The 55,878-nt window shown below is 71.8% G+C and carries 54 protein-coding genes (2 of these 54 only partly in view); 14 read left to right on the top strand and 40 right to left on the bottom strand.

All coding sequences use genetic code 11. The features are described from left to right. Both ligD and J3P44_RS07890 read right to left on the bottom strand, forming a co-directional pair. Positions 1 to 674, bottom strand: partial view of a non-homologous end-joining DNA ligase gene (ligD, locus tag J3P44_RS07895; protein WP_255889749.1) — the 5' portion only. The gene continues 304 nt to the left of window position 1, outside the view; the window shows 674 of its 978 coding nt (coding positions 1–674); its start codon is at positions 672 to 674; the stop codon falls past the left edge of the window. Between the two features lie 23 nt (positions 675 to 697). After that, positions 698 to 1,702: a hypothetical protein gene (locus J3P44_RS07890; protein ID WP_255889748.1), complete on the bottom strand. Its 1,005-nt coding sequence runs from the start codon at positions 1,700 to 1,702 to the stop codon at positions 698 to 700. A 176-nt stretch (positions 1,703 to 1,878) separates the two neighbouring features. Between J3P44_RS07890 and J3P44_RS07885 the strand changes: the two genes are divergently transcribed. Further along, positions 1,879 to 2,643, top strand: coding sequence for an AAA family ATPase (locus J3P44_RS07885; RefSeq protein WP_255889747.1), 765 nt, complete (start codon positions 1,879 to 1,881; stop codon positions 2,641 to 2,643). Positions 2,644 to 2,665: 22 nt separating this feature from the next. Here J3P44_RS07885 and J3P44_RS07880 read toward each other — a convergent pair whose 3' ends face one another. From J3P44_RS07880 to J3P44_RS07795, 18 genes are all read right to left on the bottom strand, one after another. Next, positions 2,666 to 3,985, bottom strand: coding sequence for an RsmB/NOP family class I SAM-dependent RNA methyltransferase (locus J3P44_RS07880; RefSeq protein WP_255889746.1), 1,320 nt, complete (start codon positions 3,983 to 3,985; stop codon positions 2,666 to 2,668). Then, positions 3,978 to 4,391 (bottom strand): MmcQ/YjbR family DNA-binding protein, encoded by a 414-nt coding sequence (locus J3P44_RS07875; RefSeq protein WP_255889745.1) that lies wholly within the window; start codon positions 4,389 to 4,391, stop codon positions 3,978 to 3,980. Before J3P44_RS07875 ends, J3P44_RS07880 begins: the two co-directional genes overlap by 8 nt. Positions 4,392 to 4,400: 9 nt before the next feature. Then, positions 4,401 to 5,339, bottom strand: coding sequence for a methionyl-tRNA formyltransferase (gene fmt, locus J3P44_RS07870; protein ID WP_255889744.1), 939 nt, complete (start codon positions 5,337 to 5,339; stop codon positions 4,401 to 4,403). Positions 5,340 to 5,364: 25 nt separating this feature from the next. Beyond that, positions 5,365 to 5,910, bottom strand: coding sequence for a peptide deformylase (gene def / locus J3P44_RS07865; RefSeq protein ID WP_255889742.1), 546 nt, complete (start codon positions 5,908 to 5,910; stop codon positions 5,365 to 5,367). Positions 5,911 to 6,031: 121 nt separating this feature from the next. Further along, the gene (locus tag J3P44_RS07860) at positions 6,032 to 8,038 is read right to left on the bottom strand and encodes a primosomal protein N' (RefSeq protein ID WP_255889741.1); all 2,007 of its coding nucleotides are present in this window, start codon (positions 8,036 to 8,038) and stop codon (positions 6,032 to 6,034) included. Between the two features lie 133 nt (positions 8,039 to 8,171). Continuing rightward, complete coding sequence (gene metK / locus J3P44_RS07855; protein WP_255889740.1) at positions 8,172 to 9,374, bottom strand: methionine adenosyltransferase; 1,203 nt, start codon at positions 9,372 to 9,374, stop codon at positions 8,172 to 8,174. Between the two features lie 70 nt (positions 9,375 to 9,444). Further along, positions 9,445 to 10,707: a bifunctional phosphopantothenoylcysteine decarboxylase/phosphopantothenate--cysteine ligase CoaBC gene (coaBC, locus tag J3P44_RS07850; RefSeq protein ID WP_255889739.1), complete on the bottom strand. Its 1,263-nt coding sequence runs from the start codon at positions 10,705 to 10,707 to the stop codon at positions 9,445 to 9,447. 13 nt (positions 10,708 to 10,720) lie between these two features. Continuing rightward, positions 10,721 to 11,032 carry a DNA-directed RNA polymerase subunit omega gene (gene rpoZ, locus J3P44_RS07845; RefSeq protein ID WP_255889738.1) on the bottom strand — a complete coding sequence of 104 codons (312 nt, stop codon included), beginning with the start codon at positions 11,030 to 11,032 and terminating at the stop codon, positions 10,721 to 10,723. A gap of 15 nt (positions 11,033 to 11,047) precedes the next feature. Beyond that, positions 11,048 to 11,662, bottom strand: coding sequence for a guanylate kinase (gene gmk / locus J3P44_RS07840; protein ID WP_255889737.1), 615 nt, complete (start codon positions 11,660 to 11,662; stop codon positions 11,048 to 11,050). Further along, positions 11,659 to 11,982 carry an integration host factor, actinobacterial type gene (gene mihF, locus J3P44_RS07835; protein ID WP_255889736.1) on the bottom strand — a complete coding sequence of 108 codons (324 nt, stop codon included), beginning with the start codon at positions 11,980 to 11,982 and terminating at the stop codon, positions 11,659 to 11,661. Before mihF ends, gmk begins: the two co-directional genes overlap by 4 nt. 209 nt (positions 11,983 to 12,191) lie before the next feature. Next, the gene (locus J3P44_RS07830) at positions 12,192 to 12,623 is read right to left on the bottom strand and encodes a hypothetical protein (protein WP_255889735.1); all 432 of its coding nucleotides are present in this window, start codon (positions 12,621 to 12,623) and stop codon (positions 12,192 to 12,194) included. Continuing rightward, positions 12,620 to 13,444: an orotidine-5'-phosphate decarboxylase gene (gene pyrF, locus J3P44_RS07825; protein WP_255889733.1), complete on the bottom strand. Its 825-nt coding sequence runs from the start codon at positions 13,442 to 13,444 to the stop codon at positions 12,620 to 12,622. Before pyrF ends, J3P44_RS07830 begins: the two co-directional genes overlap by 4 nt. After that, positions 13,441 to 14,301 carry a beta/alpha barrel domain-containing protein gene (locus J3P44_RS07820; RefSeq protein ID WP_255889732.1) on the bottom strand — a complete coding sequence of 287 codons (861 nt, stop codon included), beginning with the start codon at positions 14,299 to 14,301 and terminating at the stop codon, positions 13,441 to 13,443. Before J3P44_RS07820 ends, pyrF begins: the two co-directional genes overlap by 4 nt. 23 nt (positions 14,302 to 14,324) lie before the next feature. After that, entirely contained in the window at positions 14,325 to 15,134 is an 810-nt protein-coding gene (locus J3P44_RS07815; RefSeq protein ID WP_255889731.1) for an iron-sulfur cluster-binding protein, read from the bottom strand. 5 nt (positions 15,135 to 15,139) lie between these two features. After that, the gene (locus tag J3P44_RS07810) at positions 15,140 to 16,192 is read right to left on the bottom strand and encodes a quinone-dependent dihydroorotate dehydrogenase (protein WP_255889730.1); all 1,053 of its coding nucleotides are present in this window, start codon (positions 16,190 to 16,192) and stop codon (positions 15,140 to 15,142) included. Positions 16,193 to 16,196: 4 nt separating this feature from the next. Further along, a complete protein-coding gene (gene carB / locus J3P44_RS07805; protein WP_255889729.1) occupies positions 16,197 to 19,556 on the bottom strand; it encodes a carbamoyl-phosphate synthase large subunit in 3,360 nt (1,119 codons plus the stop codon). A 1-nt stretch (position 19,557) separates the two neighbouring features. Beyond that, positions 19,558 to 20,667: a glutamine-hydrolyzing carbamoyl-phosphate synthase small subunit gene (gene carA / locus J3P44_RS07800; RefSeq protein WP_255890020.1), complete on the bottom strand. Its 1,110-nt coding sequence runs from the start codon at positions 20,665 to 20,667 to the stop codon at positions 19,558 to 19,560. 216 nt (positions 20,668 to 20,883) lie between these two features. Further along, positions 20,884 to 22,509, bottom strand: a complete 1,626-nt coding sequence (locus J3P44_RS07795) for an ABC-F family ATP-binding cassette domain-containing protein (protein WP_255889728.1) — start codon at positions 22,507 to 22,509, stop codon at positions 20,884 to 20,886. Between the two features lie 188 nt (positions 22,510 to 22,697). Between J3P44_RS07795 and J3P44_RS07790 the strand changes: the two genes are divergently transcribed. Both J3P44_RS07790 and J3P44_RS07785 read left to right on the top strand, forming a co-directional pair. Beyond that, positions 22,698 to 23,351, top strand: a complete 654-nt coding sequence (locus tag J3P44_RS07790) for a DUF3060 domain-containing protein (RefSeq protein ID WP_255889725.1) — start codon at positions 22,698 to 22,700, stop codon at positions 23,349 to 23,351. A gap of 110 nt (positions 23,352 to 23,461) precedes the next feature. Then, positions 23,462 to 24,706 carry an acetyl-CoA hydrolase/transferase family protein gene (locus tag J3P44_RS07785; protein ID WP_255889724.1) on the top strand — a complete coding sequence of 415 codons (1,245 nt, stop codon included), beginning with the start codon at positions 23,462 to 23,464 and terminating at the stop codon, positions 24,704 to 24,706. A gap of 26 nt (positions 24,707 to 24,732) precedes the next feature. Here the strand turns inward: J3P44_RS07785 and J3P44_RS07780 are convergent, their stop codons facing one another. Beyond that, complete coding sequence (locus tag J3P44_RS07780; RefSeq protein ID WP_255889723.1) at positions 24,733 to 25,140, bottom strand: VOC family protein; 408 nt, start codon at positions 25,138 to 25,140, stop codon at positions 24,733 to 24,735. A gap of 32 nt (positions 25,141 to 25,172) precedes the next feature. On the opposite strand from J3P44_RS07780, the gene J3P44_RS07775 reads away from it, so the two are divergent. Then, entirely contained in the window at positions 25,173 to 25,910 is a 738-nt protein-coding gene (locus tag J3P44_RS07775; RefSeq protein ID WP_255889722.1) for a VOC family protein, read from the top strand. Between the two features lie 117 nt (positions 25,911 to 26,027). Further along, complete coding sequence (locus tag J3P44_RS25435) at positions 26,028 to 26,678, top strand: DUF3060 domain-containing protein (RefSeq protein ID WP_255889720.1); 651 nt, start codon at positions 26,028 to 26,030, stop codon at positions 26,676 to 26,678. A gap of 10 nt (positions 26,679 to 26,688) precedes the next feature. Here the strand turns inward: J3P44_RS25435 and J3P44_RS07765 are convergent, their stop codons facing one another. From J3P44_RS07765 to pyrR, 3 genes are read right to left on the bottom strand one after another with little or no spacing between them, the layout of a single operon-like run. Continuing rightward, on the bottom strand, positions 26,689 to 27,978 hold the full coding sequence (locus tag J3P44_RS07765; protein WP_255889717.1) for a dihydroorotase: 1,290 nt from the start codon (positions 27,976 to 27,978) through the stop codon (positions 26,689 to 26,691). Further along, positions 27,978 to 28,916: an aspartate carbamoyltransferase catalytic subunit gene (locus tag J3P44_RS07760; RefSeq protein ID WP_255889715.1), complete on the bottom strand. Its 939-nt coding sequence runs from the start codon at positions 28,914 to 28,916 to the stop codon at positions 27,978 to 27,980. Before J3P44_RS07760 ends, J3P44_RS07765 begins: the two co-directional genes overlap by 1 nt. Further along, positions 28,913 to 29,479: a bifunctional pyr operon transcriptional regulator/uracil phosphoribosyltransferase PyrR gene (gene pyrR / locus J3P44_RS07755; RefSeq protein ID WP_255890019.1), complete on the bottom strand. Its 567-nt coding sequence runs from the start codon at positions 29,477 to 29,479 to the stop codon at positions 28,913 to 28,915. Before pyrR ends, J3P44_RS07760 begins: the two co-directional genes overlap by 4 nt. Positions 29,480 to 29,644: 165 nt before the next feature. Between pyrR and J3P44_RS07750 the strand changes: the two genes are divergently transcribed. Continuing rightward, complete coding sequence (locus tag J3P44_RS07750; RefSeq protein WP_255889713.1) at positions 29,645 to 30,259, top strand: class I SAM-dependent methyltransferase; 615 nt, start codon at positions 29,645 to 29,647, stop codon at positions 30,257 to 30,259. A 26-nt stretch (positions 30,260 to 30,285) separates the two neighbouring features. On the opposite strand, the gene J3P44_RS07745 is transcribed toward J3P44_RS07750, so the two are convergent. Continuing rightward, positions 30,286 to 31,566 carry an acetyl-CoA C-acetyltransferase gene (locus J3P44_RS07745; protein ID WP_255889712.1) on the bottom strand — a complete coding sequence of 427 codons (1,281 nt, stop codon included), beginning with the start codon at positions 31,564 to 31,566 and terminating at the stop codon, positions 30,286 to 30,288. Positions 31,567 to 31,761: 195 nt separating this feature from the next. Between J3P44_RS07745 and J3P44_RS07740 the strand changes: the two genes are divergently transcribed. Beyond that, complete coding sequence (locus J3P44_RS07740) at positions 31,762 to 33,096, top strand: 3-oxoacyl-ACP reductase (protein ID WP_255889711.1); 1,335 nt, start codon at positions 31,762 to 31,764, stop codon at positions 33,094 to 33,096. Then, entirely contained in the window at positions 33,096 to 33,989 is an 894-nt protein-coding gene (locus J3P44_RS07735; RefSeq protein WP_255889709.1) for a MaoC/PaaZ C-terminal domain-containing protein, read from the top strand. Before J3P44_RS07740 ends, J3P44_RS07735 begins: the two co-directional genes overlap by 1 nt. Positions 33,990 to 34,149: 160 nt before the next feature. Here the strand turns inward: J3P44_RS07735 and J3P44_RS07730 are convergent, their stop codons facing one another. Both J3P44_RS07730 and J3P44_RS07725 read right to left on the bottom strand, forming a co-directional pair. Continuing rightward, positions 34,150 to 35,016 carry an acyl-CoA thioesterase gene (locus J3P44_RS07730; protein ID WP_255889708.1) on the bottom strand — a complete coding sequence of 289 codons (867 nt, stop codon included), beginning with the start codon at positions 35,014 to 35,016 and terminating at the stop codon, positions 34,150 to 34,152. Continuing rightward, complete coding sequence (locus J3P44_RS07725) at positions 35,016 to 35,966, bottom strand: PAC2 family protein (RefSeq protein WP_255889707.1); 951 nt, start codon at positions 35,964 to 35,966, stop codon at positions 35,016 to 35,018. Before J3P44_RS07725 ends, J3P44_RS07730 begins: the two co-directional genes overlap by 1 nt. Before the next feature lie 127 nt (positions 35,967 to 36,093). On the opposite strand from J3P44_RS07725, the gene J3P44_RS07720 reads away from it, so the two are divergent. The 6 genes from J3P44_RS07720 to J3P44_RS07695 all read left to right on the top strand — a co-directional run bounded on the left by J3P44_RS07720 (position 36,094) and on the right by J3P44_RS07695 (position 43,467). After that, a complete protein-coding gene (locus J3P44_RS07720) occupies positions 36,094 to 37,326 on the top strand; it encodes a thiolase family protein (protein WP_255889706.1) in 1,233 nt (410 codons plus the stop codon). Then, positions 37,323 to 39,410, top strand: a complete 2,088-nt coding sequence (locus J3P44_RS07715) for a 3-hydroxyacyl-CoA dehydrogenase NAD-binding domain-containing protein (protein WP_255889705.1) — start codon at positions 37,323 to 37,325, stop codon at positions 39,408 to 39,410. Before J3P44_RS07720 ends, J3P44_RS07715 begins: the two co-directional genes overlap by 4 nt. Before the next feature lie 541 nt (positions 39,411 to 39,951). Further along, entirely contained in the window at positions 39,952 to 41,499 is a 1,548-nt protein-coding gene (locus J3P44_RS07710; protein WP_255889702.1) for a sodium-dependent transporter, read from the top strand. Beyond that, entirely contained in the window at positions 41,499 to 41,627 is a 129-nt protein-coding gene (locus J3P44_RS07705; protein ID WP_255889701.1) for a methionine/alanine import family NSS transporter small subunit, read from the top strand. Before J3P44_RS07710 ends, J3P44_RS07705 begins: the two co-directional genes overlap by 1 nt. A gap of 131 nt (positions 41,628 to 41,758) precedes the next feature. Beyond that, the gene (locus J3P44_RS07700; protein WP_255889700.1) at positions 41,759 to 42,298 is read left to right on the top strand and encodes a SigE family RNA polymerase sigma factor; all 540 of its coding nucleotides are present in this window, start codon (positions 41,759 to 41,761) and stop codon (positions 42,296 to 42,298) included. Continuing rightward, the gene (locus tag J3P44_RS07695; RefSeq protein ID WP_255889699.1) at positions 42,295 to 43,467 is read left to right on the top strand and encodes a hypothetical protein; all 1,173 of its coding nucleotides are present in this window, start codon (positions 42,295 to 42,297) and stop codon (positions 43,465 to 43,467) included. Before J3P44_RS07700 ends, J3P44_RS07695 begins: the two co-directional genes overlap by 4 nt. A 48-nt stretch (positions 43,468 to 43,515) precedes the next feature. Here the strand turns inward: J3P44_RS07695 and dxs are convergent, their stop codons facing one another. From dxs to J3P44_RS07630, 13 genes are all read right to left on the bottom strand, one after another. Beyond that, positions 43,516 to 45,420, bottom strand: a complete 1,905-nt coding sequence (gene dxs, locus J3P44_RS07690; protein ID WP_255889698.1) for a 1-deoxy-D-xylulose-5-phosphate synthase — start codon at positions 45,418 to 45,420, stop codon at positions 43,516 to 43,518. Positions 45,421 to 45,446: 26 nt separating this feature from the next. Next, on the bottom strand, positions 45,447 to 46,769 hold the full coding sequence (locus tag J3P44_RS07685) for an NUDIX domain-containing protein (RefSeq protein ID WP_255889697.1): 1,323 nt from the start codon (positions 46,767 to 46,769) through the stop codon (positions 45,447 to 45,449). Between the two features lie 26 nt (positions 46,770 to 46,795). After that, positions 46,796 to 47,212, bottom strand: coding sequence for a hypothetical protein (locus J3P44_RS07680; RefSeq protein WP_255889696.1), 417 nt, complete (start codon positions 47,210 to 47,212; stop codon positions 46,796 to 46,798). A 37-nt stretch (positions 47,213 to 47,249) separates the two neighbouring features. Then, positions 47,250 to 47,834, bottom strand: a complete 585-nt coding sequence (locus J3P44_RS07675) for a GNAT family N-acetyltransferase (protein ID WP_255889695.1) — start codon at positions 47,832 to 47,834, stop codon at positions 47,250 to 47,252. 27 nt (positions 47,835 to 47,861) lie between these two features. Next, positions 47,862 to 48,266 (bottom strand): YjbQ family protein, encoded by a 405-nt coding sequence (locus J3P44_RS07670; protein WP_255889694.1) that lies wholly within the window; start codon positions 48,264 to 48,266, stop codon positions 47,862 to 47,864. Next, the gene (locus tag J3P44_RS07665; RefSeq protein ID WP_255889693.1) at positions 48,256 to 48,585 is read right to left on the bottom strand and encodes a thiamine-binding protein; all 330 of its coding nucleotides are present in this window, start codon (positions 48,583 to 48,585) and stop codon (positions 48,256 to 48,258) included. The genes J3P44_RS07670 and J3P44_RS07665 overlap by 11 nt, the downstream gene beginning before the upstream one ends. A gap of 23 nt (positions 48,586 to 48,608) precedes the next feature. Next, positions 48,609 to 49,274, bottom strand: a complete 666-nt coding sequence (locus J3P44_RS07660; RefSeq protein WP_255889692.1) for a thioredoxin-like domain-containing protein — start codon at positions 49,272 to 49,274, stop codon at positions 48,609 to 48,611. A gap of 9 nt (positions 49,275 to 49,283) precedes the next feature. After that, the gene (locus J3P44_RS07655; RefSeq protein ID WP_255889691.1) at positions 49,284 to 49,823 is read right to left on the bottom strand and encodes a SigE family RNA polymerase sigma factor; all 540 of its coding nucleotides are present in this window, start codon (positions 49,821 to 49,823) and stop codon (positions 49,284 to 49,286) included. Continuing rightward, positions 49,810 to 51,186 (bottom strand): hypothetical protein, encoded by a 1,377-nt coding sequence (locus J3P44_RS07650; RefSeq protein ID WP_255889690.1) that lies wholly within the window; start codon positions 51,184 to 51,186, stop codon positions 49,810 to 49,812. Before J3P44_RS07650 ends, J3P44_RS07655 begins: the two co-directional genes overlap by 14 nt. Positions 51,187 to 51,280: 94 nt before the next feature. Beyond that, positions 51,281 to 51,985 carry a sulfite exporter TauE/SafE family protein gene (locus J3P44_RS07645; RefSeq protein WP_255889689.1) on the bottom strand — a complete coding sequence of 235 codons (705 nt, stop codon included), beginning with the start codon at positions 51,983 to 51,985 and terminating at the stop codon, positions 51,281 to 51,283. Positions 51,986 to 52,008: 23 nt separating this feature from the next. Next, positions 52,009 to 52,611 carry a hypothetical protein gene (locus J3P44_RS07640; RefSeq protein ID WP_255889688.1) on the bottom strand — a complete coding sequence of 201 codons (603 nt, stop codon included), beginning with the start codon at positions 52,609 to 52,611 and terminating at the stop codon, positions 52,009 to 52,011. After that, entirely contained in the window at positions 52,608 to 55,478 is a 2,871-nt protein-coding gene (locus J3P44_RS07635) for an aconitate hydratase (protein ID WP_255889687.1), read from the bottom strand. Before J3P44_RS07635 ends, J3P44_RS07640 begins: the two co-directional genes overlap by 4 nt. A 163-nt stretch (positions 55,479 to 55,641) precedes the next feature. Next, a protein-coding gene (locus J3P44_RS07630; protein WP_255889686.1) for a hypothetical protein crosses the window boundary here: on the bottom strand, positions 55,642 to 55,878 show its 3' portion. Its footprint extends 114 nt past the window's final position; only the last 237 of its 351 coding nucleotides appear in the window; its start codon lies off the right edge, out of view; its stop codon occupies positions 55,642 to 55,644.

Raw genomic sequence — 55,878 nt, 5'->3', positions numbered from 1 at the left:
CGGTCCTTGCGCCACCAGGCAGTGGTGACCTCTCCCCCGGCCCTCCGCTCGACCTCGCGCGCGAACGCGAGCGCGCCACGGCGTACGTCCTGGAACCCGTGGTCGGGCGGGATACGGACGTAGATGTGCAGCCCCGAACCGCCGCTGGTCTTGGGGAAGCCGACGGCCCCGAGCTCGTCGAGCACCTCGTGGGCCACGTGCGCCACCCGCTGCACGGTCGCCCAGTCGCACTCGGGTCCGGGGTCGAGGTCGATGCGCCACTCGTCGGGCTTCTCGGTGTCCGCTCGCCGGCTGTTCCACGGGTGGAACTCGACGGTCGACATCTGGACCGCCCAGATCACGCTCGCCAGCTCGGTGACGCACAGCTCGTCGGCGGTGCGCTTCCAGCGGGGGAAGAACAGCTCGACAGTCTCGACCCACTCCGGCGCCCCCGCCGGCAGCCGCTTCTGGTGCACCTTGTCGCCGGCGAGGCCCTTCGGGAAGCGGTGCAGCATGCAGGGGCGCTCGAGCAGAGCGTTGACGATGCCGTCGCCCACGGCGAGGTAGTACTCGACGAGGTCCAGCTTCGTGGCACCCGGCTGGCCGACTTCCGTCGGCGGGAAGTACACCCGGTCGGGATTGGTCACCTTGACGACACGGTCGTCGACCTCGAGCTCGATGAACGGCGACGCCATGGCCCGACCCTAGCGGCGGCGCGCTACTTGTCGGCAGGCTTCTCGGCAGGCTTCTCGGCGGGAGCCGGGGCCTCAGCCGGCTGGTCGACCGTCACCGTGACCGGGTCCGACCAGCCCTCGTCGGCGTACTGGCTCTCCGGGCGGTGCCAGCGGAACTCGGTGGTCTCGGTGACGCGTACGTCGACGCGCGCCACGCCGTCGGGGCCGGCCACGACGACCTGCCCGACGCGGGTCCACGCGCCGCCTGGTGCGCGGGACTCCAGGACCAACGGGTCCCCGGTGACGCGACCCCCTGCGTCGGTGACCCTGCCGGTGATGGCCACCTGCTCGCCGGCATCGGCCCTGGCCCGGTCCACGGCGGCGGCGGTGCTGAGGGCGATCCCCTCGAAGTCGAAGGTCGAGCCCGACGCTCGGACGGCGTCGAGGTTGAAGGACTGGCCGTCGCAGCCGAAGCCGGTCACGACGAAACCCGCACCATCACCGTGTGCAGCGGCGAACGCCGAGGGGGTCGCGGTGCCGGCCTGGTCGACCGGAGACAGTGTGGCCAGGTCGACGAGCGCCCAGTCGTAGGTCAGTGCCGCGGCGGACACGTCGGTCCACGCCCCGGCCGGCGCGTGGACGGCGGCGCGCCCGCGCCAGGCCGTGCCGGGCGGGCTGGACGGGGTGATGCTCATGACGTAGGAGACGCCCTGGCTGCCGGCCGACGAGGTCACCGACACCGAGGAGTCGAATCCGGCGAGGGAGTCGAAGCGGGCGAACGGACCGGACGCGGTTCCGGGCGCGGCGGGCACCAGGCCGAGCGATCGGCGGCCGAGCGGGGCGTCATGGGGGCCGAGGTTGAGCCGCGACTGGGGTGCGCTGGCGGGCGCGAACAGGTTGTCGCACCCGACGTAGGTCAAGAAGACGTCAGCATCCCCGGTGCTGGGACCCGTCAGCGTACGAGCGCCGTCCGCCTGCGCCGGAGCCGTGCCCAGCGCGGCCAGCAGTCCCGTCGCGGCGACGGCTGTCATTGTGGTGCGTAGACCCATGCTTTCCTGCTCCCCGTCACGGCACACCCCTCCGGTGCGCCGCGTGTGGCCAATCATGCTCGGCCGCGCCAAGGTTGTGAACAGGTGGCGCCCAGGCGAAACGGGAATGTTGCCTCCGGGGCATCTGATCCCCTCCCTCCGGGTGGGCGTCGGGGGCGACGGCTACGTTTGGCGCCATGCCGCTGAGGGGTGCTGACGTCCCGCGCCACCCGGTCCGTCGGGTCGAGGCCGACCCCGGTCATCCCCTGGTCCCGGATCGATACCCAGCCTCGATCCCGGCCGTCACGCAGGTGCTGTCCACGGGGCTCGACCTCGCGCCGGGAGTGACCTTCCTCGTCGGTGAGAACGGGTCGGGCAAGTCGACACTCGTCGAGGCGATCGCGACGGCGTTCGGGTTGTCACCCGAAGGTGGCAGCACCCACAGCAGGCACTCGACCCGACCCACAGAGTCGGCGCTGGGCGGTTCGCTGCGCCTGGTGCGCGGAGCCGGGTCGAGCAAGTGGGGCTTCTTCCTGCGGGCCGAGACGATGCACGGCTGGTACTCCTACATCGAGGACAACCCGAAGCCGCCGACAGGGCCGGCCGACGTGGCCTTCCACGCGATGAGTCACGGAGAGTCGTTCCTGGCCGTTCTGGAGTCGCGGTTCACGGGCAAGGGATTCTTCTGCCTCGACGAGCCCGAGGCCGCCCTGTCGTTCTCCTCCACGCTCGGTCTCGTCGCCGCCCTGCAGCGGGTGGTCGCCCGGGGCGGGCAGGTCCTCTGCGCCACGCACTCCCCGGTGCTGGCGGCGATGCCCGGCGCCCGGATCCTGGAGGCGGGGCCGTGGGGGCTCCGCGAGTCGGCATGGCAGGACCTCGAGATCGTCGACCACTGGCGCCGCTACCTCGCCGAGCCGTGGGCCTACCTCCGCCACCTCCAGGGGGACGAGGGGGACGACTGAGCCGGGACCTGTCCGGTCCCGTTCAGCCGACGGGGCGTCGGCGCAGCGTGGCCGCGAACATCGCGTCCGTACCCTCCCGGTGCGGCCACAGCTGGAAGCGGTCGACCTCGTGGGTGTCGTCGCGCCTCGCGAGCACGGCGGCCACCACGTCCACCGTCTCGGCGACCACGGGCGAGCAGGTCGCGTAGACCACCACTCCCCCCGGCCGGACCGACTCCAGCGCCACGTCGAGCAGCACCTGCTGGAGCCCGACGAGCACGTCCACGTCCGCCGGCGTACGCCGCCAGCGGGACTCCGGTCGACGGCGCAGCGCACCCAGGCCGGAGCACGGCGCGTCGACCAGCACCCGGTCGAAGGTGCCTGGGACCCACGCGGGTCGGGTGCCGTCGCCGGCCAGGACGTGCACGGCCTCCGGCGGCACCGCGCGCATCGCGGAGGCCACCAGGGTGGCGCGGTGCGGCTGTCGCTCGTTGGCGACCAGGCGCGCACCACGCTGGGCCGCCAGGGATGCCAGCAGCGCCGCCTTGCCGCCCGGTCCGGCGCACAGGTCGAGCCAGCGCTCGTCGCGCCCCAGGAGCGGGGCGTCCGCCATGGCGAGGGCGACCAGCTGCGATCCCTCGTCCTGGACCCCGGCCCTGCCCTCCGCCACGGCCGGCACCGCGGCGGGGTCGCCGCCCGCCAGCACGACGCCGTACGGCGACAGGGTGGTGCGGGTGCCTCCGGCCACCTCCAGCTCCGCCACGTCGGCGAGGCCGGGTCGGGCCGCGAGCGTGACGCGTGGTGCGGCATTGTCGGCCACCAGCAGCGCCTCGAGCTCGTCGTCGCCGCCCAGTGCCTCGGCCAGCAGCTCGACGACCCAGCGCGGGTGGGAGTGCGCGACGGCCAGGTGCCCGTGGAGGTCTCTGGTCCGGTCGGGTGCCACCTCCGCGATCCACTCGGCCAGGGGACGGCGGCTCACCTTGCGCAGCACCGCGTTGACGAGCCCTGCGGGTCCCTGTCCCACGCTCGCCCGCACCAGGTCCACGCTCGTCGAGATCGCCGCGTGGTCCGGCACCCGCATCGAGAGCAGCTGGTGGGTGCCCAGGCGGAGCACGTCGCGCACCTCGTCCTGCAGCCGGGGCTTGGTGAGGCAGGCGTCGATGACCGGGTCGTAGAGCCCCTGCATCCGGATCGCTCCCGACGCCAGCTCGGTCGCGAGGGCGGCGTCGCGGCCCTCCAGGCGGTGCTTGCGGAGCACCTGCGGCAGGACCAGGTTGGCGTAGGCCCGCTCGGCGCGGACCGCCGTCAGCACGTCCAGGGCCGCACGCCGGGATCGGTCGACGGGGCGGCGGCGCTCACTCACCGAAGAGCTCCCGCGCCAGCTTCTTGGGCGCCCGTGTCGCCCATGCGTCGGTGATCACCTCGGCCAGCTCGTCGCGGGTGATCTCGCCCAGCCGGGACTGCTGGACCAGGACGGCGTTGAAGCCCTTGAAGTGGTCGATGGTGAAGAACGGCGTCGACTCGTCCTCGACGAGCGCGTGCTTCTCGACCTCAGTGGGGGTGATGATCACGACAAGGTCGTCGTACATCTCCCCCGTCTCGGGGTCCACCGCGCTCTTGTGCGGCGCGCGGTAGAGCACGAATCCCCTGCCCTTCTCCCCACGCGGCACCTTCCACGTCGGTCGGTCGCCCCACGAGATCCCGAGCTCGGTCTCCGGCAGCGAGGCGCAGATCTCGTCGATGTCGTCGGGGCGCGCCTTCCTGCTCATCCGCCGACCCTATGACAGGGCCTGGCCGCCGAGCCGGACCCCCGACTCCAGGCGTACGCCGCGCGCCCAGTCGGCCGCAGCCATCTGCTTCTTGCCGAAAGCCTTGACCTCGCCGAGCTGCACAGGGGTGGTGCCGGTGCCGACGAAGACGGCGTTCTTGGTGACCTCGAGGACCCCCGGCGCCAGCTGCGGCCGGTCGGTCGGCGTGACCGGACCGATCTTGATCCGCTCGTCCTCGAAGGTGCTCCACGCCCCGGGCGCTGGCGTGCAGGCACGCACCTGCCGGTCGATCGCGACGGCCGGCCGGGTCCAGTCGACCTGCGCGTCGTCGACGAGGATCTTGGGGGCGAACGAGACGCCGTCCTCGGGCTGCTCGCGCGCTTCGAGGGAGCCGTCCTCGATCCCGTCGAGGGTCTGCACCAGCAGGCCGGACCCGCCTTCGGCGAGGCGCTCGAGCAGGTCGCCCGCGGTGTCGGTGGGACGGATCCGCTCGGTCATCACGCCGAAGATCGGACCCGCGTCGAGCTCCTTCACGATCCGGAACGTGGTGGCGCCGGTGACCTCGTCACCCGCCCACAGCGAGTGCTGGACCGGCGCGGCTCCACGCCAGGACGGGAGCACCGAGAAGTGCAGGTTGATCCAGCCGTGCGGCACCAGGTCGAGGGCCGACTGCGGCAGCAGCGCGCCGTAGGCCACCACCGGGCAGGCGTCAGGGCGGAGCTGGGCCAGCTCGGCCTGGAACGCGGGGTCGCGCGGGTGCTCGGGCTTGAGGACGGGTACGCCGAGCGCCTCGGCGCGCTGCGCCACCGGGCTCGCGACCAGCTTGCGGCCGCGCCCGCTCGGGGCGTCGGGACGGGTGACGACGCCCACGAGCTCGTGGCGGCTGGCGGCGATCGCGTCCAGCGCGGGCACGGCCACCTCAGGGGTGCCGGCGAAGACGACGCGCATCAGCTCCGCCCTCTCATCGGGTCTCTCACAGGGCGAATCCGTTCGTGGGGTGCGGACTGACCCTGACCGTCGGCCGCTCGAGGCCGAACCACTCCGACTCGCGGATCTCCTTCATCGCCGCCTTGCGGGCGGCGGTGTCGAGCTTGTCGATGAAGAGGATGCCGTCGAGGTGGTCGGTCTCGTGCTGCATGGCGCGCGCGAGCAGCTCGGAGGCCTCGATCCGCTGCGGCTCGCCGTGCATGTCGAAGCCGGTCGCGATCACCGACAGGGCGCGCAGACAGTCGTAGGTGAGCTCCGGCAGCGACAAGCACCCCTCGGCACCGTCCTGGGTCTCGTCGGAGAGCTCCAGGGACGGGTTGACCAGGTGACCGACCTCACCCTCCACGTTCCAGGTGAAGACGCGCAGGCTCACGCCGATCTGCGGCGCCGCCAGACCGGCCCCGGGTGCGGCGAGCATGGTGTCGGTGAGGTCGGTGACGAGCTGCCGGACCTCCTTGTCGAAGTCGTCGACCTCGGTGGCGCGCTGGCGGAGCACGGGATCGCCGAAGAGGCGGATGGGCTGGACGGCCACGGATCTCCTTCTCGGATCTGGGTGGAGCTGGGCGGATCGGTGCGCGGGCGGCAGGCGGAGCGGTCAAGTCTAGGGACGGGTCAGCCACGGGCCGCACCGAGTCCGCCTGGAGCTGGTTGGGCTAGATGGTGAGCGGGTCCACCTGGATCCGGACCGGGTCGAGCTTCCGGGCCGACCGGAGCCGCTGCAGGTCGCCGAGCGCCAGGGACAGGGACGTACCTCTCGACCACGGCACCCGCAGCAGCACCCGGTGCTCGTCGTCGACCGGGACCGGCCCGAGGACCTCGGCGCCGTCGGGGAGGTCGAGCAGGTGCAGGGCGTCGTCGAGCGCACCGAGGTCTCCGGTGACGGTCGCCATCCGGGCGCCGGGAGGCAGGTGTGCCTGCGCCCGCTCCTCGGACTCACGGCGGGCGAAACCGGCCGGGTCCCACCGCACGAGGGCCTGCAGCGCGGGATGGGCCGGGTCCCCGACCGCCACGACGTGTCCGCCGGCACGCACGAGGGCGGCGGCGTTGATCCAGCGGCGCAGCGCCTCCTCGGCCGCCCGCATGTCGTCGCGCGCCAGGCTCAGCCACGTGTCGAGCACGACCACGGCCGCGTAGCCCCCGTCGGCGACCGGCTCGGCGCCCACCGTGGCCACGACGATGTCGGGCTGGGAGCCGACCCTCTCGACGACTCGTTCGCCGCTGCTGCTGCGCACGGTCGTCCCGGTGAACATCCGGCCCAGCTCCTCCGCGGTGCGCGCCTCGCCCCGCACCGGCGCCCGCAGTCCGCGGCCACCGCACGTGGCGCACGCCCAGGCGGCCTCGACATGGGCGCACCAGCGGCACTGCGGCGGCACGGTCGGGCCGGACACGACGAGCGGGCCGGTGCACACGGTGCAGCGCGCCGGCGCCCGGCAGGTGTCGCACGCCAGCGACGCGGCATAGCCGGCCCGTGGGGTCTGGACGAGCACGGGACCGGACTCCAGCCCGCGACGGATCGCGTCGTAGGCGGGTCGAGGGATGCGGGTGCCGACGGACCGGTCCTCGGCCGGCACGGCCTCGACCCTGGCTCGGCGCCGGAGGGCCTCGCGCGGGACCGCGAGCTCGTGGGCCCAACCGGACCCGACCAGCTGCTGTGCCTCGGGCGTCCGGGCCACGGCACCCAGGAGTGCAGCCGTGCCCTGCTGCTCGGCCCGGGCGACCAGCACCTCGCGGGTGTGGGGGTAGGGCGCGCGGGGTTCGGCGTGCAGGTCGTCGCCGTCGTCCCACAGCACCACCAACCCGAGGTCGTGGACGGGGGCGAAGGCGGCCGACCGGGTGCCGACCACGATCCGGCGCGCGCCGCGCGAGACGGCCAGGAAGTCGCGGTAGCGCGCCGCCGGGCCGCCTTCGGCGGTGAGGCACACGTGGTGTCCCTCACCGAGGAGGGCGCTCAGCGCTGCGTCCACGCGACTGACGTCGCGTCGGTCGGGGAGGCAGACCACGGCGCCCCGCCCGGCGGCGTACGTCGTCGCCACGGCCTCGGCGACCATCGCGGGCCAGTCGTCAGCAGGCGCCGCCGACCACACCGCGCGCGGTGACTCCCCGGCCGCGAGCCGGCGGAGGAACGCGTCGGCGTGCTCGACCTCGGCCCAGGCCCGCGGCGCAGGCGGGGTGACGGCCGGCGCCGGCACCGACGGCTGCTTCTCGGTGGCCGCGTGCCGCGGTGGCACGGCGAGGCGGAGGACGTCGGAGCGCGCGCCGGCGTAGCGACGGGCGAGCGTCGCGCTCAGCTCGGCGATCTCGGGAGCGAGGACGGGCTCGGGGCTCACCACCCGACGCAGCGGCTGGAGAGGACCGGTGTGGTCGGTCTCGCTCACGCGCTCGACGACGAAGCCGTCCACGTCCTGGCCCGCGAAGCGCACCTTGACCCGGGCGCCCGGGACCGCGGTGTCGGCCATGGCCACGGGCACGGCGTAGTCGAAGGGGCGGTCGAGGTGGGCCAACGCGATGTCGACCAGCACCCGTGCGACGGGGTCGGTGTCGGCAGGCTGCCACGAGGCCGCCTTGCGCCGTCGGGTGGCGGCGGCCTTGGCCTTCGCGTCGTCCACGGCAGCACGAAGCCCCGGAAGCATGTCGGCTTCCGGGGCTTCGTGTGCGGTCATGCGGGGATTCTGTCAGCGCCCCCCGACAGCCCAACCCGATGGCGGGAAACTGGCACTTCCAGGCCGTTGCAACCCCCTGGAGATGACGGATTCCCCGCGTACGCGGGGAATCCGACAAGCAGGGCGCAGCGGCTCAGATCCCCGCGGCGGCCCTCAGCTTCTCGGCCCGGTCGGTGTTCTCCCATGTGAAGTCGGGGAGCTCGCGACCGAAGTGGCCGTAGGCCGAGGTCTGAGCGTAGATCGGGCGGAGCAGGTCGAGGTCGCGGATGATCGCGGCCGGGCGGAGGTCGAAGACCTCGAGGACGGCGTCCTGGATCTCCTGGTCCGTGACGACACCGGTGCCGAAGGTCTCGATGAAGACGCCCACCGGGGCAGCCTTCCCGATCGCGTAGGCCACCTGGGCCTCGCAGCGACGGGCCAGGCCGGCGGCCACGACGTTCTTGGCGACCCAGCGCATCGCGTAGGCCGCGGAGCGGTCCACCTTGGAGGGGTCCTTGCCCGAGAAGGCACCGCCGCCGTGCCTCGCCATGCCGCCGTAGGTGTCGACGATGATCTTGCGGCCGGTCAGGCCGGCGTCGCCCATCGGGCCGCCGATGACGAAGGTGCCGGTCGGGTTGACCAGCATCCGGTAGCCGTCGGAGGGCAGGTCGAAGCCCGCGAGCACCGGGTCGATCACGTGCTGCTTGATGTCGGCCTCGAGCTGCGCGTGCTCCACCTCGGGGTTGTGCTGGGTCGAGAGGACCACGGTGTCGATGCGCACCGGGCGGTCGTCCTCGTCGTACTCGATGGTGACCTGGGTCTTGCCGTCGGGCCGCAGGTAGGCGAGGACGCCCTCCTTGCGGACCTGCGACAGGCGCTGGGCGAGCCGCTGGGCGATGGTGATCGGGAGCGGCATGAGCTCGGGCGTGTCGTCGCAGGCGTAGCCGAACATCAGGCCCTGGTCGCCCGCGCCGCGCTTGTCGAGCTCGTCCTCGGAGTCGCCGACACGGGACTCGTGGCCCGCGTCGACCCCGGCCGCGATGTCGGACGACTGCGCCCCGATCGCGACCTGCACTCCGCAGGTGTGGCCGTCGAAGCCCTTGTCGGAGGAGTCGTAGCCGATCTCGAGGATCGCCTTGCGGACGATGTCGGCGACCGGGGCGTAGGCGCCGGTGCGGACCTCACCGGCCACCACCACCAGGCCGGTGGTCAGCAGTGTCTCCACCGCCACGCGCAGGTTCTCCCGGTCGGGGTCGGTGGCCATGAGGTGGTCGAGCACCGAGTCGCTGATGCGGTCGGCGATCTTGTCCGGGTGACCCTCGGTCACGGACTCGGAAGTGAAGAGGCGTCCAGCCACGTCGTACTCAATTCTTGTGTGGAACGGTTGGAATGAACGTACCTGCTGCCCAGCACCCGGGACGCGTGTCTCACTCGGCGAATCGCCGGGCGACCTCGTCCCAGATCACGTGGGCCAGTGCGGTCTTGCTGCCGCGGGGCACCTCGACGACTGCGCCGTCGGCGCCCAGGATGACCGCCTCGTTGTCGAGACTGCCGAAGACGGCTCCCCCGCTGACGTCGTTGACGACCAGCAGGTTGCAGCCCTTGCGCGCGAGCTTGGCGCGGCCCAGCTCGAGCACCGACCCCGTCGCGTCCCCGGTCTCCGCGGCGAAGCCGACGATCACGGCTCCCTCGCGGGCCCGCTCGCGGGAGATCTCGGCGAGGATGTCGGGGTTCTGGGCGAGCTCGATCGGGGGCGCCGACCCGTCCTCGGCCTTCTTGATCTTGTCGTCGCTGACAGTGGTCGGCCGGAAGTCAGCCGGAGCCGCGGCCATGACGACCGCGTCGGCGGTCGCGGTGGCCGCCACCACCGCCTCCCGCAGCTGCGCGGTCGTCTCGACCCGTACGACGCTCGCGCCGGCGGGGTCGGGCAGCGACACGTTGGCGCTGACGAGGGTCACGTGCGCGCCGCGCGAGGCGGCCGCCCGGGCGAGGGCGTAGCCCTGCAGGCCCGAGGACCGGTTGCCGAGGAACCGCACCGGGTCGAGGTACTCGCGGGTGCCCCCGGCCGACACCACGACCTTGCGGCCGGCAAGGTCCTGGGAGGCGACGTCCTGGGAGGCGGTGCCGCGGTCGAGGACGGACAGCACCAGCTCGAAGATCTCGACGGGGTCGGGGAGGCGACCCTTGCCGGTGTCGGCGCCGGTGAGCCGGCCCTCGGCCGGCTCGATGACGACCGCGCCCCGCTGGCGCAGGGTGGCCACGTTGGCCTGGGTGGCGGGGTGCTCCCACATCTCGGTGTGCATCGCGGGGGCGAACACCACCGGGCACCGGGCGGTGAGAAGAGTGTTGGTGAGCAGGTCGTCGGCCAGCCCGTGGGCGGCCTTGGCCAGCAGGTCGCCGGTCGCGGGGGCGACCACGACCACGTCGGCGCGCTGGCCGATCTGGACGTGGGGCACCGCGTGGACGTCGGTCCACACGTCCGTGGCCACCGGCTTGCCCGACAGCGCGGCCCACGTCGGGGCGCCGACGAACTCCAGAGCAGCAGCCGTGGGCACGACGGTGACGTCGTGCCCCGACTCGCTGAACCGGCGCAGCAGCTCGCACGCCTTGTAGGCGGCGATCCCGCCCGAGACCCCCAGGACGACCCTGCGCGACTGTTGCGGCTCCTCCGTGCGAGACCGTGAGGTCACCGCGAGGCTCGCGTCACTCCGGGGCGTCGCCGGCAGCGGCCTCAGCGGCAGCAGCCTCGGCGGCGGGGTCGATGTCCTCGCAGGTCAGGAGGTCGTCGTTGATCTCGCGGAGCGCGATCGAGAGCGGCTTCTCCTGCACGTGGGTGTCGACGAGCGGGCCGACGTACTCGAGGAGGCCCTCGCCGAGCTGGGAATAGTAGGCGTTGATCTGGCGGGCGCGCTGGGCGCTGTAGAGCACCAGCTTGTACTTGCTGTCGGTCTTGCTGAGCAGGTCGTCGATCGAGGGATTGGTGACGCCCTCGGCGGCGATGGTGGGAGAAGCCACGGTGGATGTGCCTCGCTAGTCAGATCGGGTGGAAACGGGTCCAACCATCAAGGCTACCAACTGCTCGGCTGCAGCGTGAACTTCGTGGTTGACGATGGTCACGTCGAACTCGCTCTCGGCGGCCAGCTCGGCCCGCGCGGTCTCGAGCCGGCGCTCCCGCTCGGCCTCGCTCTCGGTGCCGCGCCCGACGAGCCTGCGTACGAGCTCGTCCCAGGACGGTGGTTTGAGGAAGACGAACAAAGCCTCGGGCATCGTCTCGCGCACCTGGCGCGCGCCCTGGAGGTCGATCTCGAGCATCGCCGGGTGCCCGGACGCCAGCGCGAGGTCGACGGGACCGCGCGGCGTGCCGTAGCGGGCCGCCTGGTGGACGACCGCCCACTCCAGGAGGTCGCCCCTCTCGATCATCGCGTCGAACTCCTCGTTGGAGACGAACCAGTAGTGGACGCCGTTCTCCTCACCCGGGCGCGGCGCGCGGGTGGTCGCGGAGACGGAGATCCAGACCTCGGGGTGCCGACGGCGTACGTCGGCGGCCACGGTGCCCTTTCCCACGGCCGTCGGGCCGGCGAGGACGATCAGGCGGGAGCGGCGAGGAGGACTGGCGGCAGAGTCGGAGGACCCGGACTCGATCACGGCGCGTCGGGGCCGAACTCGCGCTCGAGCGCAGCGACCTGCTTCACGCCCAGGCCGCGGACGCGGCGGCTCTCGGCGATGCCGAGCCGCTGCATGACCTGGCGCGCGCGCACGCGGCCAAGGCCCGGGACCGACTGGAGGAGCTCGACCACGCGCATCTTGCCGATGACCTCGTTGGTCCGGCCCTCCTCGAGGACGTCGAGGATCGAGCCACCGGAGTTCTTGAGGCGGTTCTTCACCTCGGCCCGCTCGCGTCGGGAGGCCGCAGCCTTGTCGAGGGCTGCCTGGCGCTGCTCGGGCGTCAGAGGGGGCAAGGCCACGAAAGCTGTCCTTAAGGGGTCGGTCCGGCGGTGGTCCGGCTCAATCTAGTCAGGTCCCGTCGGGGCAGGCAATTGCACCGGCCACTTCGGCCGCGCCCCGGCGTCTGTTCATCAAGGTATGCAGGTCAACCGGCACTTCCCGCGTTCAATTGACCCGGGGAAGTGCGGGTTGGACGACATACCGTGGTGAACAGTCAGCGACGTACGACCTAGCGCGAGAGGGGCGTCCCGCACACGTCGAGGGCGTGCTGCTCGACCGCCGCCATCGCGGTCACCGTCTGCTCGGAGCCGACGTCCCGGGCGGCGGCCTCGACGGCCTCGCGGCCCTCGTCGTCGAGGTCGGCCGGGGGCTCGTCCGCGGCGTACGACGACGGGTCGACGCCGTTGTCGGCCAGCACCTCCTCGAGCCGCCGCAGCGGGTCGATCACCGCGTCCCAGTCGTCTGCGATGTCACGCGGAGCCTCCTCGCGCAGGTCGTCGTAGGTGTCGAGCGCGTCGAAGATCGCGCCGGGGTCCTCCGACGCCGCGACGTCGCTCAGCTCCCGCTGGTGCTCCTCGACCCCGTCGCAGTAGTCGGCCTGGGGGTCCCCGGAGCACCCCACAGCAAGGGGGACCAGCAGGAGCAGGGCGGCCAGCCTCACGCGCCCAACCCGTGCACGGCCTCGTTGCCGCGCACCGCCGCGTCCCGCAGTGCCGTGCGGTCCGGCCCGGCGCGCAGCACCTCGCGCGACGAGCTGGGCAGCGCCCAGCGCGCGGCGGCACCGAAGATCCGGCGCATGTCCTCCGTGGTGCCGCCCTGGGCGCCGTAACCGGGCACGAGGAAGGGGCCGTTGATGTCGAGGTCCTCCGCGGTGGAGCCGATGGTGGCGCCGACGACGGCCCCGAACGAGCCCACCGGCGCGGCGCCGTCGTTGAGCCGGCGGAGGTGGTCGAGCACGTTGCCCGCCACGGTGCCGTCGGCGGTGCGCGCGTGCTGGACCTCCGGGCCCTCCTTGTTGGAGGTGAGCGCCAGGACGAACAGGCCGCCGCCGTGGCGCCGGCAGGCCTCGATCATCGGGTCGAGCGACCCGAAGCCGAGGAAGGGGCTGGCGGTGACCGCGTCCGAGGCGAGCGGGGAGGCCGGGTCGAGGTAGGCGTCGGCGTAGGCCTGGCTGGTGGAGCCGATGTCGCCCCGCTTCACGTCGAGCAGCACCAGCGCACCGGCGGCCCGCGACTCGGCGATGACGCGCTCGAGGACGGCGATGCCCCGGCTGCCGAACCGCTCGTAGAAGGCGCTCTGCGGCTTCACCACGCTGACCACCGGCGCCACGGCCTCCACCACGGTGAGGGCGAACCGCTCCAGCGACGCGACGTCGTCGCCGAGCCCCCACTCCTGCAGGAGGGCTGCGTGCGGGTCGATGCCGACGCAGAAGCGCCCGCGCTCCTCGATCGCGTGGGCCAGCCGGGTGCCGAACGGCGTCATGCGTCCTCCTCGGACGGTGTGGGGGTCGATGGGTGGCGAGTCGGGTCGAGCTCGGCCCGCAGCCGGGCCACGGTGGTCGGGTCGTGGAGCAGGGCGGTGCCGACCTGGACGGCCGTCGCGCCAGCGGTGAGGTAGGAGCGAGCCGATGCGAGGTCGCGTACGCCTCCGCAGCCGATCGTGGGGAGGTCGGGCAGGGCCTGGTGGACAGCCGCGACGCACCTGAGGGCGATCGGGGCGATCGCCGGACCGCTGAGTCCTCCGGCCCTCCCGTCGGGGAAGGCGGCGGGGACGGCGTTGCCGATCACGATCGCGGTGGCGCCGGCCTCGTGGCACGAGCGGGCGCCCTCGACGACTCGGGAGACGTCGGGGCGGAGCTTGGCCAGCACGGGCCGGTCGGCCGGGAACTCGCGGCGCACGGCGGCGATCACGCTGGCCGAGTGGTAGGGCTCGCGGACCTCGAAGAGCCCGAGACCCACCTCGTCCGGTGCCCCGACGTTGACCTCGAGGCCGGCCACGCCCGGCGCCCGGCTCAGGCGGCGCGCCAGGTCGGCGTACTCGCCCATCGTCGAGCCGGCGATGGAGACGATGACCCGCGCACCGGCCCGCACCAGCCACGGGAGCTCGGTGGCCAGGAAGTGCTCGAGCCCGGGGTTGGGCAGCCCCACGGCGTTGACGACCCCGCCGGGGACCTCGACCAGCCGCGGACCGGGTCCGCCCTGCCGGGCGTCGAGGGTGATCGAGCGGGTCACGAAGTCGAGGCCCTCGAGGCCTGCGGGACCGGCGTACGGCTCGAGCTCGCGCCCGGTGCCGCCGCAGCCGGCGGCGACCAGGACCGGCCCGGGCAGCCACGCGCTCATCGGGGTGGTCCTCCGTGGGTTTGTCACAGGTCGTCCCACCGGACGCGGTCACCCCGCACGACGGGACCCTCGGTGCAGGCCCGGACGACGCGGTCCACGCCGTCCTCCCCCACGACCGGGAGGGGGCAGCCGTGGCAGAGGCCCGTGCCGCACGGCATCGAGGTCTCGACCGCCACCTGGCTCCAGGCACCCACGCGCTCGGCGGCACCTGCAGCGGCGCGCAGCACGTGACTGGGGCCCGCTGCGTAGACGACATCGGCCTCGCTGCGACGTACGAGGTCGTCGACGTGGTCGCCCACGGTGCCGCGCTGGCCGACCGACCCGTCTGCGGTGAGGACGGTGACGGAGCGGGCGGACCGCCGCGCCTCCAGCGCGGAGAGCAGCCGCGCCTCGTCGGGCGCGGACACCACGAGCGAGACCGCGCAGCCGCGCTCGCGCAGTCGCTCGGCGAGGGGGAACAGCGGTGCTGCGGCGTAGCCCTCGCCCACGAGCAGGCAGGAGACCGCCTCCTTGGGCAGGGCGAACGCCCGACCCAGCGGTCCGGTGATCGCGACCTTCGCGCCGACAGGCTGGGCGGTCAGCCAGGCGGTGCCACTCCCCCGGGCCTCGACCACGACGTCGAGCGTCGGGCCGAAGGCGCTGGAGGCGCGGACCCGGTGCACCCAGAGGGTCCGGCGCGTGACGTGGCCCGCCACGCTCACCGCCACGAAGTTCCCTGCGCGGAAGCGTTCGGGCACTCCCGGCGCCGTGAGGGTCAGGTGACGGTAGCCCCCGATGCGCTTGCTGGCGACGACCTCGCCGTCGACGTGCACGGGGGCACGCGCCTCAGGCATGCACATCACTGACCACGGGCGAGTCCCCGCACGATGCGCCGCGGCCACAGCGGACCCTCGTAGACGAACGCGGTGTAGCCCTGGAGCAGGTCTGCCCCGGCCGCGAGGCGCCGGCGCGCGTCGTCGACCGTGGTGATGCCCCCGACGCCGACAATGGTCAGGTCGGGTCCGACGCGCTCGCGCAGCAGGCGGACCACGTCCTCGGACCTGTCGGTGAGCGGACGCCCGCTGAGGCCTCCGGCGCCGATCCGCTCCACCTCGGCACGCGGACTGGCGAGCCCGTCGCGGCTGATCGTCGTGTTGGTGGCGATGATCCCGTCCAGCCCACTGGCGAGCGCGAGGTCGGCCACCGCGACCACGTCGTCGTCGCTGAGGTCGGGCGCGATCTTCACCAGCAGCGGCACGCGGTGGTTGGGCCGCACCTCGTCGGCGCGTCGTCGTACGGCGGCGAGCAGGGGCTCGAGCTTCTCCACCGCCTGCAGGTCGCGCAGGCCGGGCGTGTTGGGTGAGGAGACGTTGACGACGAGGTAGTCGGCGTGGGGTGCGAGCAGGCCGGCCGACTTCTCGTAGTCGCGGACGGCCTCCTCCTCGGGCACGACCTTGGTCTTGCCGATGTTGACTCCGAGGATGGAGCCGCCGCCCGCGGCCCGCCAAGCGGCAAGCCGCCGCGCCACGACCTCGGCGCCGTCGTTGTTGAAGCCCATCCGGTTGACGATCGCGCGGTCCGCGGTGAGCCGGAACAGCCGCGGCTGGGGGTTGCCCGGCTGCGCCTCCCCCGTGACCGTGCCGACCTCCACGTGCCCGAATCCGAGGGCCGCCAGCCCGTCGATGCCGACGGCGTTCTTGTCGAACCCCGCGGCCAGGCCGAGCGGGTGCGGGAAGGCCAGGCCCATCGCGTTCACGTGGGAGGTCGCCCCGGCTCGCCGCTCGAGCGGCGTGCGGACGAGCCGGCTCGTCACGGGTGTGGCTGCCCGGATGGCACGGAACGCCGCGTGGTGGATGCGTTCGGGGTCCACCCGGGTCAGGGCCTGCTCGAAGACGACGTCGTACGGCTTCACCGGCTCAGGCGGTCCCGCCGTCGCCGGTCGTCAGCCGGGCCCAGTCCTGCAGCGACCGGACGCCGATGTCGCCGCGGCGCATCGCCTCGAGCCCCTGCACGGCGGCTCCCAGACCCTGGATGGTCGTGATGCAGGGGATGTCGGTGGCCACGGCCGCGGTGCGGATGTCGTAGCCGTCCATGCGGGGCGAGCCGCCGCTGGTGGCGCCGTGCGGTGTGTTGATGACCAGGTCCACCTCGCGTGCCCAGATGCGCCCGACGATCGTCGGCTCGCCGTCAGGGCCCTCGCCCTCGGACTGCTTGCGCACGACGGTGGCCCGGACGCCGTTGCGCCGCAGGACCTCGGCGGTGCCGGCGGTCGCGAGGATCTCGAAGCCCATGTCGGCGATCTGCTTGACCGGGAAGATCATGTGCCGCTTGTCGCGGTTGGCGACCGAGACGAAGACCCGGCCCGACAGCGGGAGGGAGCCGTAGGCCGCGGCCTGCGCCTTCGCGAACGCGGTGCCGAAGAAGGCGTCGAAGCCCATCACCTCGCCGGTCGAGCGCATCTCCGGGCCGAGCAGCGCGTCGACCGTGCGGCCGTCGGCGGTCTTGAACCGGTCGAAGGGCAGGACCGCCTCCTTGACCGCGATCGGCGAGCCGTCGGGCAGGTGGCCGCCGTCGCCGACAGCGGGCAGCACGCCCGCAGTACGCAGGTCGGCGATCGACTCGCCCAGCATCACCCGGGCGGCCGCCTTGGCCAGTGGGGTCGCCGTCGCCTTCGACACGAACGGCACCGTCCGCGAGGCACGCGGGTTGGCCTCGAGGACGTAGAGCACGTCGGAGGCCAGGGCGAACTGGATGTTGAGCAGCCCCCGGACGTCGAGCCCGCGGGCGATCGCCTCGGTGGAGCGCCGGATCCGGTCGATCTCCTCGCGCCCGAGCGTGATCGGGGGGAGGGCGCAGGACGAGTCGCCCGAGTGGATGCCGGCCTCCTCGATGTGCTCCATCACGCCGCCGAGGAAGAGCTCCTCGCCGTCGAAGATGGCGTCCACGTCGATCTCGACCGCGTCGTCGAGGAAGCGGTCCACCAGCACCGGCTGGCGCTCGTTGATCAGCCCGTTGGCGACGTACTTCTCGAGGTAGGCCTCGAGCGCGGCGTCGTCGTAGACGATCTCCATGCCGCGTCCGCCCAGGACGTACGACGGGCGCACGAGGACCGGGTAGCCGATCTCGTGGGCGATCCGCTGGGCTTGGGGGTACGACGTCGCGGTGCCGTGCTTGGGCGCCGGCAGGCCGGCGTCGGCGAGGACCCGGCCGAACGCTCCCCGCTCCTCGGCGAGGTGGATCGACTCCGGCGAGGTGCCGACGATCTCGACCCCCGCGTCGGCGAGGCCCTGCGCGAGCCCGAGCGGCGTCTGTCCGCCGAGCTGGCACACCACGCCGGCGATCGGGCCGGCCTTCTGCTCGGCGTGGACGATCTCGAGGACGTCCTCCAGCGTCAGCGGCTCGAAGTAGAGCCGGTCGGAGGTGTCGTAGTCGGTGCTCACCGTCTCCGGGTTGCAGTTGACCATGATCGTCTCGTAGCCGGCCTCGGCCAGCGCCATGGAGGCGTGCACGCAGCTGTAGTCGAACTCGATGCCCTGCCCGATGCGGTTGGGCCCGGAGCCGAGGATGATCACGGCCTCCTTGCCCTCGGCCCGCGGCTCGACCTCGGTCTCCTCGTCGTAGGAGGAGTAGTGGTAGGGCGTGCGTGCGGCGAACTCGGCGGCGCAGGTGTCGACCGTCTTGAAGACCGGGCGGATCCCGAGGGCGTGCCGGACGCCGCGGATCACGTCGGCGCTGAGGCCACGGATCCGGCCGATCTGCTCGTCGGAGAAGCCGTGCCGCTTGGCCAGGCGCAGCAGCTCGGGGGTCAGCTCGGGTGCGTCGATGAGCTGGACGGCCACCTCGTTGATGAGCGCCAGCTGGTCGAGGAACCACGGATCGATCTTCGTGGCCTCGAAGATCTCCTCCGGAGTGGCTCCGGCGCGGATCGCGTCCATCACCTTCTTGAGGCGCCCGTCGTGCGGGACGCTGATCTCCTGGAGCAGCCTGGCCTTCGTCTCCGCGGAGGCGAGCTCGTCGTCGAAGTGCTTGTGCCAGTCGAAGGGCGCGTGCTTGCTCTCCAGGGAGCGAAGGGCCTTCTGCAGGGCCTCGGTGAAGTTGCGGCCGATGGCCATCGCCTCGCCGACCGACTTCATGTGCGTGGTCAGCGTCGGGTCGGCCTCGGGGAACTTCTCGAAGGCGAACCGCGGGACCTTCACGACGACGTAGTCGAGCGTCGGCTCGAAGGAGGCCGGCGTGCTCTGTCCGTCCTCCCGGACGGTGATGTCGTTGCGGATCTCGTCGAGGGTGTAGCCGATGGCGACCTTGGCGGCGATCTTGGCGATCGGGAAGCCGGTCGCCTTCGAGGCCAGCGCCGAGGAGCGCGAGACGCGGGGGTTCATCTCGATGACGATCAGCCGCCCGTCCGCCGGGTTGACGGCGTACTGGATGTTGCAGCCACCGGTGTCGACGCCGACGGCGCGGATGATGCCGATCGCCAGGTCGCGCATGGCCTGGTACTCGCGGTCGGTGAGCGTCATCGCGGGCGCGACGGTGATCGAGTCGCCCGTGTGGACGCCCATCGGGTCGAGGTTCTCGATCGAGCACACGATCACGCTGTTGTCAGCGCTGTCGCGCATGACCTCGAGCTCGTACTCCTTCCAGCCGATGATCGACTCCTCGAGGAGCACCTCGGTGGTCGGGCTCGCGGCCAGGCCGGAGCCGCCGATGCGGCGGAGGTCGGCCTCGTTGTAGGCCATCCCCGACCCCGTGCCGCCCATGGTGAACGACGGCCGGACGACCATCGGGTAGCCGAGGTCATCAGCGGCCTCGAGGAGGTCGTCCATCGAGTGGCAGATCACGCTGCGGGCGCTCTCGCCGCCGAGCTGCTCGACGATCTTCTTGAACTGCTGGCGGTTCTCACCGCGCTCGATCGCCTCGATGGACGCGCCGATCAGCTCGACGCCGTACTTCTCCAGGACCCCGGCCTTGTCGAGGGCCATCGCGCAGTTGAGCGCCGTCTGCCCGCCGAGGGTCGCCAGCAGCGCGTCGGGGCGCTCCTTGGCGATGACCTTCTCGACGAACTCCGGCGTGATCGGCTCGACGTAGGTCGCGTCGGCGAACTCGGGGTCGGTCATGATCGTGGCGGGGTTGGAGTTGACCAGGACGACCCGCAGGCCCTCCTCGCGCAGCACCCGGCACGCCTGGGTGCCGGAGTAGTCGAACTCGCAGGCCTGGCCGATGATGATCGGCCCGGAGCCGATGACCATCACGGACTGGATGTCGGTGCGCTTGGGCATGTCAGGCCCCCTTCCGCTCGGACATGAGATCGGCGAAGCGGTCGAAGAGGTAGGCCGCGTCGTGCGGCCCGGCGGCAGCCTCGGGGTGGTACTGCACGGAGAAGCTCCTCAGCGCGCCCTGCTCGTCGCGCAGCTCGAGGCCCTCGACGACGTCGTCGTTGAGGCAGACGTGGCTGACGGTCACCTCGCCGAACTCCGTCGTCGTGCTGCCCTCGAGCGGCGCATCGACGGCGAAGCCGTGGTTGTGGGCGGTGACCTCGACCTTTCCGGTGGTGCGGTCCATCACCGGCTGGTTGATGCCGCGGTGGCCGTACTTCAGCTTGTAGGTGCCGAAGCCGAGCGCGCGACCGAACAGCTGGTTGCCGAAGCAGATCCCGAAGTAGGGCAGACCGGAGCGCAGCGCACCCTGCAGCAGCTCCACCTGGGCGGTGGTGGCCGCCGGGTCGCCGGGGCCGTTGGAGAAGAACAGCCCGTCGGCGCCGACTGCCTGGACCTCCTCCAGGGTCGAGGTCGCCGGCAGCACGTGCACCTCGATGCCGCGCTCGCTCATCATCCGGGGCGTGTTGGCCTTGATGCCGAGGTCGATCGCCGCCACGGTGAAGCGACGCTCGCCCTGTGCCTCGACGACGTACGCCTCGGGGGTCGAGACCGCCTCGCTCAGGTTGGCACCGGCCATCTGGCCGTGCTCGAGCACCCGCTGGAGCAGCCGCCCGGGGTCGGTCTCGGTGGTGGAGATGCCGACGCGCATCGCGCCGCGCTCGCGCAGGTGCCGGGTCAGGGCGCGGGTGTCGACGCCGGAGATGCCGACGACGCCCTGGTCGCGCAGCTCGTCGCCGAGACCGCGGACGCTGCGCCAGTTGGACGGCACGCGCGCAGGATCGCGGACGACGTAGCCGGCGACCCAGATGCGCGAGGACTCCGGGTCCTCGTCGTTCATCCCGGTGTTGCCGATGTGCGGAGCCGTCATCACGACGACCTGGCGGTGATAGCTGGGGTCCGTCAGCGTCTCCTGGTAGCCGGACATGCCGGTCGAGAAGACTGCTTCGCCGAAGGTCTCGCCCTCGGCACCGAAGGACTCACCGCGAAAGGTGCGACCGTCCTCGAGGACCATGATCGCAGGGGCAGGCAGAGCCACGCCGTACCTCCTTCTCCGCCTCACGGGACGGATCGTTAAAGGATGTTCGAGCCGACGCCGACCTTACCAGCGGACCGGTCTCCGGACGGCATCGCGTCCACGACACGACTCGAGCGGACGCCGGGCCGCTCGACTCCCGCCATGACGGGGTCCCAGCGTCCACGGCGAGCACCCAGTCCACGGCACGGTCGATCACCCGACCGGCGTCAGCGTGAGCTCCGGACCGGCCCACCGGCGCCGCAGCCACCGGTCGTGGGAGGCCAGGAGGACCCCGCCCGGAGCCGTCGCCAGGGCCTCTTCCAGCTCGCCGGCCAGGGCGAGCGAGACGTGGTTGGTGGGCTCGTCGAGCAGGAGCAGGTCGGGTGCGGCCGCGATCGCGACGGCCAGTCCCAGCCGTCGTCGCTGGCCGACCGACAGGCTGCCGACGGCCGTGCAGTGGTCGCGCGGGTGCAGCAGCCCGAGGTCCCGGAGCCGCGGTGGGTCGGGGAGCCCGCGGACCGCGTGGTCGTACGTCGCGGCGGCGGAGCGCGTGGGGTCCGCCACCTGCGGGTCCTGGGTCAGCTCGCGGACCCGGCGGGCGGTGACCTCCACCGTGCCGGTCGTGGGCTGGAGCCGCCCGGACAGGACGCCGAGCAGGGTCGACTTGCCGGAGCCGTTGGGGCCGGTGAGCAGCAGGTGCTCCCCCGCCGCCAGGTCCAGCCGTGCCAGCCGCGTCCGGCCGGCGACCTCCAGGTCGCGTGCCTGCACCAGTCGCCCGGTCGCGGCCGTGGTCAGGTCGCCCCGGAAGGCGAGCGGTGGTGGCGGCTTGCGCACCTGCTCGCGCTCGGCCACCTCGAGCCGCCGCTGGGCGTCGCGCTTGCGCCTGGCCAGGGTCTGGTCCACCCGAGCGCCCTTGAAGGAGCAGATGTACTTGTCGCCGTCCGTCGGCCCGCGGTCGTGCGCGATCGCGGCGGTGCCGATCCGCGTCGCCGCCCGGAGCCGGGCGATCTCCTCCTGCTGCTCGGCGTACGTCGTCTCCCACCGCCGCCGCGCGTCCGCCCGCGCAGCCTCGTAGGCGCTCCAGCCGCCGCCGAACCGGCGGCCGCCGCTCCCGTCGGTGCCGAGCTCCCCCGCGTCGAGGTCGACGAGGTCGGTGCAGACGTCGTCGAGCAGGACCCGGTCGTGGCTCGCCAGCACCACGACGCCCGGCAGGTCACGGAGGAAGGCGGTGAGCACCTCGATCGCGTCGTCGTCTAGATGGTTGGTGGGCTCGTCGAGGAGCAGGCACGTCGGCCGGGTCGTCATGATCGTGGCGAGGGCCAGACGGGTCCGCTGGCCGCCCGAGAGCGTGCCCACCGGCCGCTGGGGGTCGAGGTCGTCCAGCCCGAGCCTGGCGGCCGCGAGGGCCGCGCGCCGGTCGGCGTCCCAGGCGTCGTGCGTGAGCGCCTGCTCCAGCGCACGCGCGTACGCCTCGTCGCCCTCTGCGGTGCCCGTCGCCCCGGCCAGCCGCTCGACGTCCGCCACCGCGGTGCGCAACGGCGCCAGGGTGAGCGCGAGGACCTCGGCGACGCTGGCACTGTCGCGGAAGGGCGGCTCCTGGCCGAGCAGCACGAGGTCGGCAGGAGCCTGGATGGTCCCGGAGAGCCGTGCCCGAGCAGGCAGCCTGCCGGCGACTGCGCGCAGCAGCGTCGACTTGCCCACGCCGTTCTCCCCGACGAGCCCGATCCGGCGACCCGGCTGGGCCACGAGGTCGATGCCGGTCAGGACGGAGCGGTCGGGGTAGGTGACCGAGAGGCCGCCGATGACGAGCGGGGCGAGGATGGTGGTGGATCCGGGCATGCGGACGTCCTTCGAGATCAGGAAGGGACTCGCCGGGCTCGAGGCGCACTGGGGCGCCGCCGCGGACGCGAGTCGGTTCAGTCCTGGATCCACATGATCAGGCCATCGTAGGGACCGTCCGTCGCCGCCCCAACCGATTTTCCCGCCGTCCGGTTTCCCGGGGTCTCGGGCGGGGCAGCATCGCCGACATGCTCTCCACGACATCCGCCCTGTCCCGTGCCGCCCTCGCGGCCGCCACCTCCCTCACCCTCTCCGCCGCGCTGCTCGGCGCGAATCCCCCGGCGCACGCCGACGTGGTCCTCGACTGCGGGGGCGGGTCCATCACCGTCGACCAGAGCGTTGAGACGGTGGCCGTGACGGGCACCTGCGTCGACGTCGTCGTGTCGGGCAGCAACACCGAGGTCACGATGCCGGCGGCCGCGAGCCTGACGGTGACCGGCGCCAACACCGACGTGACCGCCACCGGCCACCTCGGCACCGTGGACCTCGGAGGCGGCAACAGCCGTGTCACGGCTCCGAGCGCCGGGGACGTGACCGTGTCCGAGGGCAACGACTCCGCCACCTTCGCGGGCACGATCGGCCGCGTGAAGCTGCTCGCCGGCAACGTCGAGCTGAAGGCGGACCACACGGGCGACGTGCTCATCAGGACGGCCAACGCCACCTTGAAGGCGACCAGCTCGACCGAGGTGGTGGTGCGCGGCGCCAACAACCGGGTGCGCCTGACCCGGCTGCCCTCGCTGAAGGTCGTCGGGCCCAACAACACGGTCGTGGTGACCAAGGGCATGACAAAGGTCGTGGTCCGTGGTGCCAACAACCACATCCGGGTGCACCGACGGGCCTGACCGCCGCGGACGCGCGTCGCCTCGGCCCTGGATCCACCTGGTCCACCGGCCCGGGTCACGAGGGCCGAATGGCCCATTCATCGTGCCGCTGGTGCTGACACTCTGGTGGCATGCGCGTCGTCGAGCTCGACCAGGCCGTCCGTTCCGCCCGCGAGCACTGCGAAGGGCTCGACGCACGGGTGACCCCCCGCATCGTGACCAGCGGCAACTTCGCCTCACCGGTGTCGCTGCTCGGTCCCCTGCTGGCCGAGCTTCCTGCGGCCCGTCTCCACGCACTCAATGCGCAGCCGGACCTGCCGCTGCACGACGGGGTCGTGCCGGAGACCACCTTCGTCGGCCCCGGCTTCCGCCGGCACCCACGGCTGTCCTACGTCCCCTGCCGGCTGTCGATGGTGCCCCGGCTCTTCCACGGCCCGCTGGTGCCGGACGTCGTGGTCGTGCACACCACGATCCCCCGCGACGGCCGGGTCTCCCTCGGCCTCGAGGTCAACGTGCTGCCGGCCGCCATCGAGGCCGCTCGAGCCCGCGGCGCACTGGTCGTCGCCCAGCTCAACCCGCTGATGCCGTGGACCTTCGGCGACTCGGAGATCCTGGTCGAGGACATCGACCTCGGTGTCGAGATCGATGCGCCCCTGGCCACCCACACCGCCCGTCCGCCCAGCGACGACGCGCGGCTGATCGGCTCGCGCGTCGCCCGAGAGATCGGTGACGGCGCCACGCTGCAGGCGGGCATCGGCGAGGTGCCCGACGCCACGATCGCCGGGGTGCTCGAGCGTCGTGGTCTCCGGATCTGGACGGAGATGTTCAGCGACGGCGTCCTCGCCCTCGAGCAGGCCGGTGCGCTGGACCGTGGCACGCCGGTGCGTACGTCGTTCGTGTTCGGCAGCCAGGAGCTCTACGACTGGGTCGACGACAACCCGCGAGTGCGGATGCTGCGCACCGAGACGACCAACTCCCCCGCCGAGATCGCCCGTCAGCCCGCGATGACGTCGATCAACACCGCGCTCCAGGTCGACCTGTTCGACCAGGCCAACGCCTCGCGGATCGGGGCACGCATCTACAGCGGCTTCGGTGGCCAGACCGACTTCACCGTGGGGGCGAGCCACTCACCCGGCGGCCGGGCCTTCATGGCACTCCGCAGCTGGCACCCGCGAGCGGACGTGTCGACGATCGTCCCGCTGGTCGACGAGCCGGTGACGTCCTTCCAGCACGGGGCGGTCGTCACCGAGCAGGGCGTCGCCTGGATGTGGGGACGCGACGAGCGCGAGCAGGCGCGCAACCTGATCGAGCAGGCCGCCCACCCCAGCGTGCGCGAGGACCTCTGGGAGGAGGCCCGGGCGCTCGGCCTGGCCTAGGCGCCCTTGGCAGGGACCGCCTCGGCTCACGCCACGAAGACGCAGAAGACGTGGCCCTCGGGACTGGCGTAGGCCCGCAGCGGCTCGTCGGGGTCGTCCGTGCGGTCGAGGCGCAGCTCGCCGCCGAGCGCGATGACCCGCTCGTGGACGGCGTCGAGCGCGGCGCGCGTCGGCACCGTGGTGTCGAGGTGGGACACCGACGGGTGGCCCGGCTCGGGCCATCGGCTGGCGGGGAGCGACTCCACCTCCTGGATCGCCAGGCAGCGCCGCCCATCGGGCCGGGTGAGCACCAGCCAGTCGGCGTCGTCCGGCCCGTCCGGCACCTCGTCACCGGGTCGGTAGACCAGCCCCAGCAGCTCGCGCCAGAACTCCGCCTCAGCCCGGACGTCGCGGGCGTCGAGAACCGTGTGCAACAGCTGTGGGACATCGGTCATCGCCCGACTGTACGAGGTGTCAGGATCGGGGCATGAGCCATTCACCGGCAGCGTGGATCCAGATCTTCCTCGACACGCCGGCCGCCGAGTTCGAGGACGCCGTGGCCTTCTGGTCGGCGGTCACCGGGTGGCTGCCCTCGGCGCGCCGCGGCGAGGACGGGCAGTTCCTCACGCTGCTGCCGCCCGCCGGACCGGCGTACGTCAGGATGCAGGCCGTCGACCGCTCGGCCGGCATCCACCTCGACCTCGACTCGGCCGACCGCCCGGCGAGCATCGACCGGGCCCGCTCCCTGGGCGCGACCACTGCGTGGACCTACCACGACGTCGAGGTCATGCGTTCGCCCGGCGGCTTCACCTTCTGCCAGACGCTGCTGGAAGGCGAGCCGACCCTCCTGCGCGACGGCTCGACGATCCTCGACCAGGTGTGCCTCGACGTCCCGTCGGGCGCATGGGACGTCGAGACAGCCTTCTGGCGCGACCTCACCGGTCGCGACCTCCAGCAGGGCTCCGTGCCGGGGTTCGCCCGGCTCGTCGAGGACGGCCGGCCTCGCATCCTCCTCCAGCGTCTGGAGGAGGCCGACGGACCGGTGCGGGCCCATCCCGACCTCGCATCGGCCGACCGTGCGGCGGACGTACGACGCCACGTCGCACTGGGTGCCACCCTGCGCGCCGAGCACGCGCTCTGGTCCGTGCTCACGGCGCCGGGCGGGCAGGTCTACTGCCTCACCGACCGGGATCCCCTGACCGGAACCGTGACGCGGCCAGTGTGAGTGGGCCGCTAGGAGTGGGCCGCTGGGAATGGGCCGCTGTGACCCGGCCCACGGCGCTTCGGTCCTCGAGTGCGTACTCTCGGTATGTACCTGTTCCCGAGCCGACGAGGACCACTTGTGAAGCGCACGTCCCGGACCACCGCCACCCTCCTGCTCCTCCTCGGCACCACCGGGACAGCCGCGGCCATGGCCGCCCCGGTCCACTCCGACGGGATCGCCCTCCCCGTCCAGTGCGAGGTCGGGCGCGAGACCGTGCTCCCGTGGGACGACGTCGCCTACGACCTGGGTGGGACTTGCGGCGTGGTGAGGGTGACCGCTGACGACGCCACCGTCACGATGCCGGCCGCGACCGAGCTGATCCTCGAGGGCACCGGCAACGCCGTGACCGCCAAGCCGCTCGCCGCCGTGCACCTCGTCGGCGCCGGCAACAGCGTGAGCACCCCGTCGATCCAGACCTTGACGGTCACCGGGGCCGGCTCGACGGTCACCGTGGCCGGCCTCGTCGAGCGCGCCGAGCTCACCAGCACCTCGTCGTCGCTCAGCGCCGGCACCCTCAACGTCCTGCGCATGCGCGGGTCGGACTCGGTCACCGCCGCCACGACCTATCGCACCCGGATCACCGGCTCCGACAACCTCCTCGCCGTGACCCGCGCCGACCGGCTCGTGCTCACCGGCGACCGCAACTCCGTGGCCGTCACCCGAGGCCGTACGACGGTCCGCGACCGCGGTCAGGACAACGTGCTGGACCTGCGCCGCCGCACCAGCTGAGCGGGTCGGGTCAGGCCTGGACCAGCGCACCGTCGCGCACGGTCACCCGACCGGCGTAGACGGTGTGCACCACGCGCGAGGTCAGGCTCCGGCCGTGCCACGGGTTGTTGCGCGACAGCGACGACGAGGCGTCGCGGTCCACGGTGACGTCGGCCTCGGGGTCGACGAGGACGACGTTGGCCGGTGACCCCGGTGCCAGCACCCGGCCCTGTCCGCCCAGCCCCGCGATGCGAGCCGGGGTGACCGACATGACCCGCGCGATGTCGGCCCACGAGAGGTCCTCCATCACCGTGCGGACCACGCCCAGGGCCGTCTCCAGGCCGAGCATGCCGAATGCCGCATCGACGAAGGCGTGCTCCTTGTCGTGCCGCGCGTGCGGCGCGTGGTCGGTCGCGACGGCGTCGATCGTGCCGTCGGCCAGCGCCTCGCGTAGGGCGTCGACGTCCTCCTGCGGCCGCAGTGGCGGGTTGACCTTGAAGGTCGGGTCGTAGCCGGTCAGCAGGTCAGTGGTGAGCAGCAGGTGGTGTGGCGTGACCTCAGCCGTGACGTCCCAGTGGCCGTCCTGCCTGGCCTGCGCCTTGGCCCAACGCAGCACCTCGACCGAGCCGGCCGTCGACACGTGGGCGACGTGGACCCGCGAGCCGGTGTGACGGGCCAGCATCACGTCGCGCGCGACGATGACCTCCTCGGCGATGCCGGGCCATCCCGGGAGGCCGAGCCGGCCGGAGAGCTCGCCCTCGTGGCAGCAGGCCGCTGGACCCGCCAGGGTGGGGTCCTGGGAGTGTTGGGAGACCACGCCGCCGAACGCCTTGACGTACTCCAGGGCGCGTCGCATCACCCGGGCGTCGTGGACGCACTTGCCGTCGTCGGAGAACACGGTCACACCCGCCCGGGAGCGGTGCATGAGCCCGAGCTCGGCGAGCTCCTCGCCCCCGAGACCGCGCGTCACGGCCCCGACCGGCTGCACGTGCACCAGGCCCGCCTCGCGGCCCAGCTCCCACACGCGGGTCGCGGCCTCGGCGGTGTCGGTCACCGGGGTGGTGTTGGCCATCGCGAGCACGGCCGTGTAGCCGCCCAGGGCCGCGGCCTGCGAGCCGGTCAGGATGGTCTCGGCGTCCTCGCGTCCCGGCTCGCGCAGGTGCGTGTGGAGGTCGACGAGACCGGGCAGGGCGACGAGGCCCTCGGCGTCGATGGTCTCGGCGCCCGACGGGGCTGTGTCGACGAACGACCCGCTGTCGTCGACGTAGAGGTCCGTCGTCTCCTCGCCGAGCAGCGAGGCTCCCTTGATCACCAGCGACATCAGGCAGTCCCTCCTTGGGGCTCTCCGGCGAGCAGGTGGTAGAGCACGGCCATCCGGATCGCGAGCCCGCTCGAGACCTGCTCGAGCACGACCGACTGCGCCGCGTCCGCGGCGTCGGCGGCGATCTCGAGACCGCGGTTCATCGGCCCGGGGTGGCAGATCGGTACGTCCGGCTTGAGCAGCGCGAGCCGGTTGCGGGTCAGTCCGTAGCCGACGGTGTACTCCCTCGCGCTCGGGAAGTAGGCACCGGACATCCGCTCGCGCTGCACCCGCAGCATCATCACGGCGTCCGCGTCCGGCAGCACCGCGTCGACGTCGTACGACGTCTCGAAGCCGGCCGAGGCCGACCACGCGCCTATCCCGCTCGGCATCAACGTGGGAGGCGCGACGACCGTGACGCGCGCGCCGAGCCTGGTCAGGCACTGCACGTTGGACCGGAAGACCCGGCTGTGCGTCAGGTCGCCGATGATCGCGACGTGGCGGCCCTCGAGCGAGCCGAGGCGCCGTTGCAGGGTGTAGGCGTCGAGCAGGGCCTGGGTCGGGTGCTCGTGCATCCCGTCGCCGGCGTTGACCACCGAGGCGTCGACCCATTCGCTGACCTGCACGGCCGCGCCGCTGGCGGGGTGCCGGATGACGAGCCCGTCGACTCCCATCGCGCAGACAGTCAGCACGGTGTCGCGGAGGCTCTCGCCCTTGGAGGTGCTCGAGCCCTTGGCGCTGACGTTGATGACATCGGCCGAGAGCCACTTGCCCGCGATCTCGAACGACGACCGGGTGCGCGTGGAGTCCTCGAAGAACATGTTGACGACCGTGCGTCCGCGCAGCGCGGGCAGCTTCTTGACCTCCCGGCTCTGCACGTCGTGCATGTCGGCGGCCGTGGCGAAGAGCGCGTGGATCTCGTCGGTGGAGAGGTCGTCGATGGAGAGCAGGTGCTTCACGAGATGCTCACCTCGTCGGTGCCGTCGATCTCGGTGAGCCGGACGCTGACCCGCTCCGCGAGCGCGCTGGGCAGGTTCTTGCCGACGTGGTCGGCGCGGATCGGCAGCTGGCGGTGCCCGCGGTCGACCAGCACGGCGAGGCGCACGGCAGAGGGACGGCCGAGGTCGGCGAGGGCGTCGAGGGCGGCGCGGATGGTGCGGCCGGAGAAGAGGACGTCGTCGACCAGGACGACCACCTTGCGGTCGATGCCCCCGGCCGGCAGCGCAGTCTTGTGGGCACGCCGCGTGGGCTGGGACCGCAGGTCGTCGCGGTAGAGCGTGACGTCGAGCTCGCCCACCGCGACGGGTGCGCCCTCCACCGCTGCGATCCGCTCGGCGATCCGGCGGGCCAGCGGCACGCCGCGGGTGTGCAGCCCGAGGAGCACCAGGTCGTCGGCGCCCTTGTTGCGCTCGAGCAGCTCGTGGGAGATCCGGGTCAGCGCCCGGGAGATGTCACGGGCGTCGAGGACGGTGCGATCCGCCCTCTCCGGGCCAGTGTCGGGTCTTGTCCCAGGGGCAGGCATCTGCACGCCGGACCTCCTTCTCCGCCTCACCGGACGGCTCGTTAAAGGATGTCGATCGGCCCCGACCCTACCGGAGCCGACCGGCGCTCGGCGAAGGTGGCTGCGGGGAGGAGTACCGTGACAAGGGAGCGGTACTTTCCGTCTCACGCAGGTCAGGAACTCAATATGGGCATCGGCTACGCCACCGCATACCGCGCCGGGATCATCCCGTGGGAGAAGGCGGGCCGAGAGGACCAGCCCACCCTCGAGCACCTCCTCGACCGCGAGGAGGACGACCGGCCGGACGGTCTCAAGCGCGCCATCGACCTCGGCTGCGGCCGCGGCGCGAACACCAAGCTCCTCGTCGACCGCGGCTGGGACGCGATCGGCGTCGACAACGTCCGTCAGGCCGTCGATGTCGCCGTACGCCGCAACGGTCTCGAGGACGCCAGGTTCGTCATCGGGGACGTCCGGCACCTCGTCCACTCCGGGGTCGGCTCCGGCTTCGACCTCTTCCTCGACGTCGGCTGCTTCCAGAGCCTGGACGACGCCGGCCGCACGCTGATGGCGGGAAGTGTCACCGAGCTCGCCGAGCCGGACGCCACCGTCCTGATCCGCACGGGTGGTCGCCGAGCCTGGCCCATGCGGCGGCCACGAGAGGTCGTCAGCCGCGACATCGAGCGGGCCTACCGCGGCTGGTCCGTGACCGCCGTGACGGGCATCGCCTCGACCGACAAGGCGGCACCCACCCGGGCTCCCGGCGGCGGCCGGGGCGAGTGGTTCAGGCTCACCCGCACCTGATCGTCGCGGACGGGTGAGCGCTCGGCTCACCTCTCCAGGATGGCGACGACTCCCTGGCCGCCCGCGGCACAGATGGAGATGAGGGCACGACCCGAGCCCTTCTGCGCCAGCAGCTTGGCCGCGACCGGGACGATCCGTCCACCGGTGGCGGCGAACGGGTGCGCTGCGGCGAGCGACGAGCCGTTGACGTTGAGCTTCGCGCGGTCGATCGACCCCAGCGGGACGTCCAGTCCGAGACGCTCCTTGCAGAACACGGGGTCCTCCCACGCGGCAAGTGTCGAGAGCACCTGCGAGGCGAAGGCCTCGTGGATCTCGTAGTAGTCGAAGTCCTGGAGGGTCAGGCCGTTGCGCTCGAGCATCCGCGGCACCGCGTACGCCGGGGCCATCAGCAGGCCCTCGTGCCCGTTGACGTAGTCGACGGCGGACGTCTCGGCGTCGACCAGGTGCGCCAGCACGGGCAGCCCACGCTCCTCGGCCCACTCGTCGGTCGCGAGCAGCACTGCCGACGCGCCGTCGGACAGCGGCGTGCTGTTGCCGGCCGTCATCGTGGCCGACGCGCCCTTGCCGAAGACCGGCTTGAGGGTGGCGAGCTTCTCGACCGAGGAGTCGGGACGCATGTTGTTGTCGCGCTCGACGCCGCGGAACGCCGTGATCAGGTCGTCGTGGAAGCCCTCGTCGTAGGAGCGCGCCAGGTTGTGGTGCGAACGGGCCGCGAGCTCGTCCTGGGCCTCGCGGGCGATGCGCCACTCGAGCGCGGTCAGTGCGGCGTGCTCACCCATCGACAGGCGGGTGCGCGGCTCGCCGTTCTGGGGGATGTCGAGGCCGATGTCGCCGGGGCGGATCGCGCCGAGCGCCTTGAGACGACTGGCGGCGTCCTTGGCGGAGTTGACCTTCATCAGCTTCCTGCGCAGCTTGTCGCTGATCGCCACCGGCGCGTCGGAGGTCGTGTCGGTGCCGCCGGCGACGCCGGCGTCGATGACGCCCAGGGCGATCTTGTTGGCCACCTGGATCGCTGCCTGCAGGCCGGTGCCGCAGGCCTGCTGGATGTCGGTCGCAGGGGTCTCGGGCGCGAGCTTGGAGCCGAGCACGCACTCGCGGGTGAGGTTGAAGTCGCGCGAGTGCTTGAGCACGGCGCCGGCGACCACCTCGCCGACGCGCTCGCCCTGCAGGTCGAACCGGTCCACGAGGCCGTCGATGGCGGCGGTGAGCATCTCCTGGTTGGAGACCCCGGCGTAGACCGTGTTGGAGCGGGCGAACGGGATGCGGTTGCCGCCGACGACGGCGACGGGGCGGGTGGTGGGCTGCATGCGGGCTCTCCTGGATCACAAGACTGGTGACGAGACTGGCGGGGCGCGCCTGCTCCTATCCTTGCCGGTGTCCCACCCGTCGCCAACGATGTGAGGGGCACGTCACGAAATCTGGACGTTGAGTTGCACAACGAGTTACATGGCCTCGTCCCAGTGTCTACACCTCCCCATCCGACCCAGAGGGATCCCGTCACCATGAGCGACCGCTATCAGGGCTTCGCGTCCACCACGATCGGCCGGATGGTCGTCAAGAACCTCGGCCTGCCCAACCCCACCCCGCTCGAGCGCTGGTCCGACGGCGGCCCGCTCGTCGACGGCATGGTCGTGCTGGGCGGCTCCGGTCGCCTCGGCGAGGTGCTGCCCACGACGCTCGACGGCCTCGGGATCGCCTCGGCCACCGAGCTCGAGGAAGGCGCGAGCGCCAAGGCCCTCGTCTTCGACGCGACCGGCATCGAGGACACCGCCGGGCTCGTCGCCCTGCAGGGGTTCTTCACGCCGTTGATGCGACGGCTCGCGTCCTGCCCCCGCGTCGTGGTGATCGGTACGCCGCCGGAGCTGCGGTCGGGCTCGGAGCGGATCGCCCAGCGCTCGCTCGAGGGCTTCACCCGCTCGCTCGGCAAGGAGATCGGTCGCGGCGGGACCGCGCAGCTGGTCTACGTCGCTCCGGCAGCGGACGGTGCGCTGGCCTCCACCCTGGCCTTCCTCCTCTCCCCCAAGTCGGCCTACGTCTCGGGACAGGTGGTCCGGGTCGGCGCCCACGGCGCCACCTCGACCGACGAGGTCGCCGACTGGACCCGCCCGCTGGCCGGCAGCGTCGCCCTGGTGACGGGGGCCAGCCGTGGCATCGGCGAGGAGATCGCCCGCGTGCTCCACCGTGACGGCGCGACCGTCGTGGGTGTCGACGTGCCCCAGGCGGCCAGCGAGCTCCAGACGTTGATGGCCGAGCTCGAGGGCGACCACCTCTTCCTCGACATCACCGCCAAGGACGCCCCGCAACGGATCGCCCACCACGTCAAGGAGCACCACGGCGGCGTCGACGTGGTCGTCCACAACGCCGGCATCACCCGCGACAAGCGGATCGCCAACATGGCCGAGGACCGCTGGAACAGCGTCATCGCGGTCAACCTCACCGCCCCGGAGCTGATCACGCGCGAGCTCCTCGACTCCGGCGTCGTCAACGCCGGCGGCCGGATCGTCGGCGTGGCCTCGATCGCGGGCATCGCCGGCAACGTCGGCCAGACCAACTACGCGACCTCCAAGGCCGGCGTCATCGGCCTCGTGGAGAGCCTGCGCGACGACCTGGACGACGGCATCACCGTCAACGCCGTGGCCCCGGGCTTCATCATCACGCAGATGACCGCGGCCGTGCCGTTCGCGACCCGTGAGGTCGGCCAGCGGCTCAACGCGATGGCGCAGGGCGGTCTGCCCGTCGATGTCGCCGAGACCATCGCCTGGTTCGCCAGCCCGGGCTCGGGTGCGGTCAACGGCAACGTCGTCCGCGTCTGCGGCCAGATGATGTTGGGCGCCTGATGGCCACCGCTCCGGCCCAGACGAAGACGCTCTCGGGCGAGCCGGGCGGGCTCAGCACGCTCGTGCGTGCCGCCCTGCCGGTCGTGCCGGGTGTCAACCGGCTCCCGGGGGTCCGGAAGGGCCCGGCGAGGGACTTCACCGGTCTGGCCTACTCCCGCGAGCGGGTCGTCGCCGAGCGACCGCGCGTCGATGCGTACGCCGCCGTGTGCGGTTTCCCGCTCAAGGACGTCCTGCCCCTCACCTTTCCGCACATGCTGGCGTTCCCGCTGCACATGGCGATCATGAGCGACCCGGCCTTCCCCTTCCCCGCGATCGGCATGGTGCACGTCGAGAACACCATCACCGCCCACCGCGCCCTCGGGGTCGGCGAGGCACTCGACCTGACGACCGAGGTCGGTGCCCCCCGGCCGCACACCAAGGGCGTGCTGCTCGACTTCGTCACGACCGTCTCGGCCGACGGCGAGACGGCGTGGGAGTCGACCTCGACCTACCTGCGCCGCGGGCGCCTGGTCGAGGGCGAGCCCGCGCCCGGCCTGGCGATCGTGGACCCGCCCACCGGGGGGGTCGAGTGGCGGCTGCCGGCCAACCTCGGTCGCACCTATGCCGGGATCTCGGGCGACGCGAACCCGATCCATCTCTACCCGCTGACCGCGAAGGCGCTGGGCTTCCCGCGCCAGATCGCGCACGGGATGTGGACCAAGGCCCGCTCCATCGCGGCGATCGAGAATCGCCTGCCTGCGGCGCTCACCGTCGAGGTCGCCTTCAAGAAGCCGGTCTTCCTCCCGGGCACGGTCGCCTTCGCGGTCCGTCAGGACGACGCCGGCTGGACGTTCGCGCTGACCAGCCCGAAGGACGGTTCGCCCCACCTGCTGGGGCGTACCCGCTCGGCCTGAGCGCGCATCCGAGGATCGCCGCCCGCCATGACGTTTCATCACGGTATGTAGGCGAAGCGGCACTTCCCTAGGTCAGCTGGCCATGGGAAGTGCTGATCGAGCGACATCCCATGGTGAAGCGTCAGGGGCGTGGGTTGCGTCGAATTGCAACGGTGCAGCGCTACACGCCCCGGTCGCGTACGCGGATCAGGCCCTCCTGGGCCACCGTCGCCACGAGCTCGCCCGACCGGGAGAACACACGCGCGAGCGTCAGTCCGCGGCCCCCGCCGGCGAACGGGGAGAACTGGTCGTACAGCCACCACTCGTCGGTCCGGAACGGGCGGTGGAACCAGATCGCGTGGTCCAGCGAGGCCGGCTGGAGGCGTGGCGAGGCGATGTGGATGCCGTGCGGAACGAGCGCCGCGCCGAGCAGCGTCAGGTCGCTGGCGTAGGTGAAGGCGGCGGTCTGGACGGTCGGGTCCTCCGACAGGGTGCCGTCGACCCTGATCCAGAGACGTGCCTGCGCGGGGCGGGCGGGGTCGTCGGGGAGCCCGCGGCCGGTGACGCCGACATGGCGGATGTCGAGCGCCGCCCACTCCCGCTCCCAGTGCTCCGCTGCCTCGGGACCACGTTCGCGCGCCAGGTCGACCAGCGGCAGGCCCTGCTCCGGCGGCACGACCTCGGGCATCCGGTCCTGGTGCTCGAGCCCCGGTTCCGGGATCTGGAAGTTGGCAGTCATGTAGAAGATCGGGCGGCCGTGCTGGCGGGCCGCGACCCGGCGGGTGACGAAGGAGCGGCCGTCGCGGATCCGCTCCACGTCGTAGACGATCGGGACCGCGGTGTCACCGGGGCGCAGGAAGTAGGAGTGGAGCGAGTGGAGCTCGAAGTGACCCTCCACGCTCCGCGTCGCAGCGACCACCGCCTGGGCGGCCACCTGCCCGCCGAAGACGCGCTGGCGCTCGGTGTCGGCCTGGGCCCCCCGGAAGAGGTCGATCTCCAGCTGCTCGAGCTCCAGGAGCTTGACCAGCTCCGCGGCGCTCCCCGCCATCAGCGGTCCTCCCAGCCGGGGCCGGTGTCGTCGCCGTTCTCCTTGGACTGGTCGTCGAGGTCGGCCAGGAACGCCTCGAAGGCGTTGCCGATCTCCTCGCCGGTCGGCAGCGGCCCGTCGCCGGCCAGCAGCGACGTGCCGGCGGACTCGGCCTCGCGGAAGGAGTCATACTGCTGCTCCAGGCCGCGTACGACCTCGCCGACCTCGTCGTGCGAGGAGAGGTAGCGGTCCACCTCCGTCTCCGTGATCTGGGCCGACTCGCGCAGCTCGCCGAGGTCGATGGTGAGGCGACCCCCGATCTCGAGGTGCTCCAGGAGCGCCAGCGCGGCCTGCGGGTACTCCATCTGGGCGAGGTAGTGGGGGATGTGGGCGACGTAGCCCAGGGCGTCGAGTCCCCACTCCCCCAGCCGGAGCTCCACCAGCGCCTGCGCGCTCGCGGGGATCCGCAGCTCGCCCTGCCAGGGGCTCTCGCCGGGCACGAGCTCGGGACGGTTGGCGTGGGGCGTGATCGCGATCGGCCGGGTGTGCGGGACGGCCATCGGCACGGCGCCGAGGCTCACGACCCGCGCGACGCCGAAGTGCTCGACCACCTCGCGCACGGAGCGCGCGAACGCCTCCCACCGGATGTCCGGCTCGGGGCCGCTCAGCAGCAGGAAGGGCGTGCCGCCAGTGTCGCGCAGGGCACGGACGACCAGGCGCGGCGCCTCGTAGTCGGCGTAGTGGTCGCGGACGAAGGACATCGGTGGCCGCCGGGCGCGGTAGTCGTGGAGAGAGTCAACGTCGAAGGTGGCCACCACCTTGCCCTCGGACAGCTGGGCGAGGTGGTCCGCCGCGAGCTCGGCCGACTTGCCCGCGTCGAGGAATCCGGTGAGCACGCAGACCAACGTCAGGTCACCGGCGTCGGCCAGCACCTCCGCGTCGTCCACGATGTGCACGAGTCGTTCGGCCATGGGGCAACCCTAGGGCGTCCTCCCCGTGACCCGACACACACCCGCCCCTGTGGGCAGGCCTTGTTACCGAAGGGTAACCTGTCCCCTGCCATCACGTCCCCCTGTCTCACGAGTTTGGGAGCTGCCAGTGCCCCGTCCACAGCGAGAGGTCGTCTTCGTCGACGGCGTGCGCACCCCGTTCGGCAAGGCCAAGGGCCAGTACGCCGAGACCCGTGCCGACGACCTCGTCATCAAGTGCATCCGTGAGCTGATGCGCCGCAATCCGTCCCTGCCGCCCGAGCGCGTCGACGAGGTCGCCCTCGCCGCCACGACCCAGATCGGCGACCAGGGCCTCACGCTCGGCCGCACCGCCGCCCTGCTGTCCGGGCTGCCGCAGAGCGTCCCGGGCTACTCCATCGACCGCATGTGTGCCGGCGCGATGACCGCGGTCACCAGCACCGCGTCCGGCATCGCCTTCGGCGCCTACGACGTCGCCATCGCCGGCGGCGTGGAGCACATGGGCCGCCACCCCATGGGCGAGGGCGTCGACCCCAACCCGCGCATCCTGTCGGAGCGGATCGTCGACCCGGACGCGCTGGTGATGGGCAAGACGGCCGAGAACCTGCACGACCGCTACCCCACGATCACCAAGCAGCGCGTCGACGAGTACGCCGTCCGCAGCCAGCAGAAGACCAAGGCCGCCTACGACGCGGGCAGGATCCAGCCCGACCTCGTGCCCGTGGCGACCCGGTCCGCGGACGTCGGCTGGGGCCTCGCCACGCTGGACGAGCCGATGCGCCCCGAGACGACCATGGAGTCGCTCGCCGCCCTGAAGACCCCGTTCCGCTCGCACGGCAACGTGACAGCGGGCAACGCCGCCGGTATCAACGACGGCGCCACCGCCGCGCTCCTCGCCGACGAGGAGACCGCGCGCGAGCTCGGCCTCCCGGTCAAGATGCGCCTGGTGACCTACGCCTTCGTCGGCGTCGAGCCCGAGGTGATGGGCGCAGGCCCGATCCCGGCCACCGAGAAGGCGCTGCGGCTCGCCGGCCTCACCATCGACGACATCGGGGCCTTCGAGGTCAACGAGGCGTTCGCCGTGCAGGTGCTGGCCTTCCTCGAGCACTACGGGATCGCCGACGACGACGCCCGCGTCAACCCCTACGGCGGCGCGATCGCCATGGGGCACCCGCTCGCGTCGTCCGGCGTACGCCTGATGACCCAGCTGGCACGCGCGTTCGAGGAGCGCCCCGAGGTCCGCTACGGCCTCACCACCATGTGCATCGGCATCGGCATGGGCGGCACGGTGATCTGGGAGAACCCGCACTGGACCGGCGCCGACTCGACCGACTCGAACGACTCGAACGGAGAGACCAAGTGAGCACCCCCGACATCTCCGCCCTCCTCGCCCGGGCCGAGGCGATCCGCTCCGACGAGGAGCGCGTCACCCGTGCCCACTTGCGCAAGGTCGCGCTGCCCGGTGCGACCTTCGGGCTGATCACCCTCGACAACGGCGAGGACCACACCAAGCCCAACACGTTCGGACCCCGCTCGCTGCTCGCACTCAACGAGGCGATCGACGTGGCGCTGGCCGACGACTCGATCGACGCGCTGGCGGTGACGGGCAAGCCGTTCATCCTGGCCGCCGGTGCCGACCTCACCTCCATCCAGGGCGGTGGCCCCGACGCCGTACGAGTCGTGGCCGAGCTCGGGCACGCGGTCTTCCGCAAGCTGGGCGAGGGCGGCAAGCCGTCGTTCGGCCTCATCAACGGCCTCGCCCTCGGCGGCGGCCTCGAGGTCGCCCTGCACTGCACCTACCGCACCGTCATGGACTCCGCCCCTGCCCTCGGCCTGCCCGAGGTCATGCTCGGCCTGGTCCCGGGCTGGGGCGGCGCCTGGCTCGTGCCCAACCTGCTCGGGGCCGACAAGGCCGTCACGCTGATCCTCGAGAACCCGCTCAACCAGGGCAAGACCCTCGGCGGTCAGGCGGCGTACGAGATCGGGCTGGCCGACGCGGTCTTCAACGGCGCCGACTTCCTCGAGCAGTCGCTGCTCTGGGCGGCCTCCGTGCTGCGGGGCGAGGTCGTCGTCGAGCGTCCCGAGGTGGACCGCGGCGACGCTTGGGACGCAGCGATCGCCCGCGCCGAGGGCGTCGTGGCCAGCAAGACCGGTGGCGGCTCACCTGCGGCCGCCAAGGCCGTCGAGATCATCGCCGCTGCCCGCGACACCGACCGCGACACGGGCTTCGCGGCCGAGGACGACGCCCTCGAGGCCCTGTCGAGGACGGCCGAGCTGCTGGCCTCGCTCTACGCGTTCGACCTGGTGCAGAAGCGTGCCAAGCGTCCCGCGGGCGCGCCCGACAGGTCGCTGGCGCGGCCCGTCACCAAGGTGGGCATCGTGGGCGCCGGCCTCATGGCCAGCCAGCTCGCGCTGCTCTTCGTACGCCGTCTCGAGGTGCCGGTCGTGCTGACCGACCTCGACCAGGAGCGGGCCGACAAGGGCGTGGCCTACGTCCACGCCGAGATCGACAAGCTGCAGGCGAAGGGGCGGATCAGCCAGGACAAGGCCAACCGGCACAAGGCGCTGGTGTCCGGGGAGACCGACAAGCAGGTCGCCTTCGGCGACGCCGACTTCGTGATCGAGGCCGTCTTCGAGGAGATGGCGATCAAGAAGTCCGTCTTCGCCGACGTCGAGAAGGTCGTCTCGCCGGAGTGCGTGCTGGCGACCAACACGTCGTCGCTCTCCATCACCGAGATGGCCGCGGACCTGCAGCACCCGGAGCGGGTCGTGGGCTTCCACTTCTTCAACCCGGTCGCGATCATGCCGCTGCTGGAGATCGTGAAGGGCGACGCCACGGACGACGCGACGCTGGCCACCGCGTTCGCCACCGGCAGGTCGTTGAAGAAGACGACGATCCTGGTCAAGGACAGCCCGTCCTTCATCGTCAACCGGCTCCTGGGCCGCTTCATGAGCGAGGTCGGGCGCATCGTCGACGAGGGCACGCCGGTCGAGGTGGCCGACAACGCGTTCGCGGGCATCGCTCCGATGCCCCCGTTCGTGCTGCTCTCGCTGGTCGGGCCGGCCATCGCGCTGCACAACAACGAGACGCTCAAGGGCGCGTTCCCCGACCGCTTCTACGTCTCCCCCGCCCTGGAGCGGATCGTGGCGGCGAAGAAGGGCTCGTACTACGGCCCGGACGGCCGGATCGACCCCGAGGTCGAGGCGCTGCTGGAGAAGCCGGCCGACCCCGTCGTCCTCACGACGGAGGAGGTCCGGGAGAAGACCCTCTCCGGCCTGGCCGAGGAAGCCCGCCTGATGCTCGACGAGGGCGTCGTCGCCGCGCCGCAGGACATCGACCTGGCCATGATCACCGGTGCCGGGTTCTCCTTCTGGAACGGCGGGCTGACCTTCATGCTCGACGTGCAGGGCATCTCGGAGAAGGCGACCGGCAAGCGGTTCCACTGATCCACAGCGACTCCAGAGAGAGTTCGGCCGTCGTCCGGCCGAACCTCTCTGGATCCTGAGAAGGTCTGCACAAACGTTCTCGCCACGACTCCCCCTGGAAGCCCTGATGACCCCGCCCGATCCGGATGCCGTCGGAGGCGGCGCCCGGAGTCTGGGCTGGGAGCTGTGGTCGTGCGAGGCAAGCACGTTCACCTGCACCACGGTGCTACCTCGTTTCGAGGACTAGCCGGCGTTCGCCTGATGCCCCTCGCCCCGGCTCCGACGTCACCGCGGTTGGCTCACCTCTGCCTGCCTCGGCGGTGACTGAGCAACCTTTTTCCGCCCCCTTCCGGTTGCTGATGCACCGCTCGACGGTCCGGTCCCATCGAGCGGTGGCTGGGCACCCGATTGGGTGGCCGGTTCGGTTGCTGACACACCGCCCGAGGGTTCAGGGCGGTGAGCCGTAGCTCGAGCCAGGTCAAGGACAGACCGGGAGCGCCGAGGAGTGCGGTCCGCCTCTCTGGCATCCTGAGGCCACAGTCGTCGTCACTCGGAGGCATCCATGACCGCAGCCGTCGAACACACCGAGGAGCACCGAGGAGCGTTCAGCTCCCGCAAGGTCTTCATCCTCGCCGCCATCGGTTCGGCCGTCGGACTCGGCAACATCTGGCGCTTCCCGTACGTGGCCTACGAGAACGGCGGCGGGGCGTTCATGATCCCCTACCTCGTCGCCCTGCTCACCGCAGGACTGCCGTTCCTCCTCCTCGACTACGGCCTCGGGCACCGCTACCGCGGTTCCGCCCCGCTCGCCTTCCGGCGCGCCGCCCCGGCGTCCGAGGGCCTCGGCTGGTGGCAGGTGGGGATCTGCTTCGTCATCGCCGTCTACTACGCCGCCGTCATCGCCTGGGCGGCGCGCTACGCCTTCTTCTCGCTCGACAAGGCCTGGGGCGACGACCCTGAGGCCTTCCTGTTCGGCTCCTACCTGCAGGCCGGCGACCCCGGCATAGGCCTCGACTTCGTGAGTGGTGTCACCGTGCCGCTGGTCCTGGTCTGGGTGGCCGTCCTCGCCATCATGGCGCTGGGCGTCCAGAAGGGCATCGGCGCCTCGTCGGTCGTCTTCATCCCGGTCCTCTTCGTCGCCTTCATCGCGCTCGTCGGGGTGTCCCTGACGCTTGACGGGGCCGCAGTGGGCCTCGACGCGCTCTTCACGCCCGACTGGGGGGCCCTGACCGAGACCAGCGTGTGGATCGCAGCCTTCGGGCAGATCTTCTTCTCGCTCTCGGTCGGCTTCGGCATCATGATCACCTACGCGTCGTACGTCGGGCGGCGCAGCGACATGACCGGCTCGGGCCTGGTGGTCGGGTTCGCCAACTCGGGCTTCGAGCTGCTCGCCGGCATCGGCGTCTTCGCCGCGCTGGGGTTCATGGCCACCGCTGCAGGCACCGGGGTGGACGAAGTTGCGACGGACGGCCTGGGGTTGGCTTTCATCGCCTTCCCCGCGATCATCAACGAAGCGCCTTTCGGCGCACTCATCGGAGTGCTGTTCTTCGGCTCCCTCGTCATCGCCGGCGTCACGTCGCTGGTGAGCGTCATCGAGGTCGTGATCTCCGCTGTCCGCGACAAGTTCGAGATGACCCGCGTCGGCGCATCCATGGCTGTGGGCATCCCGGCTGCAGTCATCAGCATCACGCTGCTCGGCACCACCACCGGCGTCTTCGTCCTCGACATCGTCGATCACTTCATCAACCGGTTCGGCATCCTCGTGGTGGCCGTCGCGAGCATGCTTGCGATGTCGTGGGTCTTCAAGAAGACCGGTCTCCTGCGCGAGCACCTCAACCGCGACGGATCGATCCACCTCGGCCGCTGGTGGCAGTGGCTGGTCGGCATCGTCGCGCCGGCCGCGCTGACGTTCATCCTCGTCAACGAGTTCATCGACAACATCAGGGAGCCCTACGAGGACTATCCGACCTGGATGCTCAACACCCTGGGGTGGGGACTCGCAGTCGCCGTTCTGGTCCTCGGCTTCGTCGCGGCGCGTCTTCCTTGGCGCGACAACACCTTCCTGGGAGATCCCGAGATCAAGTCCCGGCAGGACGAGAGGAGCAACTGATGTCCACCTCGGCCATCATCATGATGCTGATCGCGATGCTGATCCTCTGGGGAGGACTGGCCATCGCCATCTGGAACATCAGCCGCTACCAGGGCGAGGAGCCCCAGGAGGTCCACCGCGACCTCTGAGCCACCGGTCGACGCGTGCCCGAAACGACGCAGCCAGGCGGACCAGAGGCGTTGGTCGGTGCCGACCCAACCATTCGGGCTCATCGGAGCGTCATGGCAAGTGACACACCCCACGACTCTCGGGAGATCCGATGCCACGACGCGATCCGGCGGCCTTCGCCGAGTTCGTCGCCGCCCGGTCCGGCGCGCTGCACCGCTCGGCCTACCTCATGGTCGGCGAACGGCACCTCGCGCAGGACCTTCTCCAGGAGGCGCTGACCAAGACGTACGTCGCGTGGCCGCGGCTACGCGACCCGGCGAAGGCAGAGGCCTACACGCGCAAGGTGATCACCACGACCGCCATCTCGTGGTATCGCCGCAGGTCGTGGCAGGAGCGGCCCAGCGACACGATCCCCGAGGCCAGCCACGAGGGGCACGGAGACGACCTCGTACGGCGGGAGTGGGTCTGGGCCGCGCTGCAGGCGCTGCCGCCCCGCCAACGGGCCGCCGTCGTCCTGCGCTACTACGAGGACCTCACCGAGGCCCAGACCGCCGCTGCACTCGGGTGTGCCGTCGGCACCGTGAAGAGCCAGGTGCACGCCGCCCTGGCCTCCCTCCGCAAGACCCTCGACTCCCACGGCGGTGAGCAGATCGACCTGCTCCCCGGCGACCTGAAGGTGGTGACCCGATGACCGGCCTGCTCAAGGACGTCATGGACGACCGCGCCGACTCCATCGAGGCGCCCGACCTCGACGTCGCCGCCATGGTGCGCGACGGGGAGCGACACCTCGTTCGCCGGCGCCGGACACTCGCAGGTGGGCTCGTCGCCGCATCGCTCGTGGTGGCGGCACTGGCGCTGCCAGGGCTGCGACCTGGCGGCGACCGGGACCAGGACACCGCTGCCCCGGTGCATTCCTACGACATCGCCTATGCCGTGGGCAGCACCATCCACGACGGTCCTCGCACCGTTGAGACCGACGTACGGATCAGTGCGCTGGTGCAGGGTGTCAGCGGCTATGTGGTGGCCGATCGGCAAGGCCGCGTCCACACCATGGTGGACGGCGAGACCACGCTCGTCGGTCGCCTCGCGGAGACCGATCGTGGCCGGATCATGTCCGACGACGACGTCGTGGCCTGGGTGGACGTCGCCGACGGGGGCACGCTGAGCGTGCTCGACCTCGCCACGGGTGAACGCGCCGACATGTCAGTGGACGCGTGGCCCGGTGAGCCCGTCCCCATGAATCCTGGACGGCTCGGCGGTGGCGCCGGCGCCCACATCGCGGCCGTCGACGGGCGGATCGTCTACGTGGCCGATGCTCGTGGCGTGATGGCGTGGGACGCGCTCGACGGTGACGAGCCCGTGCTTCTTGCTGCTCCGGACGGCGCGGCGGAGGTGGAGGTGATACAGGTCCAGGACGGGCAGATCCTGCACGTGGTGACCTCGTTCGAGCCGCAGGAGAGCGACGGATCGACGACCATGGTCGAGGTCGAGGACCTCCGCATCGGACCTGACCTGCAGGACGGGCGAAGCCTGCCGGGCACGCGGGGCAGCCTGTCTCCCGACGGGCGCCTCGTGGCGCTCACCGACCGCCAGTCACGGCCCGGTTCCCCCAGCTACGACACGACCTCGGTCGGGGACGTCGCGGGCGACACCTGGACGCCGGTCACGCCACCGCGTTACGACAGCGTCATCGGCTACCGCTGGCTTGACGCGGACACGTTCGCCGCGTGGGCGGGGACCTACACCGCCGAGTACGCGCGGGAGGACCTGTTGTCGTGCGAGGCCAGCACCGGCAGCTGCACCGTCGCGGTGTCCCCACTGCCGGACGGTGCCGTGCCCGCCACGGGATGGATGCGGTAGCGGACCGCAGCGGGGCCGGGTTGAGCGCGTCGGGCGGTGCGCCGCGACTCAGGCGGAGTGGTCGACCTCGACGAGCGTGAGGCCGCGGTCGAGTGCGGTCACGTCCTCGACGATGCCGCGGGCGATGGTCTGCGCGTCGAGGCCGATCCTGGCCAGGATCGCGTCGCGCTTGGCGTGGTCGAGGAACTCCTGGGGGATGCCGTGCAGGCGGAACGGCGTACGCACTCCCGCGTCGTTGAGCGTCTGCAGGAGCGTCGCCCCGCAGCCGCCGACGCGGCCGTTGTCCTCGACACTGACCACGAGCCGGTGGTCACGGGCGAGCTCGACGATGGCCGGGTCGACCGGCTTGACCCAGCGCGGATCGACGACGGTGACCCCGATGCCCTGCGCGGTCAGGCGCGAGGCCACCTCGACGGCCGTGGTGCACATCGAGCCGACGGCCACCACCAGCACGTCCTGCGCGCCCTCGCGGACCAGCACGTCGGCGCCGCCCACGCGGTCGATGGCGGGCACGTCCTCGGGCGGGGGGCCCTTCGGGAAGCGCACCGCGGTGGGCGCGTCGTCGACCTCGACGGCCTCGTCGAGCAGCTCGCGCAGCCGGCTGACGTCGCGTGGGGCCGCCAGCCGCAGCCCGGGCACCACCTGGAGGATCGACATGTCCCACATGCCGTTGTGGCTGGCGCCGTCGTCACCGGTGACGCCGGAGCGGTCGAGGACGAAGGTGACGCCGCACTTGTGGAGAGCGACGTCCATCAGGACCTGGTCGAAGGCACGGTTGAGGAAGGTGGCGTAGACGGCGAAGACCGGGTGCAGGCCGCCCATCGCCAGCCCGGCGGCCGAGGTGACGGCGTGCTGCTCGGCGATGCCGACGTCGAACGTGCGCTCGGGGAACTTCGCGGCGAAGGCGTCGAGCCCCACCGGGTGCATCATCGCGGCGGTGATCGCGACGACGTCCTCGCGGCGCCCGCCGAGGTCCACGATCGCCTCGGAGAAGTGGTCGGTCCAGATCTTGCCCTTGGGCTTCTCCGCGCCGGTCTGCACGTCGAAGGGGCCAGGCGCGTGGAACTGGTCGGCCTCGTGCCGCAGTGCCGGGTCGTAGCCCTGCCCCTTGCGGGTGATCGCGTGCACGATCACCGGTCCGCCGAACCGCTTGGCGTTGGCGAGCGCCTGCTCCATCGCGCCCCGGTCGTGGCCGTCGACGGGTCCGACGTACTTCAGGCCGAGGTCCTCGAAGAGGCCCTGTGGCGCCAGGGCGTCCTTCATGCCCTTCTTGACCGCGTGCAGCGCGTCATATGCCGCGTGCCCGACACCCGGGACGGCGTTGAGCCGCTTCTTGACCAGGTCGAGCACCTGCTCGTAGCGCGGGTTCGTGCGCAGCGAGGTGAGCGCGGTGGCGAGACCGCCGATGGTGGGCGTGTAGGAGCGCTCGTTGTCGTTGACCACGATGACCAGCCGGCTCGACCTGGCGATCGCGATGTTGTTGAGCGCCTCCCAGGCCATGCCACCGGTCAGCGCGCCGTCGCCGATGACGGCCACGACGTGGCGGTCCTCGCCGCGGATGGCGTACGCCTTGGCGAGCCCGTCGGCGTAGGACAGCGAGGTGGAGGCGTGGGAGTTCTCGACGATGTCGTGCTCGGACTCGGCCTGGCTGGGGTAGCCGCTGACGCCGCCCTCCCTGCGCAGGGTGTCGAAGTCGGCGTGGCGCCCGGTGACGAGCTTGTGGACGTAGGACTGGTGGCCGGTGTCGAAGACGATCCGGTCGCGCGGGGAGTCGAAGACCCGGTGGATGGCCAGCGTCAGCTCGACGACACCCAGGTTGGGACCCAGATGACCGGAGTTCGTCGCGACGGTGCGGATCATGACGTCGCGGATCTCGGCGGCCAGCTCGTCCAGCTGCTCCGACGACAACCGACGGAGGTCACGCGGGGTCGCGATCGAGTCGAGGAGTGCCATGTCGGCCGAGTCTATTTCATGCCGGGTCACGGGCGGCCACCGCCGGCCGTGGGACCTCCCCCGGGCGGACGATGGCTGAGCCGGGCGTAGGTCGGTGAGTCGAGGAACGCCGGGACGATGTCGGTCGCGCCCGCCGTCAGGTCGAGCCCCCGCGCGACGAGGGGATCGACGAAGACGATCCGGCGCCCCTCGCGGCAGTCGATGTCGGCGTCGGTCAGGCCTGTGGCGGCGATGAAGACCTGGTTGCGGTCCCACGTCCCGTGCGCGGCCCGGTGGTCGACGACGAACTCACCGAAGAGCTCGAGCGTGCCGGGCGCCAGTCGCACCCCGGTCTCCTCCTCGAGCTCGCGATAGGCGGCCGTCTCGAAGTCCTCCCCCTGCTCGACGTGCCCACCGGGCAGGCCCCACTTCTCCGGGTCGATGGACGGGTGCTCGTCGCGCTCCTGCAGGAGGATCCGGCCCACCGCATCGACCAGGAGGACGTTGGCGAAGGTGCGGCTGTCCGAGGCCGGCACGAACGGGTGGTCCTCGATCCACTCCACCAGCGCCGGGGCCACCAGTCCGGTCGACGGCACCAGGTCGAGTCCCGGCAGCACATCCGGCTCGACGAAGACCATCTGACGGCCCTCGTGGCACTCGACATCGCGGTCGGTGAGCGTCGTGCGCGCGACGAAGGCGTGGAAGTGGAAGGTCCCGCGGTCGGGGGTGACCAGCTCGAAGCGACCGAGGTCGGTGACCTCCTCCGGGTCGAGCACCACGCCTGTCTCCTCCGCCAGCTCGCGTACGGCGCCCGTGGCGGGCTCCTCGTCGCCCTCGAGGCCGCCTCCGGGAAAGCACCACATCTCAGGCCACACCGGAGCGTGCTCGTCCCGCTCCTGCATCAGCACCCGGCCTCTGGGGTCCACGAGAGTCACCTGGACGAAGTCAGTGCGGATGGCGGCCGCGCCCCACTCCAGCACACGGTCGAGCGTGAGTGCTGTGGCCTGGTGGAGCTCGCGCCCATCCAGCGCGACCGGGTCGACGAACACCATCTGCCGCCCCTCGCCGCAGACCACGTCGTCGTCGGTGACCGGCAGGCGAACCGCGAACAGCTCGAACTCGTCGTCCTCGCCGCACGTCTCGCTCCGGAAGCGCCGCACCCCCAGGGACTCGAGCCGACCGGGCGCGACCGTCAGGCCCGTCTCCTCGGCCAGCTCGCGCACCGCGGCGGCGACGAAGTCCTCGCCGTCCTCGAGGTCGCCGCCGGGGTAGCCCCACCGCCCCGGGTCGTGGAGGGCGTCGTCCCCGCGCTCCTGCATCAGCAGGCGGCCGCGGGGGTCGAGGACGGCGACCGCCGCGAACCTGTGCATCCCCCGACCCTAGGGGACCCGGCACCTCACATCCGTACGCGGTAGCGGCGACCGCGCAACGCCTCCTCGACCAGGCCCACTTCGCGCCGTACGGCCTGCAGCCGGGCGTCCTCGAGCTGGAAGGTCTGGACCGCGGCCTCGACGACCGCGCCGCTGGCGACGTCCTTGAGATCTCCGCGGATCTCGCTCAGGCCGCGGCGCGTGGCCAGCTGCTGGGCCTCGACGTGGAGCACCGCGAAGCGAGCGAGGACCACCACGTGCCGGCGCAGTCCGGAGAAGCGGCGGTAGTCGGGCGGGCACAGGTCGAGCAGCCAGCTGGCCGCGGTCGCCTCCCAGTCGGGCGTGTCCGGCGGGCGGACCTGGCGCGGCCAGCCCGGCGGGGCAACGCCACGGTGCCCGGGCGGTGGCGTCGACCGCGGGTGGGGTTGGGGTACCGGGAACACCAGCCCAGTCTATCGAACACGTGTTCGATCCAGTGACTCAGGCGATCCCGAGCGCCTTCTCCACCGCGGCCAGGTCGGGGTCGCGCAGCCCGGTGGCGTCGTGGCGCCACCAGACCTCGGGGTAGACCACGCGCCCGGTCAGCCAGTCGGGCTGCTGGTCCAGCATCACCACCTGGAACGCCGGCGGAGGGATGCGTCGGCTCGGCGCCTCGAAGCCGTAGGCCGAGGCGGGTTCGAAGCCGCGGCTGCCGTAGAACGCCGGGCTGCCCTCGAGGAACAGCGCGGGCCTGCCCAGGGCGCGGGCCGCCTCGACGGCCGCGCCCACCAGCGCCGTACCGATCCCGGAGCCCTGCCGCTCGAGCGCCGTGCTCAACGGGGAGAGCACGCACGCCGGGACCAGCTCGCGCCGGGCGTCGATCCAGCAGTGGCTCACGCCCACGTGCCCCACGACCTCGCCGCGGATCACGGCCACCTGCTCCGCGAGCAGGTGTTCACCGGCCCTGACCTCGGCCCACAGGTCGGCGACGTGCGCCCCGTCGGCGGGGTTGTCAGCCCCGAACGCCTCCCGGATGACGCCCAGGACGGCGTCGCCATCCGCGGGCTCGACAGGTCGGATCTCCACCGGCTCGCCCGGCGTTGCCTCCAGAGGTCAGCCCTCCAGGAAGGACCAGCGCACCTCGCGACGGTCGTTGTCGACGTTGAGGTCCACCAGGCAGATGCTCTGCCAGGTCCCGAGCGCGAGCCGGCCGTCGAGCACGGGGACGGTGCAGTGCGGCGGCACGATCGCCGGCATCACGTGCGAGCGGCCGTGCCCGGGAGAGCCGTGGCTGTGCCGCCAGCGGTCGTCGGCCGGGAGCAGGTCTCCCAGACTCGCCAACAGGTCGTCGTCCGAGCCCGCACCCGTCTCGATGATCGCCAGTCCCGCCGTCGCGTGGGGGACGAACACGTGCAGCAGGCCGTCTCCCCTGTCGGCCACGAAGTCGGCTGCGTCCCTGGTCAGGTCGAGCACGACCTCCTCGCCGCCGGTGCGGTACGTCCGGGTCTCACTGTGCATCGATCGTCCCCTCCCGCACGCCTGTGCCCAAGGCCTCCTCGATGCGCTCGACCTTCGCGGTGAGCTGGCCGTCGTAGCCCGGGCGGATGTCGGCCTTGAGGACCAGCCCCACTCGCGGCGACACCTCGGCGACGACGTCGACCGCCTGCTTCACCACGGCCATCACCTCGTCCCACTCCCCCTCGATGTTGGTGAACATCGCGTTGGTCTCGCACGGCAGTCCCGACTCGCGTACGACGCGGACGGCGGCCGCGACCGCCTCGGTGACCGACCCGGTGGGGTCCTGGGCGACGGGTGAGATCGAGAAGGCGACGAGCATGGGGGCCACGCTAGCGATGCCGCTCAGGCGTTGACGTCCTGCCCCGGCAGCGCGCCGCCGGGGTCCGAGGTGCCGCCCTGGCAGGTCACGCCGAACTCCGGCGCCGTGTGCCCGTCGGCGTACTCCTCGAGGAAGAGACCCAGCCGCGCGTCGTCGGCGCCGTCGAGCTGGAGCTGGGCGCCCCAGACGGTGACCACCACGGGTGAGGGCAGGTCCTCGCGCGGCGACATGATGCCGTTGTCGGGGAGCTGGCCGGCCAGCGCGTCGACGTCGTCGGCGGACAGGTCCGGGTCGTGGGTGATCCAGACGGTGCCGTGCTCGAGGTCGTGCACGGCGTTCTCGTCCCGCACCGGCTCGTCGTAGACGCCGCAGTCCAGCCAGACCGGGTCGTGGGCGCCGCCGGCGGGCGGGTCCTGGGCATAGGTGACGTCGTCTGTGGTGTGGTCGCGGTCGGTGATGTCCCAGGTCTGCACCAGGCTCAGGTCGAGCGCTCGCTGCACCTGCTCCTCGCCACGGAGAGCCTGGTCCACGAGCGGCGCTGCGAGCGCTGCCCCGAGCACGAGCACGGCACCGACCGTCGCGAGCACGAGCGGGAGCCGCCTGGACCGGGGAGTCTCCGGCTCCGGTGAAGCCTGGGGGGTCTCCGGCCCGGAGTCCGCGGGGGCGGTCGGCTGGTCGGGGTCGCTCACCGCGTCAGGCTACCGACGGCTCCCGTGCCACCCGGTGCGGTCCCCGGGAACCCGCACATCCACTGCCTGCTCGCCGACGTCGCCGAGAGGGAGCAAGGCCCGCAGGCGGGCAAGCCCGTCGCGCGCCTGCGACTTGACCGTCCCTGGCGAGATGGACAGCTGAGCGGCGATCTCGGCCTCGGAAAGACCCTCGTAGTAGCGCAGCACGAGCACAGCCCGCTGGCGCGGCGCGAGGGTGGCGAGGGCGTCCCGGACGGCCATCAGCTCGACCACATCGGGCTCGGCGGCCAGGGTCTCGGGCACCTCGTCCGTGCTGTGCTCGCGCCAGCGTCGGCGGCGCCAGCGCGACACGTTCTCGTTGACCAGCACACGCCGCACGTAGGGCTCGGGGTTGTCGCGGATCCGTCGCCACTGCGGGACGACCTTGACCAGGGTGGTCTGCACGAGGTCCTCGGCGTCCTGCGCGTGCCCGGTCAGGAGGTACGCCGTGCGCAGCAGCGCCGCCTGACGCGCGATGACGAACTCCGCGAAGCCCTCAGGGGTGGCCACGTCGTCGCCTCAGGTCGCGCCACAGGGAGACGCAGAAGACGATGACGACCATCCCGCCCAGCCCGACCAGGCGGGGATCGGGTGCGAACGGTGCGTCAGGTGCGTCGACGACCTCGGCTGCCCAGGCCTCCGCGGCCACGCTGTCCTGGAGGCTGCTGCCGACCACGTCGAGGAGCTCCGTGCGCCGGCCCGTCACGACGTCGACGAACCATACCTGGTGGCCGGTGCCAACCCCGTCGTCGGCGACGGCCGGCGTGGAGACGACCACCTCGCGCGGTGAGCGCCAGCCCAGGACGGCCTGCGCCCGGACCCCGTCGACCGCCCTCAGGGTCACGGTCCCGTCAGCCACCTTCCCGACGAGGAGGTCCTTGGTCGCAGCATCGTCGTACTCCGCGGCCTCCGGCACCATGAGGGCCGCGACCCGGTGGCCGTCAGGCGCCATCTCGGGATCGATGAGTCCGGCAGAGGAAGGCGCGTCCGGTGGGAGGTCCATCCGCAGGTCCACCGGGTCCTTGGCCTCCGTCACGTGCTCGAGCCGGAAGGTTCGCGGGAGGGTGACGAACCCGCGCGGGGCATGGCCGGGCTGCGACAGATGGACCGCGGCGCGACCGTCCTTCCCGCCCAGCTCCGACCTCTCGTCCGTCTCGACGTCCCACGTGCGCGTCCGGACCTCGGCGCTGGTGGCACCGGTTCCCAGAGGCACCACCGGCCCTCCCTGCCACCACAGGACGTCACCCGCCCAGACGAGGCCATGGACCGACAGGCCGTGCTCGGAGTCGATGTTCCAGCGGGCCACGTCACCCGTCTCGAGCTCCATCACGGCGACGCCCACCACGGGCACCGCGTCCTCCGTCCCACCGGTCGCCAGCGGCTCTCCGGACGTCGGCCCGGTCAGCCAGTACGCAAGGCGACGGCCGTCGGCCGACAGCTGCGGGGGCGCCTGCGCGGTGGGCACGGAGCCGGGGAGCTCCAGCCACCGGGACTCTCCCGTCGCGGCGGAGATGCCCCAGAGCGACGGCGACGAGGAGAGGAGGCCGGAGCGCCGCCCTACCCCGACCGCGGACAAGCGGCGGGGCGTCACGGAGAAGGACGGCTCCCACGGGCCCGGGGCCCGCAGCACGTCGGGCAACATCATCTGGTGCGACGGTGCAGCGATCGGCGGGTCGACGCGGGCCAGGAACGCCGGTGTCACGGAGGCGGCGAGGAGACCTGTCGCGGCGATCCCCGTCAGCACGGACACGGCACGACGGCGCTGCCGGCCCCGCCCACGCGCCCAGAGCGCGTCGGGGTCAACCGCGCCGCTCGGGGCGTGGTCGGCCAGGCGGTTGAGGCGGTCGGCGACCTCGCCGGGTGGTGCTGACATGTGCGGGACTCCTCCGTGAGCGGACAGCCTCACACGTCCACACGCCACTCGACGATCAGCCGGAGGGGTGCCGCACCCGGATTTCTGTGACCGGTCAGCCCAGCGCCGACTTCACGAGCAGCACGGCCGCTGCCCCGGCGCACAGCAGCAGCACGGCCCGCCGGAAGGTCTCCCGAGGGATGCGCGTGTGCGCCCGGTGCCCGGCCCAGAAGGCCAGGGCGACGAGTGGCAGGTACGCCAGGGCGAGGGCAACGGACGCACCAGGCAGCTCCCCTTCCGCCCAGAACAGCAGGACGCTCATCACCGAGCCGACGACGAAGAACATCGACAGCGTCCCGCGGACCTCACGTGGTGGTCGGTGCGCCAGCACGATCGCCATGGGCGGCCCGCCGATCGCCGCCGCAGTGCCGGTGGTTCCTGCGGCGAGGCCCGCGGCGATCAGCGTCACACGGGTCTGGGCCACCTCCACGGTGTGGAAGGTCAACCAGACGGCTCCGAGCACCATCAGCCCCACGACGATCCCGAGGCCCCGGTCGGAAAATGCCGTGGTCAACCAGACGCCGATGACGGTCCCGGGGATGCGGGCGGGCAGCGCCCACGCGATCACCCGCCAGCTGACGTGGTGACGCTCGACCCACAGCACGCCGCTCGACACCGGGATCGACAGCACGAGCAGGAGCGTCGGCACCAGGGCGGGCTCGATCAGGGCGATCAGGGGTGCACCCAGCAAGCCCAGGCCGAGGCCGATGGTGGCCTGGACGAACGACCCCACGGCGACGATGAGAGCAATGACCACCACGGCCCAGAGCGGGACCTCCGCGATCAACGGACAGCGAGGGCGGCCCGCACCAGGCCCGCCCGCCGGTCGTACTCAGCCTGTGGGATGTCGGGCAGCATGTCGGCCCAGATCGGCAGGTTGGAGCCGCGGAGCTCCAGCACGCCGAGCGGGCGGGCGAGGACGTTGACCGAGAGGTGGCCGCCGCCGTTCTCCCACTTGGAGACCTGGACGTTGCCGACTCCGGGCAGCGCGCGCAGCGCGCGGTAGGTGCGGGCGACGAGCCGGCCGAGCTCCTCGTCGGCCGCCTCGTCCAGGTCGTCGAGCCGTTCGTGGTCACGGGCGACGATGTTGGCCACGAACATGAGGCTGGTGCCGCCCGGCCTGATCACCGCCAGGCGGGCGCCCGTGTGCAGCACCAGCTCGTCACGGGCCAGTGCCTTGCAGGTCCCGCACTCCTCCGGCGTCCGCGCGCGATCGGGCTCGGGGACCACCCGCTCCCCCATCGCCTTCGGCGTGAGGCCGTCGCGCTCGAACGGGAAGACGTCCCAGTCGGCCATCGCGCCGACCGGCGGGCGGCCGGCCGCGTCCAGGTGGTCCTGGACGCGGCCGCGCCACACGGCAGCCGGATCTGCGGCCGGGTCGGTCATCCCCGCAGCAGGTTGCGCAGGACGTACTGCATGATCCCGCCGTTGCGGTAGTAGTTGGCCTCGCCGGGGGTGTCGATGCGGACGACGGCGTCGAACTCGACGTCGCCGGCGGTCACCTTCACGGTCCGCGGCGTGCGGCCCTCGTTGAGCTCGGTGACACCGCTGATCGCGAACGTCTCCTCGCCCGTGAGGCCGAGCGACTCCGCGGTCTGGCCCTCGGGGAACTGCAGCGGGATGACACCCATGCCGATCAGGTTGGAGCGGTGGATGCGCTCGTAGGACTCGGCGATGACGGCCTTGACCCCCAGCAGCGCGGTGCCCTTGGCGGCCCAGTCGCGCGAGGACCCGGAGCCGTACTCCTTGCCCGCGAGCACGACCAGCGGGGTGCCGGCGGCCTGGTAGTTCTGGCTCGCCTCGAAGACGCTGGTGACCTCGCCGTCGGCGGTGAAGTCGCGCGTCACGCCGCCCTCGGTGCCGGGAGCCAGCTGGTTGCGCAGCCGGATGTTGGCGAAGGTGCCGCGGATCATCACCTCGTGGTTGCCGCGGCGCGAGCCGTAGGAGTTGAAGTCGCGCTGGTCGACACCGTGCTCCGCGAGGTAGCGACCCGCCGGGGAGTCCTTCTTGATGGCACCCGCCGGGCTGATGTGGTCGGTCGTGACCGAGTCACCCAGCTTGAGCAGGACCCGCGCACCGTCGATGTCGGCGACCGGCTCCGGCTCCTGCGGCATGCCGTCGAAGTATGGGGGCTTCCGGACGTAGGTGGACTCGGGATCCCACTCGAAGGTCTTGCCCTCGGGCGTCGGGAGCGAGCGCCACTGCTCGTCGCCGGCGAAGACGTCCTCGTAGCTGGAGTCGAACATGTCGGAGTTGATCGCCTGCGCGATCACGTCCTCGATCTCCTTGGCCGTCGGCCAGATGTCGCGCATGAAGACGTCGTTGCCGTCGGTGTCCTGGCCCAGGGGGTCGTTGAACAGGTCGATGTCCATCGAGCCGGCGAGCGCGTAGGCCACCACCAGCGGCGGTGACGCGAGGTAGTTCATCTTGATGTCGGGGTTGATCCGGCCCTCGAAGTTGCGGTTGCCCGACAGCACCGAGACGACCGCGAGGTCGTTGTCGTTGACGGCCTGGCTGACCTCGGGGATGAGCGGGCCGGAGTTGCCGATGCAGGTGGTGCAGCCGTAGCCGACGAGGTTGAAGCCCAGCTTGTCGAGGTAGGGGGTGAGGCCGGACTTCTCGTAGTAGTCGGAGACCACCTTGGAGCCCGGCGCCAGCGTCGTCTTGACCCAGGGCTTGCGCTGCAGGCCCTTCTCGACCGCCTTCTTGGCCACCAGCGCAGCCCCGATCATCACCGAAGGGTTGGACGTGTTGGTGCAGGAGGTGATCGCCGCGATCGCCACGGCGCCGTGGTCGATCTCGAACTCGGTGCCGTCGGCCAGGGTGACCGACGCCTTGTTGCTCGGGCGCGCGTCGGACGCGGCGGCCGCGTGGTCGTGCCAGTCGTCCGGGGCACCTCCACCGTTGCCGCCCGAGGCACCGCCGCCACCGTTGGATGCCGGCGCGTCGCTGGAGGGGAACGACTCCGCCGAGGCCTCGTCGACCATGGACTGCACGCCGAACGGCTTGTCGTTCTGCGGCACACCCGGCTTGCGCTCGTCGCCGCCGGTCTCGTCGGCGGTGACGTAGTCGGCGAGCGCGGAGCGGAACGCCTCCTTGGCCTCCGACAGCGAGACCCGGTCCTGCGGGCGCTTGGGGCCGGCGAGGGAGGGCACGACCGTCGCGAGGTCGAGCTCGAGCTTCTCGGAGTAGCGCGGCTCGGCGTCGGGGTCGTGCCAGAGGCCCTGCTCCTTTGCGTAGGTCTCGACCAGCGCGAGCTGGTCCTCGGAGCGGCCGGTGAGGCGCAGGTAGTCGATCGTCTGCTCGTCGATCGGGAACACCGCGATGGTGGAGCCGAACTCGGGGCTCATGTTGCCGATCGTGGCCCGGTTGGCCAGCGGCAGCACCGAGACCCCGGGGCCGTAGAACTCGACGAACTTGCCCACCACTCCGTGCTTGCGCAGCATCTCGGTGATGGTGAGGACGAGGTCGGTGGCGGTGGCACCCTCCGGCAGGTCGCCGTTGAGCTTGAAGCCCACCACGCGCGGGATCAACATGGAGACCGGCTGCCCGAGCATCGCGGCCTCGGCCTCGATGCCGCCGACGCCCCAGCCGACCACACCGATGCCGTTGACCATCGTGGTGTGGGAGTCGGTGCCGACGCAGGTGTCGGGGTAGGCGACGCCGTCGCGGACCATGACCACGCGGGCCAGGTGCTCGATGTTGACCTGGTGCACGATGCCGGTGCCGGGCGGGACGACCTTGAAGTCGTCGAAGGCACCCTGGCCCCAGCGCAGGAACTGGTAGCGCTCGCGGTTGCGCTCGTACTCGATCTCCACGTTGCGCCCGAACGCCTCGGGCGTGCCGAAGACGTCGGCGATGACGGAGTGGTCGATGACCATCTCGGCCGGCGCCAGCGGGTTGATCTTGGTGGCGTCGCCGCCGAGCTCGGCCATCGCCTCACGCATGGTGGCCAGGTCGACCACGCACGGAACGCCGGTGAAGTCCTGCATGATCACGCGCGCCGGCGTGAACTGGATCTCCTGGTCGGGGGCCGCGCTCGCGTCCCAGCCGGCGATCGCCTTGATGTGCTCGTCGGTGATGTCCGCGCCGTCCTCGGTGCGGAGCAGGTTCTCGAGGAGCACCTTGAGCGAGAAGGGCAGGCTCTCGACGTCGAGGCCGTCGCCCTTCACCTTGTCGAGGCGGTAGATCTCGTAGGACTGTCCGTCCACGTCCAGGGTGCCCTTGGCACCGAAGCTGTCCTGACTGGCCATCAGCCACATCTCCTCGGGAGTTCGCGGGTTCGCGTCCATCTTGCCGTCGCACCCAGAGGCACGGGAAGGAAGGCGACCCTAATCTTCTGACGTCTAGTTATCTCGATATCAAGATACATGACGTCGAGGTGCGGCGCCAGCGGGACCCGCCGTATGGCGTGGGTCAGCCGCTGACCTGGTCCAGGTGCTGCAACAGGTCGTGCGCGGCTAGCTCGACCTCCTTGTGCCGCCACTCGGATGCGCGGTAGACGCAGGCGATCAGGCCGGTGCGGTGGACGCGCCGCAGGTCGCCGTAGACGAAGGCGTGGCGCGCCTTGGTGCCCTCGTTGGCTCCCTCTGTCAGCCCGAGGTGCCAGTTGGCGTAGTCCTCCCAGGAGTGGCGCTCGAGGTAGGCGTTCTG

It is taken from the genome of Nocardioides astragali (assembly GCF_024436375.1).
Lineage (GTDB): Bacteria > Actinomycetota > Actinomycetes > Propionibacteriales > Nocardioidaceae > Nocardioides > Nocardioides astragali.
Note: the sequence above shows the minus strand (reverse complement) of the source record. Positions and strands in the feature narration are given on the sequence as shown.

What these genes read in the sequence shown, in the direction of transcription:
- J3P44_RS07790 (WP_255889725.1), top strand. Translation starts at nt 22,698, where the DNA reads ATGCTCTCCACGACATCCGCCCTGTCCCGTGCCGCCCTCGCGGCCGCC.
- J3P44_RS07725 (WP_255889707.1), bottom strand. Translation starts at nt 35,966, where the DNA reads ATGGCCGAACGACTCGTGCACATCGTGGACGACGCGGAGGTGCTGGCC.
- carB (WP_255889729.1), bottom strand. Translation starts at nt 19,556, where the DNA reads ATGCCCAAGCGCACCGACATCCAGTCCGTGATGGTCATCGGCTCCGGG.
- J3P44_RS07860 (WP_255889741.1), bottom strand. Translation starts at nt 8,038, where the DNA reads ATGACCGCACACGAAGCCCCGGAAGCCGACATGCTTCCGGGGCTTCGT.
- J3P44_RS07750 (WP_255889713.1), top strand. Translation starts at nt 29,645, where the DNA reads ATGGGCATCGGCTACGCCACCGCATACCGCGCCGGGATCATCCCGTGG.
- dxs (WP_255889698.1), bottom strand. Translation starts at nt 45,420, where the DNA reads ATGGCACTCCTCGACTCGATCGCGACCCCGCGTGACCTCCGTCGGTTG.
- J3P44_RS07710 (WP_255889702.1), top strand. Translation starts at nt 39,952, where the DNA reads ATGACCGCAGCCGTCGAACACACCGAGGAGCACCGAGGAGCGTTCAGC.
- J3P44_RS07785 (WP_255889724.1), top strand. Translation starts at nt 23,462, where the DNA reads ATGCGCGTCGTCGAGCTCGACCAGGCCGTCCGTTCCGCCCGCGAGCAC.
- J3P44_RS07885 (WP_255889747.1), top strand. Translation starts at nt 1,879, where the DNA reads ATGCCGCTGAGGGGTGCTGACGTCCCGCGCCACCCGGTCCGTCGGGTC.
- J3P44_RS07745 (WP_255889712.1), bottom strand. Translation starts at nt 31,566, where the DNA reads ATGCAGCCCACCACCCGCCCCGTCGCCGTCGTCGGCGGCAACCGCATC.
- J3P44_RS07780 (WP_255889723.1), bottom strand. Translation starts at nt 25,140, where the DNA reads ATGACCGATGTCCCACAGCTGTTGCACACGGTTCTCGACGCCCGCGAC.
- J3P44_RS07705 (WP_255889701.1), top strand. Translation starts at nt 41,499, where the DNA reads ATGTCCACCTCGGCCATCATCATGATGCTGATCGCGATGCTGATCCTC.
- pyrF (WP_255889733.1), bottom strand. Translation starts at nt 13,444, where the DNA reads ATGACGCCGTTCGGCACCCGGCTGGCCCACGCGATCGAGGAGCGCGGG.
- J3P44_RS07820 (WP_255889732.1), bottom strand. Translation starts at nt 14,301, where the DNA reads ATGAGCGCGTGGCTGCCCGGGCCGGTCCTGGTCGCCGCCGGCTGCGGC.
- J3P44_RS07875 (WP_255889745.1), bottom strand. Translation starts at nt 4,391, where the DNA reads ATGAGCAGGAAGGCGCGCCCCGACGACATCGACGAGATCTGCGCCTCG.
- J3P44_RS07815 (WP_255889731.1), bottom strand. Translation starts at nt 15,134, where the DNA reads ATGCCTGAGGCGCGTGCCCCCGTGCACGTCGACGGCGAGGTCGTCGCC.
- J3P44_RS07695 (WP_255889699.1), top strand. Translation starts at nt 42,295, where the DNA reads ATGACCGGCCTGCTCAAGGACGTCATGGACGACCGCGCCGACTCCATC.
- J3P44_RS07740 (WP_255889711.1), top strand. Translation starts at nt 31,762, where the DNA reads ATGAGCGACCGCTATCAGGGCTTCGCGTCCACCACGATCGGCCGGATG.
- J3P44_RS07765 (WP_255889717.1), bottom strand. Translation starts at nt 27,978, where the DNA reads ATGTCGCTGGTGATCAAGGGAGCCTCGCTGCTCGGCGAGGAGACGACG.
- J3P44_RS07795 (WP_255889728.1), bottom strand. Translation starts at nt 22,509, where the DNA reads ATGCCCGGATCCACCACCATCCTCGCCCCGCTCGTCATCGGCGGCCTC.
- carA (WP_255890020.1), bottom strand. Translation starts at nt 20,667, where the DNA reads ATGGTCCTCGAGGACGGTCGCACCTTTCGCGGTGAGTCCTTCGGTGCC.
- J3P44_RS07685 (WP_255889697.1), bottom strand. Translation starts at nt 46,769, where the DNA reads ATGCACAGGTTCGCGGCGGTCGCCGTCCTCGACCCCCGCGGCCGCCTG.
- J3P44_RS07890 (WP_255889748.1), bottom strand. Translation starts at nt 1,702, where the DNA reads ATGGGTCTACGCACCACAATGACAGCCGTCGCCGCGACGGGACTGCTG.
- J3P44_RS07775 (WP_255889722.1), top strand. Translation starts at nt 25,173, where the DNA reads ATGAGCCATTCACCGGCAGCGTGGATCCAGATCTTCCTCGACACGCCG.
- J3P44_RS07735 (WP_255889709.1), top strand. Translation starts at nt 33,096, where the DNA reads ATGGCCACCGCTCCGGCCCAGACGAAGACGCTCTCGGGCGAGCCGGGC.
- J3P44_RS07730 (WP_255889708.1), bottom strand. Translation starts at nt 35,016, where the DNA reads ATGGCGGGGAGCGCCGCGGAGCTGGTCAAGCTCCTGGAGCTCGAGCAG.
- fmt (WP_255889744.1), bottom strand. Translation starts at nt 5,339, where the DNA reads ATGCGCGTCGTCTTCGCCGGCACCCCTGAGGTGGCCGTGCCCGCGCTG.
- pyrR (WP_255890019.1), bottom strand. Translation starts at nt 29,479, where the DNA reads ATGCCTGCCCCTGGGACAAGACCCGACACTGGCCCGGAGAGGGCGGAT.
- J3P44_RS07665 (WP_255889693.1), bottom strand. Translation starts at nt 48,585, where the DNA reads ATGCTCGTCGCCTTCTCGATCTCACCCGTCGCCCAGGACCCCACCGGG.
- J3P44_RS07700 (WP_255889700.1), top strand. Translation starts at nt 41,759, where the DNA reads ATGCCACGACGCGATCCGGCGGCCTTCGCCGAGTTCGTCGCCGCCCGG.
- J3P44_RS07635 (WP_255889687.1), bottom strand. Translation starts at nt 55,478, where the DNA reads ATGGCCAGTCAGGACAGCTTCGGTGCCAAGGGCACCCTGGACGTGGAC.
- J3P44_RS07650 (WP_255889690.1), bottom strand. Translation starts at nt 51,186, where the DNA reads ATGTCAGCACCACCCGGCGAGGTCGCCGACCGCCTCAACCGCCTGGCC.
- J3P44_RS07670 (WP_255889694.1), bottom strand. Translation starts at nt 48,266, where the DNA reads ATGCACAGTGAGACCCGGACGTACCGCACCGGCGGCGAGGAGGTCGTG.
- J3P44_RS07640 (WP_255889688.1), bottom strand. Translation starts at nt 52,611, where the DNA reads ATGACCGACCCGGCCGCAGATCCGGCTGCCGTGTGGCGCGGCCGCGTC.